We start from the raw sequence: 57671 nt of genomic DNA on the forward strand, positions 1-57671 counted from the left end.
GGCCAGTTTGTATTGCCAGCCCGAAGGGAGCGAAGTTACCCCCGCTGCGTGAAGCCAAGGCCACAGAAGTATGGAGTTAAAAAAACCAATAAAAACAATGCCAGTCAGGCTTAACTGACTGGCATTACCGCACTTTGCTGCGGTGTCTTTTTATTTAAAGGGGTAAGGCTTGCCGAAACCAACTCGGTGCTTTGTTAACAAATTAAACAGAATAATCACCATGAAAGGGTTTTCAATGAGGTGAAAACCCTTTCATTTGTGTTTTTTTATTTCTATTTGGTAATTTAATTTCCATTTTTGGCGAGGGATATGCCAATAAATGGCGATAATCCCCTGAAATAAGAAAATGTTTTCAGAACTTGTTGGAGGAAAACACGTAATTGCATTTCAAAAATGCGAGTTGCGTCATGTGAGGGGGTGACGGCTTGGGATAATATTCATCCCGCACACAATGCTCTTACAGCGCGGAACTAATACAAGGAAAGGCTCATGAAAAAGAAATTGCTGTCATCCCTGATCGGTCTGGCTACTCTGGGCGTAGCCTGCTCTGCCACCGCCGCCATTGACGAAGGTCAACTGACCATCTGGATTAACGGTGACAAGGGATACAATGGTCTGGCCGAAGTTGGCAAGAGATTTGAAGCCGAAACCGGCATCAAGGTGAGGGTTGCTCACCCTGATCAGGTGGAAGTGAAATTCCAGCAAGCTGCTGCCACCGGCAACGGCCCGGACATCTTCTTCTGGGCTCACGACCGTTACGGTGAGTGGGTCAAAGCCGGTTTACTGGTTCCGGTGACGCCGAGCGCTGAGACCAAAGGCAAATTTGAACAGCTGGCATGGGATGCCATGACGGTGGATGGCAAAACCTATGGCTATCCGGTTGCCATGGAAGCGGTCAGCCTGATCTATAACAAGGATCTGCTGCCTGAGCCGCCGAAAACCTTCGAAGAGATCGCCAAGATTGACGAGACCCTGAAGAAGAGCGGCAAGCGCGCCATCATGTGGGCCTATGACACCCCCTATTTCAGCTACCCGCTGCTGGCCGCCAACGGTGGTTACGCCTTCAAGAAAACCGCTACCGGTTATGACGTGAAAGATACCGGCGTGAACAACGCGGGCGCCAAGCTGGGCGTGGGCTACATCTCCGAGATGATCAAGTCTGGTCATCTGGAAAAAGGCATCGACTACGGTGTGATGGACGCCAAGTTCAACAAGGGCGAAGTGGCCATGATGATCAACGGTCCCTGGGCCTGGAGCAACCTGGACAAGAGCGGCATCAATTACGGCGTCGCGCCGCTGCCGACCCTGAACGGCAAGCCAGCTAAAGCCTTCGTTGGCGTACTGGGTGCCACCATCAACGCCGCCAGCCCGAACAAGGATCTGGCCATCGAGTTCCTGGAAAACTACCTGCTGACCGATGCCGGTCTGGCACCGGTTAACGCCGACAAGCCGCTGGGCGCCGTGGCGCTGAAATCCTTCCAGAAAACCCTGGAATCCGATGCGAACATCAAGGCCACCATGCAAAACGCCCAGGCCGGCGAGCCGATGCCATCTGTTCCCGAGATGAGCCGTTTCTGGTCTTCCCTGGAAACCGCCCTCAAGAACGTGACCTCCGGTCGTCAGGGTGTTGACGAGGCACTGGATACCGCTGCCAAGCGTATCGTTCAGTAAGCACGCACGACCCGGGAGGCCGCAATGGCCTCCCACTCTCTCAAATATCTCTTGGCGTTATAAAGGTTAATTGGCATGGAAGTAGTACCTTCTGTTGAGTCCTATGCCGGTCCGAAGGATAAGCACACTTGGCTTAAGTGGACCATCGCTGCTCTGGTTGCCATCCTCAACGGCTACGCAGCCGTATTGATGTACGCCAGTGGCGAGTGGGTATTCGCGCTGCTGTCTCTGGTGGTGGTTTCCGTCGGTTTGTATGTCTTCATGAACAAGAAGACCTATGCCCACCGCTATATCTTCCCCGGTGTGGCTGGCATGGTTGTGTTTATCATCTTCCCTCTTGTCTACACGATCGGCATTGCCTTCACCAACTATTCTGGAACCAACTTGCTCTCCCTCGAGCAGGCGCGGGATTACCATCTGAAAAAAAGCTACAAGGTGGCGGGCGGTGAGTTCGATTTCACCCTGCTGGGTGGCGACAATGGCCAGTTCCAGCTGCTGCTGACACAGGATGATCACTCCTTTATCAGCCAACCTGTTTCCCTGATGACCAACAAGGCCCGTGCGCTGGCGTCCCGTGAGGGCAGAGTGCAGAGCTCCCAACAAGTGGTTGAGTTGCAGCCCTTCACTGGCGAAGCCGCCAGCCAGGCCGCGCCGATCCGCACCATCGTTGAGCATCGTTCTCACCTGAGTGACCTGGATCTGGTTCTGCCGGACGGTGGTACCCACCTGACCCTGAGCAGCCTGCGCAAGTTTGCCGCCCAGAAGCAGCAGTACACGCGTCTGATGGATGGCGCCGTACTCAGTTCCGGCGTGGTGATCAATGACCGTAACCTGTTGCGTAACACCCAGACCGGCGAGCTGATGCTGCCCAACGGTGACACCGGCTTCTATCAATACATCGACGAGCGGGGAGAGTTTGTCGGCAAGGGCATGGCGCCGGGGTTTGTGGTGAGTGTGGGGTGGAAAAACTTCGTGCGCATCATGACAGACCCGGGCATCCAGGGTCCCTTCATGCAGATCTTCATCTGGACCGTGATCTTCTCCACCTGCTCGGTTGTTTTCACCCTGGCCATCGGCATGGTGCTGGCCTGTCTGGTGCAGTGGGAGTCCCTCAAGGGGCGCGGTTTCTATCGGGTCATGCTGATCCTGCCCTACGCGATTCCGGCGTTTATCTCCATCCTGGTGTTCAAGGGGTTGTTCAACCAGAACTTCGGTGAGATCAACATGTTCCTGGAAGCGGTGTTTGGCATCAAGCCGGACTGGTTTACCAACCCCTTCCTGGCCAAGGTGATGATCCTTATCGTCAATACCTGGCTCGGTTACCCCTACATGATGATCCTCTGCATGGGCCTGCTCAAAGCCATTCCGGAAGATCTCTATGAAGCGTCTGCCATGGACGGGGCGGGTCCGGTGCAGAACTTCTTCAAGATCACGGTTCCGCTGTTGATGAAGCCGCTTACACCGCTGCTGATTGCATCCTTTGCCTTCAACTTCAACAACTTCGTACTTATCCAGTTGTTGACCAACGGGGCACCGGACATCATAGGCGCCAGTACCCCTGCCGGGACCACGGATCTGTTGGTGAACTACACCTACAGGATCGCGTTCCAGGGCTCGGGTGGTCAGGACTACGGTCTGGCCAGTGCCATTGCCACCGCCATCTTCCTTATTGTCGGCGCGCTTGCACTGCTCAACCTGAAATTGTCCAAAGCCGACAAGCAACACTAAGGAGGCTTCTCAATGGCTATCGTACAACCCAAATCAGTCAAATACCGGGTGTGGGCAACCCACCTGGTCATGTGGGGCTTTCTGGCGCTGATCATCTTCCCGGTGATCATGGTCATCGCCATCTCGTTTCGTACCGGTAACTTCTCGGTCGGGGAGATCATCCCCTCCAATCCGACCCTGGATCACTGGAGGCTGGCGCTGGGTATGTCCATCACCAACGCCGATGGCAGCATCACGCCGCCGCCGTTCCCCGTGCTGACCTGGCTGTGGAACTCCATCAAGATCGCCGGTATCACGGCCCTGATGATAGTGACGCTGTCGACCACCTGTGCCTATGCGTTTGCCCGCCTGCGTTTTCGTGGCAAGTCCACCATCCTGCAGGGCATGCTGATTTTCCAGATGTTCCCGGCCGTGCTGGCGCTGGTGGCTATCTATGCGCTGTTCAACAAGATTGGTGACTATGTGCCCTGGCTGGGTCTCAACACCCACGGTGGCCTGATCCTGGCCTACATGGGCGGCATAGCGCTGCACGTGTGGACCATCAAGGGCTACTTCGAGACCATCGACTCCTCACTGGAGGAGGCGGCGGCCATCGATGGGGCGACCCCCTGGCAGGCATTTCGCCTGATCCTGTTGCCCCTGTCGGTGCCCATTCTGGCGGTGGTGTTCATTCTGGCTTTCATCGGCACCATCACAGAGGTGCCTGTGGCCTCCATCCTGCTGCAGGATGTGAACAACCTGACCCTGTCGGTCGGTGCCCAGCAATACCTCTATCCGCAGAACTATCTGTGGGGTGACTTTGCCGCCGCCGCCGTGCTGTCGGGCCTGCCCATTACAGTGGTGTTCCTGATGGCTCAGCGTTGGCTGGTCGGCGGCCTCACCGCCGGTGGCGTGAAAGGTTAAGTGGCGCCACGCAGTCAGCACCCAGGTGTTCCTGATGGTCTATCGCAGGGTTGGCTGGTCGGTGGCCTCACCGCCGGTGGCGTGAAAGGTTAAGTGGTGCCACGCAGCCAGCACCCAGGTGTTCCTGCTGGTCTATCGCAGGGTTGGCTGGTCGGTGGCCTCACCGCCGGCGGCGTGAAAGGTTAAAGGTTTATGGCCGGGGGAGCTGACTCCCCCCGCTATCACGATTTGCACAGATTTCAGAGCGGAGCTCGTCATGGCTGAAGTAGTACTCAACAACGTTCGCAAGAACTACGATCCGGCGGTCCACAAGGACACGCTGCGCAACATCAACCTGGCCATCAAGGAAGGGGAGTTCATCGTCTTCGTCGGCCCGTCCGGCTGCGGCAAGTCCACCTTGCTGCGAATGATCGCGGGCCTGGAGGACATCACCAGCGGTGAGCTGACCATCGGCGGTCGCTACATGAACGACGTGCCGCCGGTGGAGCGTAACGTGGGCATGGTGTTCCAGTCCTACGCCCTCTACCCGCACATGAACATCTACGAGAACATGGCCTTTGGCCTCAAGCTCAAGAAGATGAGCAAAGAGAACATCCACAAGCGGGTGATGCGCGCCGCCGAGATCCTGGGGCTTGAGCCGCTGCTTGACCGCAAGCCCAAGGCTCTCTCTGGCGGTCAGCGCCAGCGGGTGGCCATCGGTCGCTCCATCGTACAGCAGCCCCAGGTGTTCCTGTTCGATGAACCCCTGTCGAACCTGGATGCTGCCCTGCGGGTCAAGATGCGCATCGAGATCGCCAAGCTGCACAAGGAGCTCAACTCCACCATCATCTACGTGACCCACGATCAGGTGGAAGCCATGACACTGGCCAACCGCATCGTGGTGCTGAGCCCGCTCAAGGGCGATGCCGAGACCAACCTGGAACAGTTCGGCACCCCGCTCGATCTCTACCACAACCCGGATAACAAGTTTGTGGCGGGTTTCATCGGCTCACCCAAGATGAACTTCCTGACGGGTGAGTTGCAGGAAATTGGCGAGCAGGAGTGCCTGGTCAAGCTCACCTCCGGCGATACGGTGCGGGCGCGGGTGGATGCCCGTCGTGGCGCTGTCGGTGACAAGGTGGAGCTCGGCATTCGTCCCGAGCATCTGTTCCCGCTCACGCACCCCCATGCACACAGCAAGGTGAGCGGTGTGGTGCAGGTGGCCGAACATCTGGGCGCCGAGTCGTTCGTCTATATGGATGTGGATGGTCATGACTTCACCGTCAAGACCACCTCGGATGTGGATGTGGCGACCGGTCAGACCTACAGCGTGGGTATCCCGGCTGAAGCCTGTTATCTGTTTGACGCTAAAGAGCAGGCATTCCCTCGCACCGCCAAGTACATTCGCACCTGATTTTTTTGCGCTGGTATTCCTTAGTATGCAATGCCTTTTTGCCGGTCGTCAGACCGGCTTTTTATTGCCTGCGGTTCGGGATCTCCGCCTGCTTGACACACGCCTGTCGCTTGACCGGCTCCGCCTGCCAGTGGGCGAGGGGGTACTCAGAGAAGCGCGGGCGTTGCTTGCCCTTTTCCTTGGGTATGGAACTCTCCTTTTGAGCCCTTTCTAGTGCGTCACCCCAGCTTGCACCAGGGAGGCGCGACGACCGAGGGCTGCGTGTTACACTGCCGCCCCGTCAGTTGGCAACAGGAGAAAACATGAAGCAATTTATGGAGATAGCGGGCCGCCAAATGGCCTATCTGGACGAGGGGCAGGGACCTGTTCTGTTGTTTGGTCACAGTTACCTGTGGGACAGCGCCATGTGGGCGCCGCAAGTCGCCGCGCTCAAGGGCCAGTATCGCTGCATCGTGCCCGAGCTGTGGGGCCACGGTGATTCTGACCGGTTGCCGGACGGTCCTTGCACCCTGACGACCCTGGCACGGGATCACCTGGCCCTGCTCGATGCTCTCGGGATCGACGAGTGTGTGCTTGTGGGCCTCTCCATCGGCGGCATGTGGGGGGTAGAGTTGGCCAACATGGCGCCGGCCCGTCTCAAGGGTCTGGTGCTGATGGACAGCTTCGTTGGCCTCGAGCCCCAGATCACCTGCGAACGTTACCTCGGCATGCTCGCGATGATCGAGCAGCTTGGCACTATTCCGGCGCCCATCGTCGAACAGGTTGCCCCTCTCTTCTTTGCCAATCAGCCCGATGCGGCTTTGTTGGCCGATTTCACGGCGCGGCTGGCGGCCTGGCCTGCCGACAAGATTGCCGCCATGGTGGCGGTCGGTCGCAGCTTCGTGACCCGGGAGGATCGCATTGACTGGCTGGAAGAGATCACGGTGCCGGCGCTGGTGATGACCGGCTGCGAGGACAAGGCGCGCCCCGTGCTGGAGGGCTATCTGATGGCCGAGGTGCTGGGTTGCCCCTTCAAGGAGATCCCGGCTGCGGGTCATATCTCGTCGTTGGAAAATCCCGCCTTTGTCAATCAGGCCCTGGCCGCATTTCTGGCCGACCGCTGAGACCGATACGCCAGCCTTGCCTGACCAAGAAGGGAGCCATGGGCTCCCTTCTTGGTTGTGAGGAGGTGGCGACTGGCCAGATATACCCGATCCCGCATCTGGCGTAGTGCCCCCCTGCTGCGTTGGCACTGTGAGGCTGGATACTCGCGCACTTTATCAGGGGGCTGACAGCGCCAGATAGCCCATCAGGGCCTCTTCGAAAAGATGCCCTGTGGGGATGAACCGGGAGTGCGAGAAGCTGCCTCGTCAGGCATCAGGCTGGAGGGCGTCATCGCGCTTGGGCCAGGCATTGATCACCGCCTTGACCAGGGTGGCGAGAGGGATGGCGAAGAAGACCCCCCAGAACCCCCACAGGCCGCCAAACACCAGCACGGCAATGATGATGGCTATCGGATGCAGATTGACCGCCTCGGAGAAGAGCAGGGGCGCCAAGAGATTACCATCCAGGGCCTGGATCACCAGATAGGCCACCATCACCCAGACGAACTCAGAAGAGAATCCCCATTGAAACAGCGCCACCATGGCCACGGGGACAGTCATTACCGCTGCGCCTATATAGGGAATGAGCACAGAGAAACCCACGGCTACCGCCAGCAGAGCGGAGTAGCGCAGGCCCATCATGGCAAACGTAATGTAGGAGGTCACCCCGACGATCAGGATCTCGATCACTTTGCCCCGCACATAGTTGATGATCTGGCCGTTCATCTCGGTCCCGACCTGCTTGACCAGGGCCCGATTGCGCGGCATGAAACGGGCGAGCCCCGAGAGCAGCAGCTGCTTGTCCTTGAGCATGAAGAACACCATCAGCGGCACCAGAATGAGGTAAATGAGCAGGACCACCACGTTGACCAGCGAACTCAGTGACGCTGTCACCAGATGCTCGCCGCCACTGAGGATGCGCTGACGGATGCTGTCAATCAGAGTCTCGACCAGGGTGACGTCGATAAACTCGGGATAGAGCTCTGGCAGGGTGCGGACATACTCTTGGGCATGGGCCAGCATGGAGGGCGCCTCCTTGATCAGATTGATGCCCTGGCTCACCAGGGTCGGGATCAGGCCCAGCAGTGACATCACAGTCACCGCGATAAAGAGCAGCAGCACCAGCGTGGTGGCGAGCGTGCGGGAGAGCCCGCTCCGTTGCAGCCTGAGTACCGGCCACTCCAGCAGATAGGCCATGACGATGGCCACCAGTATGGGTGTCAGCAGGCTGCCAAACAGCCAAAGCATCGCAAAGCTGAACACCAGCAACAGGAAGAGAGCGACCGCATCCGGGTCGGAAAAACGGGTCTGATACCAGCGCTTTAGTACTTCTAACATGACAGCATCCTTTCGTGACGGGGGCTCATGATGGCTGCTTGGCCCCGACAACCAACTGTAAAAAGATCGTATTGTCCGGCGCCTGTCGCAGCCTGACGACGTGTCCCTGGCGTTGCAAGTAGGCCGGAATATCCTGCCGGGAGCCAGCATCGGCCAGCCGAATGGTCACAGTTTGGCCACTTTTGGCTTCCCTTAGCCAGAGCTTGAGCCGGATCAGTGGCTCGGGGCAGCGCCAGGGGGTCAGATCGAGGTGTTCCATGAGGGCTCCAGCAGGCGTTAGGCGACTATTATGGCCGTGATGAGAGCACGAAACAACGCTTGTAGCCCTAGAGGGGCAAGGGTATTCTGCCGAGGTCCCTACTGATGGAGATAGAGATAACGTGGCACGCTTTTCCCCTTTGATGGCATCGCTTCCCCTGCTGGCTTCCCTGATGGGGGCCACTTTCCATGCCCAGGCGAGCAACCAGCTTCCTGATATCGGCACCGCCGGGGTGGCGGCCCTGCCCATCGAGCAGGAGATGCGCTATGGCAACGCCTTCATGCGTTTCGCCCGGGCGGGCCTGCCGATCATCGATGATCCTGTGCTGAACCAGTACATCGATGATCTTGGCCAGCGGCTGCTCTCCAACGCCGATGGGGTACGCTTCCCGTTTACCTTTTTCCTCATCAATGATCCCAGCATCAACGCGGCGGCCTTCCTCGGCGGACGGGTCAAGGTGCACACAGGCCTGTTCCTCTACGCCGACAGCGAGAGTGAGCTGGCCTCGGTACTGGCGCACGAAATCACCCACGTGACCCAGCGCCACATAGCCCGCTATATGGAGGCGCAGGCGAGCACCTCCGCCATGACCCTGGCCGGGCTGGTGGGCTCCATCGCGCTGGCGGTGATCAACCCCACCGCCGGTATCGCCGCCCTGCAGACCACGCTGGGCCTCTCCATGCAGTCGGCCATCAACTACACCCGCGAGAACGAGTACGAAGCGGACCGGATCGGCATGAAGACCCTGTATGACGCGGGCTTTGATCCCATGGGCATGGCCAACTTCTTCCAGAAACTGGCGGCCGAATATCGCTACGCCAGCAAGCCACCCGAGATGCTGCTGACTCACCCGCTGCCCGAGACCCGGATCTCCGAGGCCCGTGGCCGCGCCTCCAGCTATGCTCGCCGCGACTTGCCCCCCAGCCTCGACTTCTGGCTGGCCAAGGTGCGCATCCAGGTGCGCTATGGCACCGAGAGCCCGCAGGCGCTGCTCAGCTATTTCGACCACCGCCTGCAGAAGGGGGATTACCCGCTCAAGGATGCGGCCATCTACGGCAAGGCGCTGGCGCTGTTGCAACTCAAGCGTACCGACGAGGCCGATGCCCTGATGCAGGAGCTGGCGAGCCGTCACCCGGAAGATCTGTTCGTGGTGGATGCCCTCACCGACATCGATCTTGCCAAGGGGCGCAGCGCCCAGGCTATCGCCCGGCTGGAGAAGTTCCGCACCCGCATGCCGGACAACGAAGTGGTGGTGGTCAACCTCGGTAACGCCTACCTCGAGAGCGGCAACTACAAGAAATCCATCGCCATTCTTGACCCCTATGCCCGCGAGCACCCGGAGAACAATCTGGCCTGGAACCTGCTGACCGATGCCTATCGCAAGGCGGGGCGGATGACGGATCTGCACATGGCGCGGGCCGAGATACTCTCCCTGCGCGGGGATTATCAGGCGGCCATCGACGAGCTGATCGTGGCCCGTGGCACCACCAGCGACAAGCTGACGCTGGCCCGGCTGGAGGCGCGCATCACCGAGCTGGAGCGGGCGAAGAAAGATCTCGACAGCCTGAAAGGGTGATGAGTCAAAGGTGCGGTGAAGCGGGGTGTGCCAGCAATGGGACACCCCGTTTCTTTACCCATCGGTGCCCGGGCGTCGTTCAGACCAATCCTGTCGTTATGTGTGGGCAAAGGGCAGGATGGGGCCGGGCTAGCGAAATGCCGCAGCCTGCTCCTTGAGGGTGGCAATCTGCTGCGCATCGAGCTCGCCGACGATTGTCTGTTGCAGCTTGCCCTTTGCATCGAGCAGATAGCTGGTGGGCAGTCCGGTTGGGCGGGGGAAAGGCAGGCTTGCCGTGTCATTGGCGATCAGCAGTGGCAAGGTGACCCGGTAGCGGCTCGCCAGTGATGCCAGCTCGGCCGGGATGGCCGGATCATAGTGAATGGCCACTATGGTGAGGGAGCCCTCCTGCGCCAGCGCCTCCAGCAGTGGCAACTCGCGCAGGCAGGGGGCGCACCAGGGGGCGAAGTAGTTGATCAGCAGCGGCTTGCCAGCAAACTGGGTCAGTGTCACCGGCTGGCCCTGGCCGTTCGTGAACTCGGGCGCCGGGGAGCAGGCGCTCAGCAGACCGGCCACAATCAGCCAACAAATTCGTTTCAATTCCTTTCCACTGCCGCTTACCCTGACCATCAGTTTCCCCTACAATAGCGCCGTTTCTTGTCCCATCTTGCGATCAATCAGGGAGTTACCATGAGCGAGACCCAAATTTACCACAATCCGCGCTGCTCAAAGAGCCGTGAAACCCTGGCCCTGCTGGAACAGCACGGGATCGCCCCTGATGTGGTGCTCTATCTGGAGCAGGCACCGAGCGAGGCGCAAATCCGCACCCTGCTGAGCCAGCTCGGTTTCACCGATCCGCGTCAGCTGATGCGCACCAAGGAAGCGCTCTACCAGGAGTTGGGGTTGGGCGAGGTGAACGGTGATGCCCTGATCAGCGCCATGCAGCAGCACCCCAAGCTGATCGAGCGCCCCATTGTCATCAACAATGGTCAGGCCCGTATTGGTCGTCCGCCCGAGCGGGTGCTGGAGATCATCAAGTGAGTACCCGCTTCGCTCATCTGCTGACCCTGGTCGGCTTCTTTGGCTTGCTGGCCTGGGTCATCATCTGGCACCTGTTTCTCTCGCCCCACCCTGATCTCAACCCCTGGCTGCTGCCGGTGATCTGGACGGTGCCGCTGCTCTTCCCCCTCAAGGGCATAGTGCAGGGCAACCCCTACACCCATGCCTGGGGCAACTTCGTGTTGATGCCCTATTTCGTCCACGCCCTGACCCTGATCACCACGGATGAGGGAGAGCGCTGGTTGGCTGTGGTGGAGCTGGTATTCGCCACACTCGCCTTCGTCGGCACCATCTATTACGCCCGCCTGCGTGGCCGTGAGCTGGGGCTCAGCATTCGCAAGAAGAAGGGTGAGCCTTCACAGCAAGAGAAATAAAGAGCTGAGCCAGCGGGCTTTTATCTGCAAACCGGACCCAGGGTCCGGTTTTTTTATGGCTGAAGGCCAGCGCGGCCGCCCCTCTTGCGATAGTGGGTGAGCTGTTGCTCGCTAAAGCCCATCAACTGGGGATAGAAGCGCAGAAATCCCTGCTCGCTACGGTGCCAGCTGGCGTCGTCCAGGGTGGCGAGGGCATAGCCCAGCAAGATGGGTCGGCGCAGCCGGTGTCCTATGCCGTTGAGGGCTCGGCCCAGCCCCTCCCTGTGGCGATAGGAGGCGATCCAGTTCTGCTCCGCCATCCGTTTGAGCGCAACGGGCAAGCCATCCGGCAGGTGCTGATGATCCGCCAGCAGCTGCCCATAACTGTGCTGCAGAAAACGGGGCAGGGGCGCTTCGCCAAATTGCGGCCAGTGCAGGCTGAGCCAGTGGTCGTAGAGCATGTCCACCAGGATGCCGCCAAAGCGGCGCCAGGGCGCCTCGAAGCAGGCCACTGCCGCCCTGTGCTCGGGGTGGGCATCGGTAAAGGCATCTATCTTGCGATGCAGCCAGATCCCCTCATCGAAGTGAGCAGCAAGACCCGTTGGCAGCGGCCCCTTGACGAAATCCCCCAGCAGGTTGCCGGTGAGGGAGCTTTGGGTATGGGCAGCCAGATGCAGGTGAGCCAGATAGTTCATGACGGTGGATGTCGGCCAGCAAAATGGAAATGCTGGTGAGCCTAGCGGATCCGGCCGCACTTGCCTATGGCTGACTGGCCGCGGGCGCACCATGGCACAACAAGCCCGATACGCGGGTCGGGCCGGACAGGGTTGGCAGCGCTAGATTGCCAGAAAGCCGAGGATCAGGATGGGGCCGAGCAGGCTGAGGATAAAGCCCGAGACAATCGCCACCGGCACCACCTGAATGCCGCCGGACTTCTGGATGACCGGCAGGGTGAAGTCCAGCGCGGTGGCGCCGCCGTAGCCGATGGCGGCGGAGGGGTGGCGACGCATCAGCATGGGAATGATGAGGATGGCGATAAGCTCGCGGCCCAGATCGTTGATAAAGGCGGCCGAGCCCAGCACGGGCCCCAGCTTGTCGGCGACCAGAATGCCCGACAGCGAATACCAGCCGAAGCTGGAGCTGAGCGCCAGAGCGTGGCTCAATGGCATACCCAGCAGCTGGGCCGCCAGCACGCTGCCCAACCAGCTGCTGATGATGACGGTGAAGGCGATCTTCATGCCCCAGGGGTTCAGCAGTATCTGGCGCAGCCGCATGCCGGAGTTGCGCATCTGTACCCCGATGAGCAGCAGCAACAGCATCAGTGCCCACTCGCTCCATGTGTCGATGGGCAGGGCCCGCAGATCCATCAGCAGCCCCAGCAGTACGCCCCCCAGTACCACCAAGCAGAGCTGCAACGACTCCCACAGCAGGTGCAGCTTGCTCGGCATCTTGGCATCGCTGGCCTCATGGGTTGGCGGGCTGCGCCTGTCCAGCCACCAGAGTGCCAGCAGGTTGCAGACGGTGATGGCGGCCAGCATCACGCCGGCCACCTTGAAGATCACCGCCAGATTGCTGCCGAGGTTGTCCACATAGGCCAGCCCCAGCCCCATCAGAAACAGGATGAGGTAGACCATCTTGCCAAGGGACTGATTGACCAGCTTGATGAGCCGGGCGGAGGAGAGAGGGATCAGATAGCCGACGCCTAACGGCAGCAGGATCAGCAATACATTGAGCAACATCGGGGCCTCGAACACGAAAACTGGTAAAAATAACACCTTATCACTACTTATTGGCTCTGTGTCACATTTCTGTGAGTTTGGGTGGCTCATCCGGGGCTTTTTGTCCGGTTGTTATGTTTTTGGTGCAAGCTGTTGCACGCATTTGGTTCAAAGGCCCACCCTGGTGCGGCAAGGGGGGAGCAATGAAATCAAGGCCATCGCCCAGTTTTCAACAAGGTGCAAACAGTGACCGGGTGAATAAAGTCGCCTGCTCCGTGTTCCTGTCATGATATCGAAATGTGCTTGCCACCCTTGTGATCCGGGTATAAAAAGGCGGTGGCACTCGATTGGCCTGAACCGGGTTTTATGCAGACAAAGTGCTGAAAAATACCATCGAGACCAATCAAAATACAGAGAAAACACCAAAGACCTCTGTTCTGTATTGTTTTTTAACTATTCGAGTGATATTTTCGCTGAAGGTTGCCATCGGTTAACTTTTTGTTAAATTCATGATGGTGTGAGTCACGCCGTAGCGGCGTCTAGGGACAGACAAGGTTGTAATGGATGAGTGACGTTGCCGCACTGGAAGTTCGTGAACTGCACAAGTATTTCGGCACCCACGAAGTGCTCAAGGGCATCGATATGACCGCCCACAAGGGGGATGTGATCTCCCTGATAGGCTCCTCCGGCTCGGGGAAGTCGACCTTTCTTCGTTGTATCAATCTGCTGGAAACCCCCTCTTCCGGCACAGTTTCACTCCATGGCGAGCTTATTCGCATGAAATCCAACCGGGCCGGTGAGCGGCAGCCGGAGGACATGCGTCAGGTGGAGCGCATTCGCAGCCGGCTGGCCATGGTGTTTCAAAGTTTCAATCTCTGGTCGCACATGACCATCATGCAGAACATCATAGAGGTACCCATTCAGGTGCTAAAGATGCCCCGCGCCGAGGCCATCGCCAAGGCAGAACACCTGCTCAACCGGGTGGGGCTGTGGGAGCGGCGCGATTACTATCCCGGTCACCTCTCCGGTGGCCAGCAGCAGCGGGCGGCCATCGCCCGGGCGCTGGCAGTGGAGCCCGATGTGATGCTGTTTGATGAACCCACCTCGGCGCTGGATCCCGAGCTGGTGGGGGAGGTGCTCGGCCTGATGCGCGAGCTGGCCGAGGAGGGGCGCACCATGCTGGTGGTGACCCACGAGATGTCGTTTGCCCGTGATGTGTCGAACAAGGTAATGTTTCTGCATCAGGGGCGGGTGGAAGAGGAGGGCAATCCCCAGGAGATTTTCGCCCATCCCAAGTCTGAACGGTTCAAGCAATTCATCTCCTCCATCTATTGATGGGCGGGATGGTTTATCAGCAAGCCGCAACTTCAACAGTCGACGTTTTTATCAAGGAGAGATACATGAACAAGCTGATGCTGGCGACTGCCATAGTCACTGCCCTGTCTTCCGGCAGCCTGATGGCCAAGGAGTGGAAAGAGGTACGGATCGGGGTTGAAGGTGCTTATCCTCCCTTCTCCTGGACCGAGCCCAGTGGTGAGGTGAAAGGTTTCGACATCGACATCGCCAAGGCCTTGTGCGAAGAGATGCAGGTGAAATGTACCCTGGTCAAGCAGGACTGGGACGGCATCATTCCGGCGCTGCTGTCGCGCAAATATGACGCCATCATTGCCACCATGGATATCACCGAGGAGCGCAAGAAGAAGGTGGACTTCACCCAGAAGTACCAGCACATTCCGGCCCGCTTCGCCGCCAAGAAGGGCACCGAGGTCAAGCTCGACAAGGCCTTCATGGATGGTAAAACCGTGGCGGTGCAACGCGCCACCTCCATGGATACCTTTATTACCGACAACTTCCCCAACGCCACCATCAAGCGTTATGGCACCGCAGATGAAGCCTATCTCGATCTGAAATCCGGTCGGGTTGACTATGTGATGGCCGATTCTGCTGCCATTACCGACGGTCTGCTGAAGAAAGAAGGGGGCGATGCCTACGAGTTCGTCGGCCCGAAACTGACCGATCCCAAGTGGTTTGGCGAGGGTGCCGGCATCGCGGTACGCAAGGCTGACAAGGATCTGAAAGAGAAATTCAACGCCGCCATCCTGGCGCTGCGCGCCAGCGGCAAGTACAAGGAAATCAACGACAAGTACTTCGACTTCGACGTCTACGGCGAGTAAGTCCAAAGACCTCTACAGCGAATAACGACAGGTTGACCCTGTCAGTCGTCATCGGGCCCGTTGCCTTCCTGCTGGGAGCGACGGGCCCGCTTAGTTGCAATGGAGCTGCATGTGTTTGGTGTGAAAGGATATTGGGACGGGCTAGCCCGCTCAATGCGTTGCAATGGAGCCGCATATGTTTGATTTGAAAGGATACGAAGCCTCCCTGCTGGAGGGCGCATGGGTCACGCTGGAGGTGGCGCTGGCCTCACTGCTGCTGGCGCTGCTGCTGGGCATGCTGGGGGCGCTTGCCAAGCTCTCCCCCTACAAGTGGGCACGCGGCATCGCGACCACCTACACCACCGTCATTCGCGGCATTCCCGATCTGGTGTTGATGATGCTGCTGTTCTTCGGCGGCCAGGTGCTGATCAACAGCCTCTGCAGCTGGGTCAACGAGACCTACAACAGCTGGTTGCTGGAGAGCAATCCCAATCAGGAGTGGGTCTCCCTGCTGCCTGACTATATCGACATCAGTCCGTTTGCGGCCGGGGTGGCCACCATCGGCTTCATCTTCGGCGCCTACATGACAGAGACCTTCCGCGGCGCCATTCTGGCGGTGGACAAGGGGGAGCTCGAGGCAGCCCGCGCCTTTGGCATGCGAGCGACCCAGGTGTTTGTGCGGATCCTCTTCCCCCAGATGATGCGCCATGCCCTGCCGGGCTTTGGCAACAACTGGCTGGTGCTGCTGAAAACCACGGCGCTGGTCTCCATCATCGGGCTCGATGACATGGTGCGCAAAGCCTCCCTGGCGGCGGGGTCGACCCAACAGCCCTTCACCTTCTACATGGCGGTGGCCCTGATCTTCCTGATCTTCACTGCGGTCTCCACCTCGGCACTGAAATGGGCCGAACGTCACTATGCGATAAAGACGAGGTAAGCCATGGATTTCTCAATCATTCTCAAAGAGTGGCCCACCTACTGGGAGGGGCTTTACACCACAGTGCTGCTGGTGGCGGCGTCCCTAGTGCTCGGCCTGGCCCTGGCGGTGCCCATGGGGATACTGCGCAACAGCCGCAACTGGTTGATCAAGGGGCCGATCTGGGCCTATATCTACTTCTTTCGTGGCACTCCCTTGCTGGTGCAGCTCTTTATCATCTACTACGGCGCCGCCCAGTGGGAGTGGCTGAAAAACAGCGCCGCCTGGGATCTGTTCGCCCAGGCCTGGTTCTGCGCCCTGCTGGCGTTCACCCTCAACACAGGTGCCTATACCGCCGAGATAGTGCGCGGCGCCGTGCTCAACATGCCCAAGGGGCAGATTGAAGCGGCCAGCGCTTTTGGCATGACCCGCTGGCAGACCCTCACCCGTATCATATTGCCCAACTCGTTTCGCCGTGCGCTGCCAGCCTACAGCAACGAGGTGATCTTCATGCTGCAGGGCTCGGCGGTGGCCGGCATTATCACCATCGTCGATTTGACCGGCGCAGCGCGGATCATCAACTCCCGCTACTACAGCCCGTTCGAGGCGTTTTTGACCGCAGGCCTGCTCTACATGCTGCTGACCTTCGTCATCGTCTGGCTGTTCAAGAAGTGGGAAGCCCGCTGGCACGCCCACCTGCGCCCCCGCATCGTGTAATCCCATAAAAAAAGCCCGCAGCGCGGGCTTTTTTGTCTCTGTGTTGCTTACAAGGTGGCGATGGGGGTCAACAGCTCGTCAGCCAGGAGGCCCAAGGCACTCAGAGCACTGAGGGCGCCGATGATACTGGTCGGCGCCTGCTTGCCCTGTTTGACGGGCAGGGTCTGCTCGCTGTGCTGATGGATCTTCTGCACCACGGCCATGGCGCTCAGTTCCAGATGGCGGTAGAAGCTGGCATTGAGCTGGGTCAGATGGAGCAGGGACTGGCGCATGCGCTCGAAGGTGTCGCTGCACACCGGGCTCTGCTTGTGCCAGAAGGTTGCAAGGCTGCCACGGGTGGTGAGGCCTGCCAGATCATACAGGGCCCGCCCCATGCAAAAGGTCGGCACATCGTGCAGCAGGGCGGAGAGACCAACCGTGCTGTTGATGGTGATGACGCCCTTGAGCAGCGGATAAAGGGTCGGCAGCGGCAAGTCGTAGCCATAAAACACCCGCCCTTCCAGCCCGAGCAGCGTCACCAGTCGGTTTATCTGGGACTGGTAGCTGACATAACCCCGGTCCATGGGGTGGTGCTTGAACAGCAACACATCCTCGCGGTGGGCATGTTCGGCAAAGGAGTTCATCACCTGGGCGACCATCTCTTCCACGCCGCTCAAGTCAGAGTGCTCCCTTATCTGAAAATCCTCGGTGACCTGCAAGGGCACGAAGAAGATATGGCCCTTGTGCTGGGGCAGCGCCTTGAGCAGCGAGCGATCAGACCATCTGTACCACCACTTGACCAGGCCGCCCGCCACCCAGCCTCGGGCTTCCTGATACAGGCTCCAGGGCCTGTGGTTGACGAAATGCGGATAACGCCAGCGAAACAGCATCTTGCTGATGTGGTAGCGGCTGGCATACCCGGCGCGGCGGGCAAAGGTCTTGCCTACCTGCAGAGGCGCTTCATAGGGGGCAGGCCAGGCCATCTTGGCCAGCTGGTCACGTTTGGCAAAGAGCGGGCTGAAGGCATTGACCCCCCCCTGCTCCAGGGTCACATAGTCGGGGCGCAGATACCCCTCTTCCATGGCCCAGACGGCGATCTTCTTCAGCTTGCAGATGCGAATGGCCTGCAGGTGGTAATAGCGGCAATCGCCGTAGCAGATCAGGCTGTCGATACCATGTCGCTTGATAAAGCGGCGAAAAAAGGTATTCCAGGTTTCCGGCTTGCCGGTGAAGCGTTCGTTATGGCCTGTGCAGGGCCAGCACTCGTCGCCGCCATTGAAATGGATCTTGTAAACCTCGTGGCCCGCCTCGCTCAGGGTCTGGCTCAAGGTTTGAAAGAAGGGGCCGAGCGGTCCTTGCAACAACAAAATCTTCATGGTCGGCTTATCTCATGAACCGGGGGAGGGCGGGGCGCTGCAACAGCGTCTGTGTCAGGTAACTCAGTTTGATCTGCCAGCGTTGCCAGCGGCTCGACTTGTGGGCCGATGAGTGTCCTTGCTCTGCCAGCTGGCGGATCAACTGCTCCGGGCTTATCCAGAGCCCGGTCTGCCAATCGATGTAGAGCGGATAGGCGACCAGCGTCAGGTAAACCAGCGCCGCCAGGGGCAGGTTGCGCTGGCGCCGGGCCGGGGGATGAGCATCTGTCGTCAGTCCCCAGCCGCTGTAGAAGGGCTGCCCCCAGGTCGTGACCTTCACCCCCTGCACCAGCGCTTCGAATCCGCTCAGCGAGGTCATGGTATGCAGCTCGTCCACGTGGGGGTAGAGACTGGTTAGCCCTATGTCCAGCACCTGGCTGTCGACACACTCTGCCAGGCAGGCGGCAGAGATGGCACCTGCCCGATTGCCCGCCACCACATCCGGGTGTGGCTTGAACAGGATATGCGCCTCTGGCTTGGCGGCGCGCACGGCCCACAGCAACTGTTCATTGCTGCGAATGGTCGGGCTGCCGGTCAGGATGGAGGCATCCCCGTCTACCTGACCCACCACCAGCACCAGCGGGCGCCCATCGGCAGGCGGTGTGTAGTGCTGTGGCGTGCCCACGTTGTACTTGCTGACCCTGTGCTGCAGGAGCAGTTCAATCAGGGCGGCGCCCCGATTGACGTCGACCTGTGTCAGTTGCTGATAGTTGAGCAACTGCTCGAGCCCGCTTGGCATGCGGCTGTCGAAATAGATCCCGACCAGATCGATGGAGAGGGAAGAGGGGCGACAGAGGTTGGAACCGAGCCCCCGGGATCGGATAAAGCCATCTTCAACCCGAATGGCTGAGGTCAGATCCGGGTAGCGGCTGCCCCAGACCAGCACCTGCTCATCGCCGGTCAGCCGCTTGGGCGGCGTGCGCACAAAGCGCAGCTCATCGGCCAGGTGGTGGCAAAACGCCTGCATAAAGGCGCGTTTCCACAGGGAGAAACCAACCAGATAGAGCCTGCGCCAGCGCGGCGCTGGCCTCTGCTGGCGCGCTATGATGGCCAGCACCTCCTCCACCTCACAGCGCTGACCGAGCACCGGATCCTGATAGCGCGGATAGAGGATAAGCGCCGCCGCTGCCAGTTGGGGCAGCGATACCTGAACCTTGCGGCGCTCGCACTGCTTGCTATCAACGGTCAGCCCCCAGCCGGCGTAGAACGGCATGCCGAAGCAATAGACCGGCTTGCCGAGCAGCAGCGCCTCAAATCCGAGCTGGGAAGAGACGGTATAGACGGCCCCCACCCGGCTGAGCAGGGCATGGGGATGGCAGTGATCGGCAACTACCTCCACATCATCCAGTTGCAGTCGGGCCAGCACGCCGCTCTTCTTGCCAAAACGGGTGTCGGGATGCGTGCGCAGCAGCAGGCGGGCATGGGGGTGATTGCGACGTGCCGCCTCGACCATGGCCATAAAATCGGTCTCACTGGCCAGGGCCCCCGGAATGGAGAGATCGCCCGCCACCTGATCCACCAACAGCACCCTGGGTCTGCCATCTTGCAGCAGGCGCTGGGCCAGCGCCGCGGGCAAACCACCCGGCTCGCCTCGCGCAGAGAGCCCGGCAGAAGCATCGCCAGCGGGATGGGCAGGGCGAGTGGCATAGCAGTTGTACTTGGTCACACCGAGGCGCACCAGGTCAGCCATCAGTCGCTGCGCCCGCTCAAGCAGGGCGTCATCCACCGGGGTGGCAATCAGCTGTTCAAGCTGGCTGGGCTGGCGCGCATCGTAATAGATACCGACGGGGTCTGCGATAAGCGAGACCGCCTTGCCGCCTTTGGCGGGATGACCGATATAACCGATAAAGCCATCTTCCAACTGCCAATAGGGCAGGCCCAATGCCTGCGCCTGCTGTTTAATCTGACGGGTATTGGCTTTCTGGCCCCAGCCCACCAGGGCATCGCCGGGCTGGGGGGGGGCATCAGGGGTGAGACGTGCCAATGGCTGGCCCAGACAGGCGCTGATCTGCGCGCTGCGGGCCAGTATGCCGCCAGATTGTGTCCATAGAGTCATGCAAGTTGCTCGGATAAAAGGGTGTTAAAAAGCAAAAGGAATATATTTTCGAATTACGCAAGCTGTTTACGGCATATTTTTTAAATTTCAATAAATACGATATCTAGCTTTTATAATCACATGAAGATATTAAAGTGGACGCTTTTTTCAATTACTATATTGGTTTGACACCCAATGAAAAATTGTTGTGATAGAGGCTTATATCACAGTAGTTGAGCGGAAGAAGGAATGAAAAATCTATTCTTTTTATCAAAAGAACTTATGTTAGATATTATGTAGCCGAGTTTTTCCTTAGCGCTAGCCAAAGATAAAACGTCATCATCAATACTATTGAAAGACCTTGTTTCACCATCTTTGAAATTAAATATATATGCATCGGTATCTTTCTTACAAAACTTCTCTGTCTCGAGCTCCCCCCAATCATGGACACATTCCTCAGTATAGAAAACATCATTTCTCAATATTTTAGCGGGATTGCCTGCCCAGCTGGAATTTGAGTGAACTGTTTTGTTTGATAATACAGAATTAGCACCAATAATGCTACCAGAACCTATTTTTACCCCTTTAAGAAGGAGTGTGTCCTGCCCAATCCAAACATGGTCTCCAACAAAAACACTTTTGCTGTGATTGATTCTTTTTTTAGTTTTGGCATCAAAAATGAGATGAGGATCTGCTAATCTAACACTAATACCAAAAGATAATAAACATCTACTGCCGAAAAAAATGTTTTTTCCTTCAGAAAGAATAAGACTCATGGTTTGTCCATGTGGGTTAAAATAATTATCCTCCCCGAAAAAAAGAACTGAGTTATTAAAAATGTTTGTGGTTAATGTATACGCATGTTTGCTACTCGATAAAAAAATTACCGAGTTATTACCGAGGAATCTTAATGTTACATTTTTTAGTGTAACCTTATCCTGACAGTAGATTATATTGTTCTCACCATCTAAGAGAATTTCAGAATTTATCATCTCAGGTAAATGACCATGGAAAAAGTTAGAACCAACCTTTAACATATCTTCTTTGCTTTTAATTCTAATCATTGCCAGCCTTAACTATACTTATTAAGTGCCAGTGAAAATGAAAATTCCACTGGCAAGGATTTTAACTCAAGCTTCAATCAATTCAATAATTCTTTTTGAATTTTTGTTGTCTCTATAGGTAAAGAATTTATTTGCAATTCCTTCATATTTTTTATCTATGTTAATGTTGTTGGCTATAATTTCATTTATTCCATCAATAAGTTTATGTTCTGAAGTGACAACTGGTCCAGGAATGCCAGTACGAGGGCACACAAGAGGCCCACCACGAGTTGAAAAGAACTTTTGTGCATCAAACCAATAATAGATTACAGGTTTTCTTTGATAAAGCATGTCAAATGATGCAGAGGAATAATCAGTAATCATTATATCTGCTGATATAATAAGTGATTGAACATCAATGTCATTCATACTATGCACTGTAATTGTGTCTGACCAAGGCAATGCTTTTAAATGTGCATGCATTTTATGGTGTAAACAGACATCAGCAGACATATTGTTTTCTGCTAGCATTTGATTGAAGTTTTCTGACACCAATAATTCATTAATTTTTTTGTAGTATTGAGAATTAATGAACTGTTTCTCACTGACATTTGATAGCCAATCTCGCCATGTTGGAAGAATCAATATTTTTCTTGAGCATTTATTCTGTTTTTTAGGTAACTTATCAAAACGAGAAAGCCCTGTAACCGAAACTTCACTTTTATCAAAACCAAATTGTCTACAAATCAGTTGCTTTTCAAAATCAGAGCTCACAATAAATTTATCTGGAAGTTCATGACGCTTTTCCATGGAGTTTTTATCATAATATCCAGTTGCTCTATTAAGAGCGAAAATGCCATGCTGTAGAAAAATCTTTTTCTTATGTTTGTGCTCTTCAGCAACACGTTGCCATTGATGGAATACATCCCTCATGCTATCGCTGAATACATAAGTTGATGATCTATTAAATATAATAAAGTGTTTTAAGCTGCCATACCTAATTACATTATTAAATCCATCTAAATTATCTTTTGTTTTTGCATTTCTGTCGATAACATAATAATACTCTTTACTTCCCTTATATTTTTTTGCATCATTAACGTGACAGAACAAATGGTAACTAGAATCATTTGCCGTTTTTCCTAATCGTTCACCTACAAGAACAATGTTATCTCTATCTTTATATAGAATTGCACTAGCTATTTTTGATATTCCATATTTAGCTTTCCATGCAGTATTAATGCATGCTGACTTGAACTTATTTTTTATTTTTTTTATCTTTACTTTTATCTTCTTGTTTTTCAAGTTGTGATAATCTTGAGTAATATCATTATCACTCTTTTCTATTCCCTTATTCAGACATGATTTTTTAAATATGCCATTCATGACTCTATGTGCTTCTGAATAGAAGCCATGATAGATAAGCAATAAGGGTAGACGTCTCTGTGGTGTAAAAACTCTTAGAGGCTTATCTCCAATATGAGAGTTTAGAAAGTGTCTAACATGCTTATATATAGGTTTTACTTCATCAATAGTACAATCAGTCGAATACTTGGTTAGACGGTATAGTAACCCCCGTAATATAAACAGCTTTGCAAGATAAGTTTGTCGCTCCGGCAATCCAAACTGCAATGTCAATTCGTACACTTTTGTTAGATCATAGAATACTTTTTCGTTGACGATTTGTGTACATGAAGGGTTATCCTCATCATCTCGCCCACGATAGAGATAGCTTATATGTGGAGTTGTTGATATGTGATTAGCCTTATACATAGCCTTCATTACAAATATCCAGTCCTCGGCTAATTTGATACCAACAGGAAACTCGATATTGTTTCTTAATAGCAGACTTCTTTTATATAACTTGGCCCATGGGGCGGGCGTTTTCACTAAAATAGAGTGATGAAAGAACTTAACTTTTCTAAGGGCTGCACTGGCTACTTCAGCGTGGTCTTCAATAAACCAGCTTCTTCTAGAATTAAATGCTTTACTATGAGATACAATGACCTCTGAGCAAGTTTCCTTTGCTAGTTTGTATAGTGGTGCTAGAGCGTCAGGAGGTAGTAAATCGTCAGAATCCAAGAAAAATATATACTCACCTACAGCAACTTTTATAGCATTATTTCTAGCAACGGATTGCCCGGCATTTTCTTGCTGAATGAGATATATATTCTTATAAGTTTTCTGGTACTCCCTTATTATGTCAACGGATTTATCTGGAGAACCATCATCGATGAGAATGACTTCTATTGATTCCTCAAACCTAAAGCCATCAACGGTTTGCATGATTAAGGATTCAAGGCAGTCTTTTATATATTTTTCTACATTGTAGACTGGAATTATAATTGATATTAACTTGTTCACTTTCTTATCCCGATCATTCAGAAAAATAATTAGATAACAGTTTTGCTACATTGTGTCTGTGATTTATATTCTTCGTGTTAAAGTCATTTGCACAAAATGAGTGAGGTAGTGTTCCATTCTTTTTTGCTAATTGTAAAGCATTAAAATAGTTCGCAGCTGCAGGTGATCTAGCATTAAAGTAATAACATATATCCCTAGATGGCACAGCAACTCCTCTTATGTAAGATAGCCAAGGGATAAAAAATGTGGCTAAGTTCAGATCATTATTGGTTCTAAACCTATTTGGCAAGAAGCTCTTAATATCAGCCCTATACAACCGCCAACATTCTTCAAACATACTCTTTCTTAGCGGAACATAAGTGTGAACTAGAGGGTGATCAATCAAAAAGCTAAAGTCATGATTAAGCAGGGAGGCTGACTTCAATGAGGCAGAAAGTGTTGGGGTATCAGTTCCTTTAGCCTGCATAGCAGAGAGACTTTTTTTTGACATAAATAGGGATGCAATTCCATTGCTTCTAAAGAAATGTCCGGCAGGAAGTGGTCTGGCCACGAATACATCATCATTGAAATAGATAAAGTGTTCTGCCAAATCAGGGATCTGGTGCAGATGGGCTTCTATCACATGTGAGTTAAAGGTGGGCAGATACTGCGCCTCGATAATATCAGTATGATCAACGATACGAACTCTATCACTCGGTGTTAACCATTTTGGGCACTGCTTATCGGTGACAATATATATTCGTCTAACCCAAGGTAATAACTTGAGTATACTGCCCAGTGAATATTTTAATTCATCATGATTACTGAACCTGGCAGGATCAGTGGCATGTTGTCCCACATAATTATTATTTACCAACTGCTTGTACTGTTGGCAGCGTATCTGCCAATCAGGATCTGAATCATCAACCCAAGTGAATACAACATCGATTGGAAAATCAATTTCAATCTGACTTTCCATGGCAAGATCGTGTCGCATAAGAATATCTTCTTCATTCTCTGCACACGCGATCTCATTACGAATGATTGGGTGTTTTTTATTTAAGTGGTCTCGAATAAAAATGCCAGGATTTTTGAAGAATTTTTTGAGTTTACGCATAATCTTGAACTTCATATAGAGCGAGGGAAACCCTCGCTCAAAATATTATAAAATCAAACCAATGATGTTATAAATTCTCGGAAGCCATGCTGAAAGTCTTTGTGTCTAAGACCATATTCAACAAACGCTTTCATATATCCTAACTTGTCACCACAATCATGAGATCTTCCTTGCATGCAGAAGGCATCCACCTGTCCACCTTTGAGTAATTCGGATATGGCGTCAGTAAGCTGGATTTCATCTCCTGCCCCCGGCAGTGTCATACGCAGGTGTTGCCATATATCCGGGGTCAATACGTAACGTCCCACGATAGCCAGATTGGATGGTGCTTCATCTTGTTCTGGCTTCTCGACCACATTAAATATAGTGGCAGATTCACCAGCGGTTATATCGATGGAATGGCAATCCACAATACCGTATTTTGACACATCCTGAACCGCTACCGGCTCAACCATGATCTGAGAATGGCCTGACTCTTTATAGTTACGGACCATTTTAGCCAAGTTGTCTTTTTTCAGATCGCTGGCGGCATCGTCAATAATGACGTCGGGCAGTACCACAACAAAAGGATTGTGGCCAACAAGGGGATACGCTGACAGCACCGCGTGGCCCAATCCTTTTGCTTCCCCTTGGCGAACATGCATGATAGTCACGTCTTTGGGGCATATGGATTGAATTTCTTCCAGCAACTGCCGTTTTACACGACTTTCTAGAGTGGCTTCCAGTTCGAATGATTTATCGAAGTGGTTCTCTATCGCATTTTTGGATGAATGTGTGACCAGAATAATTTCTTTGATACCTGCAGCAATACACTCATTGACCACATATTGGATCAATGGTTTATCTACAATAGGAAGCATTTCTTTCGGAATAGCTTTGGTGGCAGGTAACATGCGGGTGCCCAAACCCGCAACTGGAATAACAGCTTTCATTTTATCCCTTACTTATATTTATGTTGGTTTTTTTATATGTAATAGGGTAGGGCCGAGATAACATCTCGGTCCTACCAAACTTTTATGGCAAGTGAATGATTAAAGAAGTACCAAGGCCCTAGCCGAAATGGCGATTTGATAGAGCACCTCGGTAATATCCTTGGTGATCTGCAGCGACTTGGTATCGACCTGCGGCAGGACGAAGATCTCGTCACCCGGCTTGATGGTGATCTCTTTATTTTCCAGATCGCTCTTCTCGATCTGGCTGAAGGTGCCATCACGATGCAGCAACAAAATACGGGAGTTGCTGGCTTTCTGGGTAAAGCCGCCGGCCAGATTGATGTAATCGGCCACGGTACGTTTGTTATCCATCAGGATGGCGTTCGGGAACATGACATCGCCGTGCACCATGATGAGGTTGGTCTGGCGCGGAATACGGATGATATCGCCCGGTTCGAGTCGCACATCTTCCATATTGGTGCCATTGGCCAGCACCACCTGCCCGTTGGGTTCAATGTCTTTGGCACGTTCAACCCACTGCATCAGCAGTTGGGCTTCGCTGTTGCGCAGCTTGGCTTCCCCTTCGGAAGAGGAGCGGGCGGTCAAAATACTGGCCTCTAGCGCCTTGAGTGACGATTGCAACATCTCTTTCTGGCGCACCTTGACCGAGTCACGATAGAGCTGGATGGCGCTCAGGTCCGCATCCTGGGTCAGTTTCAGGCCGTTGAGGATGTCGTCGAGACGGGCACCGTACTTGAGCACATACTCCTGCGCACTGTCGTGTTCCCCTTCGACCCGCACCGCGATGGAGGCATAGCGTTTGTCGGCGATTACTTCCACTGTGTCGCCCGAGCTGACCATGTTTTTGGCCAGTTGGGCGTCATTGATGGGGTAGTAATCCATGCGGATATCTTCGCCCTGATTGCGGCTCACCCGAATATGAGTGGCATCGGGATCGGGGCTGGCCATCTGCATCAGCTCGGCCAGGGTGACATGGGGTTTGCTCAGCTCGAACTTGTTGGCATTTGCCACCTTGCCGCGCACCGTGGCCTGATAGCGCAGCGGCGCCACCACTATGATGTCGCCATCGCGCAGCTGGGTTGGCAGCAGGGTGCCATGGATCAGGAACTGGTAGAGGTTGTAGTGGCGCAGGGTCTGGCCATTGCGCTTGAGGGCCACATCCAGATAGCTACCGCGCTCGGGGGCGATACCGCCAGCCTTGTCGAGGAAGTAGAGAATGGAGTCGCCAGACTGACCGGCAAACAGGCCCGGCTGTTTGACAAAGCCGGTCACGAAGATCTTGACCGGCTGGCTCACGTCCAGCGTGGCGTACACGCTGACGTTCTTCTGATAGACGGTGGTGACGGCCCCGAGCAGGGTGTCGTTCAGTTGTTCGTTGCGTACCCCGGCTACCTTGATGGGGCCCACCTTGGGCAGGAAGATGTTGCCCTGTTGGTCAACCGTCAGGGGTTGATCAAACTCGACCCCCCCCCACAGCTGTACTTGCAGGCGATCGCCGATGGCGATGCGGTAATCCGGGTTGAAGCCGTTGAAGGATTCACGGGCAAACTCACCGCGAAACAGCCAGTTGCCAAACACAGGATCCCGGGTCTGGGTATCCGTGATGACCTTGCGCACCGGGGCCCCTTCCTGGGAGATTTCCAGGGCATAAGCGGGTTGGAGCAGCAAGCTCAGGCTCAGTGCCAGCACGCTCGGCTTGAGATTCAATGGTCTGGTAAAGAAGGTATTCAACGACATACTCCTGTCAGTCCTGATGTTCGCGCAAGGTGGCAAGACCCATCACGATCAGACCGTAGAAAAGGCAAAGCAGAACGCCAATGGTGGCCAGATTGTAGAGACGACGGGGATATTCGGCCTCTTCGGCCTGAGTGGGTTGGCTCACCACCAGCAAGTGCTTCAGTTTGCGATAGGCCTCGACGCGGGCCTGCTCCATGCTGACCAGACCTGTCTTGTAGACATCGGCCGCCAGCTGGGTTTGTACCTGTACCGCCTGATAGTCGGCATTGACCTCGTTGAGGGATTGCTTCTCGCTGCCGGTCAGGCGCTTCTTCTCTTGTGCCAGCTGGCGGGTGAGGGCATCGACCCTGTCTTTGACCGCGACCACGTCAGGGGCATTGGGGTTCATGTAGATTTGCAGTCGCTTGAGTTCGGCATCCTGGCGCACCAGTTCCGCTTCAAGCTCAGACACCACCCCCATCATGGCGGTACTGGTGGCCTCGGGGCTCATCAGCTGGTGCTGGTTCTGGAAGGCCAGCATCTTTGCCTGCTCCCCCAACAGCCGCTCGTGTGAGCGGGCCACTTCGGTTTCCACGAATTTGAGTTGCTCCATCGCCACCTGACGGCTCAACCGGTTGATAAAGCCTTCGCTCTCTTTGAGCATCAGGCTAACAACTTGTTTGGCATAGTCAGGCTCGAAGGCTTGCAGGCTGACGGTCAATACCCCGGAGAGCTCATCCAGGCTGACGGTGAGGTGATCCCGATAAAATGCCAGAAACTCTTCGCGGGTGGCATCTGCCGGCAGGCGCGAGAACATATCGGCACTGTCGCTTTGAAAGTGTTTTTTCAGTTGCAGTGCGTTATCCAGGGTGTTGAGCATATCCCAGGATTTGAGGTAGTCCTGGATCACCAGCACATCCTGATGATTGCTGCCCCCCAGCCCCAGCATGGAGAGGGCATCCGGCAGCATCTTGAGTTGATCGGCCTGTTTGATGATAAGGCTCGCCTGACTGACATAGCGATCGCTTGCCATAAAACTGTAATAGAAGGTTGCTAGCATGAAGCACGCTAGGATCCACAGAAAACTGCCAAGTTTGATGGCTTTTTTCCATGATTGATGGGCAACCCGATAGCCCTTGGAATCGATAAGAAACAGCTTGGGGTCGCGCTTGAATTTACGCAGCTTGCGCTCAAGCAGGGCGGTCAAATTGGCTTTGGTCATAAATATCCGTGGAAAGACTTAAAAGAAAACATCAGAGCGTTTGATAGATGGCGATGGCTTTTTCGATGTCGTCATGCAGGGTCAACTGCCCGTTTTGCAGCACTATGCCCATGTCGCACTGTTGGCGCAGGGTTTTCATGTCGTGAGAGACCATGATAAGGCTGGCGGTTTCCCGTTTTTGGGTGAAGACATCGATGCATTTCTGTCTGAATCTGGCATCCCCCACCGAGGTGATTTCGTCGGTCAGATAGATATCAAAATCAAAGGCCATGCTGACGGCAAAGGAGAATTTGGATTTCATCCCGCTCGAATACCCCTTGATGGGCAACTCATAATGCTGGCCAATCTCAGAGAACGCTTTTACCCACTCTTCGACCTCGGCCGTGTCGTGTACCCCATGAATGCGGCAGACGAAGCGGGTATTTTCACGCCCCGTCATGCTGCCTTGAAAGCCGCCGCTCAGTGCCAGTGGCCAGGAGACCCGGCTGTGGCGGATCACCTTGCCCTTGTTGGGCATGTCCATGCCGCCCAGCAGGCGAAGCAGAGTCGACTTGCCCGCGCCGTTTGCCCCCAAAATGCCAATATTGCGATCCCCCGGCAGGGTAAAGCTCACATTTCTTAACACGTAATGGCGGCCAAACTTGGTCGGGTAATATTTTGAGACGTTATCCAGAGTGATCATGTTGTCAGCTTGCTATGAGTCGTCGATGGCTGAGGCGATAGGCACTCATCGCAAAGGTCAGCAGCACCAGGGTGATGCCCGCCAGATACGACCAACTGCCCCCCTGTGTCTGAAAACCGGCAATCCAGCCCGAGCGGATAAGTTCAAGCGCGTGCACCACTGGGTTCCACAGCAGCAGATGCTGGAAATTTTGTGGCACGGCCGCCAGCGGGAAGAAGACCGCCGAGATCCACATCATGGGGCGCATCAGAATGGGTATCAGCTTGCGCGCCTCCTCAGAGAGGGACGTGGCGATACAGAACAAGGTTCCCAGCGCAAAAGAGAAGAGCATCAGCAGGCCATATCCTGTCAGTACGGCCAATGGATCTGTTGGCATGGCATCGAAACCGAACCACATCAGCCCCAAGATCAGCACAAAGGCCACCAGCACGCCGATCAGGGTTTCCAGCAAGAAACGAGAGAACAGGGTGGCAAAGGGGGTCACCTGCCGATAGCAGAACAGCCCTTTGTTAGCACTAACTGCGGACTGCAGCTGGCTGGCCATGTTTTGAAACATCAGAAAAGGAAGGTAGCCAGCAGCAACAAAAACGGGCGCTTCGACCCCGCCAAAGCCATTGCGTTGCCGCATCCCGAATACGAAGCAGAACAACGTAATGGTAAGTAAGGGATCCAGCACAGCCCAGGAATACCCCATGCGGTAGTTGCCAAAACGGGTCTTGAGCTCCCGCATCAGCAAGCCGAAGGTCACATCCTTGAGCACCGCCCATGAGGCTCGACGCTGATTTGATAGAATTGGGGCGTTCAAATTTTAATCTTTATATCGGCATATGGATGAAGAGGGGCGACTCTATCACAAACGTTTAGGCGACAGGCGAGCGCTCATGATGAATAGCTAGTCATCAGTGTCTGTTGAATGTTTTTGGTTTCTGGTTTGTTACCAACATGTGGCGCTCGGGGGCTTTTTAGGCATGGCTACCGCACGGCAATGACATATTCCCGGACCAAAAAGCGAGTTGTAATGATGGTGAATAAATCGAGGGTGATAACGAGGGACTGCTTGCTCAAAAAACAAACAGAATTCAACTTACAAAGGTAAGCAACCAACCCGTGCATATAGCGCCATTATGTGACGCTCATCATGCTTATTTTTATTTGCGGCGCATGGTACCTATCAGGTGCAATTGAGTCAACACACGATAGCTAATTACCAAAATGTCAACTGTAACATGTAAGGCGTTGTTATGTAATGATTTATGGTGCTATTGGTTAAAATATAACAGGTCTGATGAGTGCTCGTGACGATAAGCTGATTCATTCAGGTGCCGCTGGATCAAACAAGTGTCGTTATTTTATCTTGTTTTTGTGAGCTGTATTGATTGTATTTAATGCTAGATTGCGATATGTGATCGCCATGCTCTTTGTGGTCAAATAATGATCTGATATTGTTGGTTTACCTGAATTAAACGCCAACACCTCATCATTGCTAGACTATTTATTCTTAAATGATGATTTTTTTAGTTTCATCCATCGCGTTGACAAGCGTCCATCCCACTGACATATCCTCATATGTGCCCGTTCGGACGGCACCATAGATAACAAGGATGTAGGAGGGGATATGGACGCTAATACTCTCTTGCTCTCGGGACTGCTGGCTTCGTTGGTCGCGAGTTCAGGGGCAATCGCCAATGACAATATTGTTGCACTGCAATTGGGTACACCTGCCGAGAGCGAGAAGCTCGACATCTTTACGGCTGACGTGAAACTTCATCATATGTTCTGGCGCTGGGGGGATTCAGGCTGCCAGTTTGGTCTCGGTGTGCGAGGGGGCATGCTGGAGGTGGAGGATGAGCGAGCGGCTCGGCTGGGCACGGGGGCTCGCGCCGAATGCCTGTGGGGTAACTGGGTGGTCTGGCTCCCGGCCGAGGTGTTATGGCTGGCGGATCATGAATTTGGTCATCGTGGCAATGGCTTCAAGGATTACGGCGGCCCCTTCCAGTTTGCCACCGGTATTGGTCTGGGCTATGCAATCACCCGCCACTGGCTGATTGGCTATCAGTATGAGCACATGTCCAACGCCAACATGTATGAGTCCAACCCAAGTCTGGATACTCACTCACTTCATATCGACTACCGGTTTTAACCCTTGCGTCTCTTCTGGTTGCCAAGCCCCTGCTCGTCAGGGGCTTTTTGTCTGCCCATGCGGGTTGAGTCATGGACAGACAAGCATGGCGTAGGGGTCAGCGCCCCAGGTACTCCCGCTCGAAGAAGGTGTTGACCCAGTGGGGGCGGTAGATGGCGAGCAGTGTCATTGTCATGCCGTTGAGCAGGGCTTCTGGGAAGAGCAGCAGTGGCCAGATGGAGAGGTAGTCTGCACTGATGGTGTGCCACGGATAGGTGCCACTCATGTCCATCAGCAGGGCGCTGGCGACCACCTTGACCGAGATACTGAGGGCGCCGCCGCCGAAGGCGACCACGAACAGGTAGACGAACAGGTGGCGGGGCAACCAGGCCCAGCTGGCCAGAAACAGCAACCAGCTGGTGGCAACGGGCAGAGCGACGCCGATCAGTGCATGCCAGCCGATGTCGGCGAGCTCGATGACATCGAAGTAGCCGAGGATCAGCAGTGTCAGGCAGGGAGCGAGCAGGGCGAGGCGCCACCCCAGCAGCAGGGTCAGGCTGGTGAGGCCGAGAAAGTGCACCTCCAGCCCCTCGTGCAGGCCGGCACGCAAGAGCCAGAGTGGGACCAGGGCGATGGCGCCGCCCAGGCAGAGGTGTTGATAGAGTGGCTGGGCAAGCAGGGTTCGCAGCAGGGGGCCGCGCAGGCTGAATATAAGCAGCAATAGCCAGAGCAGGAGGGCTGCGGCTTGTCCTTCACTCATGGCATGTCCTTGTCATGTGATGGCGTACTGAGCGAGCAGGGGTGAGGGATAACAATAACAAGGGCTGGCGTATTCCCTGCCAGCCCTGCTTTAACAATCAGTATTTGACGTGCTTGTGATACTTGCTAAGGATGCCCTGAACTCGGTCCATGGTCTCCTTGCTGGGGGGCTTGATCCCGTTCAGATCATAGTTCTCACCCAGTACGTCCCATTTGTGCTTGCCCAGCTCGTGGTAGGGCAGCAGCTCCACCTTCTCGACGCAATCACCCAGCTCGGCGATGAACTGACCCAGCCCTTCGGCGCTCTCGTCATCGTCTGACCAGGTCGGCACCACCACGTAGCGGATCCACATGGTCTTGCCCTTGGTGGCCAGATAGCGGGCGAACTCCAGGGTGTACTTGTTGCTGACGTGGGTGAGCGGTATGTGCTTCTCGTCATTGATCTGCTTGATGTCGAGCAGCACCAGATCCGTGTTGTCGAGCACCTTGTCGAGCTGTTCGTCGTAATGACGCACGAAGCCATTGGTATCGAGACAGGTGTGTATGCCTTTCTCTTTGCAGGCGGCGAACAGGTCGGCGATGAAGTTTTGTTGCAACATGGCTTCGCCACCCGAGGCGGTCACGCCACCGCCAGAGGCATTCATGAAGTGGCGATAGCTGGTGATGTCGCTCATCAACTCCTGCACCGTCACTTCACGGCCACCCTGGGTGTCCCAGGTGTCCCGGTTGTGGCAGTACTTGCAGCGCATCAGGCAGCCTTGCATGAACACGATAAACCGTATCCCGGGGCCATCGACAGTGCCGCAGGTTTCAACGGAATGGATCCGGCCAATGATCCCGGACTCGCTGGTTTCAGCGACCGCACCGCTGGTGTTGACAGCAGGGATCCGATTAATGACAGACATAGACAACTCCAACGATTCGAGCAGGTCGTTATTTTATTACATAAAGCCCTATAAATCCTACCTGTTTAGCCCGGCTGGGGCGAACCCAGCAGGCTTTCCAGGGCCCTGACCGTGAGTGGCTTACTGGTCAGGAAGCCTTGATAATGCTGGCATCCCAGCGCTTTGAGGATGGCGAGCTGCGCCTCATCCTCCACCCCTTCGGCGGTCACGGTAAAGCGGAAAACCTTGGCCAGATCCAGGATTGCCTTGACGATGGCCTTGTCCTGTTCGCTGTGCACCAGGGTCTGAATGAAGCTTCGGTCGAGCTTCACTTCATCCGCCGGCAGATCCCGCAGGTAGGCGAGCGACGAGTAGCCGGTACCGAAGTCATCGATGGAGAGCAAGAGGCCGAGATCCTTGAGTTGCCGCATCCTGGCGATGCTCTCCAGCCGGTTCTCCAGCACCACGGATTCGGTCACCTCCAGCAGCAGACGGGAGGGGGGCACTCCTGTGTCGCGCAATATGTACTCCACCTGCTGCACAAATCCTGCCGTGTGGAACTGGCGGGCGCTGACGTTGACCGACAGGTGAGGAATGGCAAAACCGCGGTTGAGCCAAAAGCTGTACTGGGCGCAGGCGGTCTTCATCACCCAGTAGCCTATGTCCTGGATGAGGCTGGTCTCCTCGGCGATGGGGATGAAGTCTCCCGGCGGTACCATGGTGCCGTCGCTGCGCTGCCAGCGTAGCAGCGCCTCTATCCCTGACAAACTGCCGTTGTCGACCCTGTATTGCGGCTGGTAGTAAAGCTGCAGCTCATGGTTGCGCAGGGCGTCGCGCAACTGGTTGTTGAGAGCCAGCTTGCTCTTCTCTTTCTGGGCCATGGCCTCGCTGAAGAACACATAGTTGCTCTGGCCGGAGCGCTTGGCCATGTGAGTGGCGGTATCGGCCTGCTGCATCAGCACCAGATGATCCTGATCTTCGTTGGAGAAGAGGCTGATCCCCACAGAGGCGCTGCAGTGCAGCTTGTGATCCTCGATGTCGAAAGGGGTACGAAACAGCCCCATCAGCTCGCGGGCGAAGTGCTCGGCCAGGATCTTGGCGGTGACATAGCCCTGACCCAGGGCGGTGAACAGCAGGGCGAACTCGTCTCCTGAAATGCGGGCCAGCACCAGGTTGTCCTGGGGCAGCCCCTTGAGCCGCTCTACCACGGCTTGCAGCAGCAGATCGCCGCAGGCGTGGCCGAGGGAGTCGTTGATCGATTTGAAGTTGTCCAGATCCACCAGCAACAGGGCACCCCACTGACCACTGGGTGCCTGCAGGGTGCGCTGCATGATGTCGTTGAGGCTGCGCCTGTTGTAGAGGCCGCACAGATCGTCGTAATAGGCGAGCTGCTCTATGTGGCGGGCGGCGTCTTTCTCTTTGGTGATGTCGTAAAAGCTGCAGACGTAATGGCTGAGCTCACCGTGCTCATCCTTGACGCCGCTCACCATCAGCCGCACCGGGAACAGATGACCATCCTGGTGCAGGCAACGCTCCTCGCCCATCCAGAACTCCTGCTCATCGACCGCCCGTCTGACATCCTCTTTCAGGTGATCGCCGTAATAGGTGGGCCGCAGCTTGATGATATGCTGGCCGATCATCGCATCATCGCTAAAGCCGGTGATGCGACCAAAGGAGCGGTTGACCTTGAGGATGATCCCCTGGTGATCCATTACCAGCAGGCCGTCGTGGGTGTTGAAGGCCACTTCCGCCAGGCGCAGGGCATCGTCGGCGGCGAGCCGCTGCAGCTCGATGGCGGCCCGCTCGTGCTGGCTGTTGAGGGCATCGAGCAGTGGCATAGGGTCGGCCAGCGGCTCGTCGAGCAGCAGGGTGAGCTGGCCCATGGGGACGCTACCCGGCCCGTGCAGGGGTATGCCGACATAGGCCCTGGCATTGAGGGCCAGCAGCTGGGCCGCCTGGGGGTAACGCAGGGGCAGGTCTTCCACATAGACAGCCTGACCGTGCTGGAACAGCTCCTGGTCGGGGCCCGGATCCATCTGTATGGGTTTGAGGACGGAGAAGGTCTCCCCCTCCAGCACGCAGCGCGGAATGATCCAGAGATCCTGGCCGCGCGGCTGGTACTCACCGACCCAGCCGATGCGGGCGCCACTGGCGGTCATGGCCCAGTGCAACAGGGCGCGACAATAGGCGATGCCGGTCAGCAGGGTCAGTTCAGTCGGCAGGGTCAGCACAGGGGTGAGCAGGGGCTCGGGGTCCGGCTGCCAGTGGCCGAGCAATTGGGCGCTGTGACGCACCAGCTGCTGCATCTCCTCGCTGAGCGGGGTGGCGTTGAGGTATTCGAGGCTCAGTACGCCGATGAGTTTTTCCTGCTCCAGCAGGGCGCCGTCGAGGCGCGAGCTGATCCCCGCACTGGCCAGATAGTAGTGCTGGCTCAGCATGGGCTGGTGCGCGGCTTCGGAGAAACTCAAAGACTTGCGGGTGCGCAGGGCGCGTATGTAGCGACTGTCACCCCGGATGGCCGAGATCCCCTCGGCACCAAGGGCAAAGACAGGGGTCAGCTGCTCGCTGCCGAGCGAGCCGTTGGCCTGATAGTGCCAAAGAATGAGGCGATCGGCCCCCAGGCTCTCCTTGAGGGCCTCCAGCATGGCGGCAAACTGCTGCTGGCTGGCCATCTGGCTCAGCCGTGGCAGCTGCAACGCCAGATCGGCGATGGGCTCCTGGCGCTGGGTCTGCAGGCAGATGAGCCAGAAGGCATCCTGCTCGTGGGAGAGGGCTATGTGCCACTGCTGGCCGGCGAAGCGCAGTACCAGTTTGCCTCCCAAGCCGCTGGCAAGGGCTTGCTCTATGGGCAGACGCAAGGCATCGGGCAACTGGGCGGGCCAGGCGCTTCTCGGCTCATCCAGCCAGTAGAGTGGGGTTTGCATCACATCGGTCAGGGCGACCAGCCGTTGGCTGCGGACATCCAGACGAAAGAACAGGGGGGGCTGGCAGGCAGGGGGAAGGTGACTGAGCGCGGTAGACGACATGAACTGGTAACATCCTGTTGAACAACTGGCGGGTGGCAAGAATACTGCAAAATCGACCTAAACAAAATTTCATTGAAATCTAAATTAGTAATAGCTAATTTAGTGGCAATCTATTGTTAACCGGAGTCTTTCTGATGAAACGGATCCTGATTGTAGGTGGTGTGGCGGGGGGAGCCTCTGCGGCGGCCAGAGCCCGTCGCCTGAGCGAAACGGCCGAGATAGTGATGTTCGAGCGGGGCGAGTTTGTCAGCTTCGCCAACTGTGGCTTGCCTTATCATATCGGTGGCGACATTCAGGACCGCTCGGCCTTGCTGTTGCAGACACCGCAAAGCTTCAAGCGCCGTTTCAACGTGGATGTGCGGGTCTTTCACGATGTGATCGACATCGACAAGGTTGGCAAGACCCTGCTGGTGCGCAACCTGCTCACCGGCGAAGAGCGGCGCGAATCTTATGATCAGCTGTTGCTGAGCCCGGGAGCGTCCCCCATTCGCCCGCCTTTCCCCGGCATCGACAGCCCCGGCGTGCATACCCTGCGTAACATTGCGGACATGGACCGCATACTGGCGGCCTTGCAGCGCGATGATCCGCACCACGTCACAGTCGTGGGGGGCGGCTTCATCGGGCTGGAAATGATGGAGGCACTGCACCAGCGCAAGCGGGATGTCACCCTGCTGGAGCTCTCCGATCAGGTGATGGCACCGGTGGACAGAGAGATGGCCAACATGCTCCATGCCCGCATCCGCGAAGAGGGGATCGACCTGCGGCTGCGCACCGGCCTCGCGTCCATCGAGATCCTGGACGGGCAGCCGGAGCAAACGGCCAGCACCGGCTTGCGGCTGACCCTGAGTGACGGCACCCGGCTCGACACCGGCCTGCTGATCCTGGCCATCGGCGTCAAGCCCGAGACTCGGCTTGCAGCACAGGCGGGTCTTGAGCTGGGACCGCGCGGCGGTATCAAGGTGGATGCCAGCATGTGCACCTCGGATCCCTTCATCTATGCGGTGGGGGATGCGGTGGAGGAGACCGACTTCGTCACCGGCGAGTCCGTGCTGATCCCGCTGGCGGGCCCCGCCAACCGGCAGGGACGCATCGCCGCCGACAACATGCTGGGCCGCAGCGAAACCTACAAGAAGACCCAGGGCACTGCCATCTGCAAGCTGTTCGATCTGGCGGTGGGCAGCACGGGTCTCAACGAGAAACGGTTGCTGCAACTGGGGCTGCCGTTCGAGAAGGCCTATGTGCATCCGGGCAGTCACGCCGGTTACTACCCGGGCGCTCACCCGGTCAGCCTCAAGCTGCTGTTTGCCCCCGATGGCAAGATCTACGGCGCCCAGGCCATCGGCAAGGACGGAGTCGACAAGCGCATCGATGTGTTGGCGGTGGCCCAGCGTGCCGGGCTGACGGTGTTTGATCTGCAGGATCTGGAGCTCACCTATGCGCCGCCATTCGGCTCGGCCAAGGATGTGATCAACATGGCGGGCTTCGTGGCGAGCAATCATCTCAAGGGAGATACCCTGCTCTGCCATACCGCCGAGGTGCAGGCCTGCCATCCCCATCAGCAGGTGCTGGATGTGCGCAATGGCCCCGAGCTCGACAAGCTGGGTCGCATCCCCGGTGCCCTGCACATCCCCCTCGATGAGCTACGCGGTCGCCTGGATGAACTGCCCAGGGAGAAAGAGCTGCTCATCAGCTGTCAGGTGGGCTTGCGTGGCCACGTGGCCTGCCGCTTGCTCAGCCAGCACGGCTTCAAGGTGAAGAACCTCTCCGGCGGTTTCAAAACCTGGCAGATGGCAGTGATGGCGTAACGGCTTCACCGACCCGCAAAACGCCGACCATCAGGTTGGCGTTTTGCTGTCTGACCGGTGGCCATTCACGCCCGATACTTTGCAATGAGTTTTGTGTCAAGCGAGTCGAATGTCTTATCCTGTTGCCTATCGCGCTGCTGTGGCAGCGATCCAATCCGGGATGGAACCCATGCGCCCCTTTGCCCCGCGTCCTGCTTCCCAGCACCTTGCTCCCATCTGGCTTGCGCCGCGCCAGCGTCGCTGGTCTGCCTTGTTATTGACCGGTCTGCTCTTGGCCGGTTGTGGTCAGGACAAGCCCACCCCGACGGTCAATGTGCCGACCGCGCAGCAAGCAGCTGGCGTACCCACGGCCGTGGTGCAGGCCAATGCCCGTCAATATCGCGATGCCCCGGCGCTGGCGCTGGTCTTCTCCGGCCCCTTGGGGCCCAAGGCAAACTGGCAGAGCTGGCTCGGGGTCAGTGAAGGGGGCAAGCAGGTGCAGGGGGAGTGGATCCTCGCCGAAGATGGTCGCACCCTCTATTTTCCGAACGTTCAGCCCGACAAAAGCTACGAGGTGAGCCTCAAGTCGGGGTTGGGGCCATCCCCCCAAAGCTGGACCCTCAAGACCCGCCCGCTGGAGGCGGGGGCCTCCTTTACCGCCAGCGGCATGGTATTGCCGCTGCGGCAGGAACTTCGCCTGCCCATCAGCGCGGTCAACGTGGACGAGGTCAACATCGATTTCTTCCGGGTCGATGCGGAATATCTGCCCCGTTTTCTGGCGGAATATCGCCCCGGCGCCGGCATGGGCAACTGGGAGCTTGAGCAGATCACCCAGCGCGCCAAGCGGGTGTTCAGCGGCCGCTACGCCCTGGAGCTCGATGCCAACCGGCGCGAGACCCGCCTTATCAATGTCAAAGAGCCGCAGCTGGCCGAGGCTGGCGTCTACTTTGCGGTGATGTCCCCCCTTGGCAACTACGACTGGCGCAAGGAGACCACCTATTTCGCGGTGAGCGACATGGGGCTCAGTGCCCGCCGTTACAGTGATCAGCTGGAGGTGTTCGTCAGCTCCTTGGCCACCGCTGACCCCCTCAAGGATGTGCAGCTCTCCCTGCTCGATGAGAAGGGCAACCGGCTGCAGGTGCAAACCACGGATCCCCAGGGCCATCGCCGCTTCGATCAGGTGCAGGGAGCTCGCCTGCTGCTGGCCGAGCAGGGCAAGCATCTGGCGGTGCTTCGCCTCGATGGGGCGGCGCTCGATCTCTCCAGCTTCGATCTCGGCACCCAGCCCTGGCAGGCCCAGCAGTTGTATCTGTTCAGCGGGCGCGACCTCTATCGCCCCGGCGAGCGGCTCGACAGCGAGATCCTGCTCAAGGGGCAGGATGGCCAGCTGCTGCCGGGCATGGCGGTGGAGCTGGAGGTGAAAGAGCCGGACGGCCAGCTGCTCGAACAGAAACGGCTGCTGCCGGACAATTTGGGCGCGGCCCACTACGGCCTGCGTCTGCCGGGCGATGCGCCGCTGGGGCGCTGGACCATCAACCTCAAGACCGCTGCTGGCAGCCGCTTTGAGTGGCCCTTTCTGGTGGAGGAGTTTTTGCCGGAGCGCTTGAAACTGCAGCTTGGCAAGGGGCCGGATGGTGAAGTGACGAGTCTGGATGCCGCTCTCGCCCTGCCGCTGCAAGGGGACTATCTCTACGGTGCGCCAGCGAGTGCCACCAAGGCCAAGGCAGAGGTGAAGTTAAGCCGCGCCACCATGCCCTTTACCCAGTGGCAGGAGTTCACCCTGGGGGACGTGCTGCTCGCCGAGCAGGCCAAGGATCTCGAGGCGCGGAGTCTCACCCTCGATGCGAAGGGGCAGGGGACTTTTTCGCTTGCTGATGAGCTCGATGGGGTGCGAGCCCTCGGGCCGCTGGAGGTTACCTATCGGGTGTCGCTCGCCGAGCCCGGTGGCCGCGCCGTCAATCGCAGTCGCACCCAGTATGGCTGGCCTGCGGGCAGCCAGTGGCCGGCACTCAAGGCCGACTTCGTGGCGGATCGGGTGGAAGGGGGCAAGCCGCTCCCCTTCCAGATCCTCAACCTCGATGAGCAAGGCCAGCCGGTGGCGGGGGCGGTGAAGGTGCGCCTTATCAACGAGTACCGCGACTACTACTGGCACTACGCCGATGGCGAGGGGTGGAAGTACGAGTTCAACAGCCAGCCTTATCTGGAGCAGGAGCAGACCCTGCAGCTGGATGGCAAGGGGCCGACTCCGCTCTCGCTGCAACTGGCGGCGGGCTGGTATCGGTTGGAGGTGGAGAACAGTCAGGGCCATCAATCGAGCCTGCGGGTGGAGATCGGCAGTTACGCCTGGGGCGGCGGTGGCGAGCAGGCGCGGCCCGACAAGATTGCCATCACCCTCGACAAGCACGCCTATCTGGCGGGCGACAAAGCCAAAGTGACGCTGGTGGCGCCACGCCCCGGCAAGGGCTTGCTGCTGGTGGAAGATGGCGACGGTCTGCGCTGGTGGCAGCGTATCGAGCTCAAGGGCGCCGATGGCGATGCCAAGGATGCCCGCGGCGAGTTCGAGATCCCGGTCAGTCCCGAGTGGCAGCGCCATGACTTGCATATCTCGGCCCAGATCGCCGCGCCAGACAGTGCCTCCAAACCGGTCAGTAGCCAGCAGGGGCAGAGCCTGCGCTCGGTTGGGCTGGTGCCGCTCACCCTGGACCGGGAAGCGCGCCGTCTGCCGCTTACCCTGAGCGCACCGGACAAAGCCGTGCCCCTTACCCGACTGGAAGTAACCGCCACTTCCACCCCCAATAGCCAAGGCCGTGTGGTGCTGGCAGCGGTGGATCGGGGCGTGCTCAATATCAGCGATTATCAACCCCTCGACCCGTTCGAGATCTTCTTTGGCCGCAAGCGCTTCGCCCAAGATTTGTTCGACAACTACGGCCAGGTGATCCCGCCGCAAGATGGCAAGCTGGCCCGCCTCAACTACGGTGGCGATCGGGCGCCGCTGAAAAAGGGAGGCGCGCTGGAGAGCCGGGTTGAGATAGCTGCGCTCTGGAGTGGCGAGGTGAGTTTTGACCAGCAGGGCAAAGCGGTGATCCCGCTCGATTTGCCTAACTTCAACGGCGAGTTGGCGCTGATGGCGCTGGCTTGGAACGAACAGCAAGTCGGCGAGGCCGAGCGCGCCATCAAGGTGGTGGCGCCCCTGGTGGCTGAAATTGGCTGGCCACGCTTTGGCGCCAGAGGCGATGAGACCCGGGCGCTGGTGCAGCTGCGCAACATGAGCGGCGAGGATCAGACTCTCTCCCTTGCCTGGACCCTCAACGGTGGGCTCAAGGCAAACGGCGAGCTGCCCGGCACCCTGGCTCTTAAAAATGGCGAAGAGCAGTGGCTGACCCTGCCGCTCACCGTGATCGGGGCGAGCGGTGTTGCAAGCCTGCAGTTGGCGGCCAGCGGCAAGGATTTTGCCATCAGCCGCGACTGGACTTTGCCGCTGCGCTCCCCCTGGCCGGCCGAGACTCGCCAGCGCTACCAGATGTTGGCTCCTGGTCAGCAGATGAGCTTTGCGCCAGCTGAGCTGGCCGGGCTGGATCGCGCCAACCTGCAGGGGCTGCTCAGCCTCTCCGGCACCCCGCCCTGGGATCCGGCTGCCCAGTGGCAGGCGCTGGCCGACTACCCCTACGCCTGTCTGGAGCAGACCCTGTCACGGGCCTGGCCTTACTTGCTGACCACGGCGGATGAGCGGGCCGCCTGGAGCAAACCCGCAGAGGGCAAGAAAGCGGCGAGTGAGGCGGATGTGCAGCGCGCCCTGCTGCAACGACTGCAGCGGTTGCAATTGCCAAGCGGCGGCTTTGGCCTCTGGGATGGTCGCTCCGACGAGGAGCAGTGGCTCACCGCTTATGCCGCTGACTACCTGCTGGCGCGCAAGGAGGTGGGCGACGCTGTGCCGGAGGCCATGCTCAATCAGGCGCTAAACCGGCTGCAAAGCTATCTCACCGACAGCCAGTACGGCGAGCGCTGGAGCGGTGCCCCCGAGCATAGCCGGTTGGCCTATCAGGCCTACAGCGCCTATGTGCTGGCCCGGGTGGGCAAGGCGCCGCTGGCTACCCTGCGCCTTATCTGGGAGCAGCAAGCCGATCACGCCCGCTCCGGTTTGCCGCTCTTGCACCTCTCGCTGGCCCTCTCGGCCATGGGGGATGAGCAGACCGCCGCCAAGGCCCTCAGCCGGGCGCTAGGGACCGAGCGGGGTGACGACTATCTGGGGGATTACGGTTCGCCGCTGCGCGATCAGGCCCTTGAGCTCTCCTTGCTGCGTCAGTACAAGCTGGCTTTGGATCGCTGGCCTGCTCTCAGTGCCAAAGTGGCCGACACCTTGGCTCACCGTCAGTGGCTCAGCACCCAGGAGCGGCTCGCCCTGTTGCGACTTGCCCGCGTTGACCCAGGCCTAGACTGGCAGGCAAAGGTCGCCTCATCCCTGGGCAGTGGATCCCTGAGCGGTTCGGCCGCCTTGCAGCTGGGCGCCCCCGAGGCGCTGGCGGCCAGTGCGGTCACCAACGAGGGCAAGGGATCCCTCTATGTGCAGCGCACTCTGATCGGCTACCCCGAACAGGCGCCGGCACGGGTCAGCAAGGGAATGAGTGTGACCCGCAGCTGGTTTAACAGCGAGGGTCAGCCGTTTGATCCCGCCAAGGTAAAGGTCGGCGATCTGGTGGTGGTGCGGCTCAATGTCAGCAGCAAATCGGCGGTGCCCGATGCCCTGCTGGTGGAGATGGTGCCGGCCGGTTTCGAGCTGGAGAATCCGGCCCTTGGCAACAGCATCAAGCTCGAAGAGCTCTCCATTGAGGGGAAACCGGCGTGGCAGAGCGAGTGGAACGACTATCTCAAGCATCAGGAGTTTCGCGACGACCGCTACACGGCGGCGCTGGATCTGAGCGAGGGGAGCAACCAGCAGCTGGTCTACCTGATGCGGGCGGTGACGCCGGGTCGCTATCAGGTGCCACCGACCCAGGTGGAGGATATGTACCGACCCGAGCTGCGGGCTGTGGGGGAGGATATTCACGAGGTAACTATCTCTGAGTAGCTGGCGCTTTATGAGTCGCAGACGCCCTCTGCGTAACGTACCCCCCCTTGAGCGGGGCCACCTGCTCACTTTCTGGCAGCGCGGCTGGCTGAGCTTGGTTCGCAGTGGCCGCGCTGGCTGGCGCTGGCTTGGCCGTCTGCCACGCTGGCTGCGTTTCTCGGGGCTGGGAGCTGTCGCCCTGTTCCTGTCGCTGCTGGCGCTGGATCGTATTTTCCCGCCGCCGCCACTCGACCCTGCCTACGCGCGGGTGGTGCTCGACATGAAGGGGAGGCCACTGCGCGCCTTTGCCGACACCAGCTGCGTGTGGCGTTACCCCGTGACGCTGGATCAGGTCTCCCCCCGCTATATCGAGGCGCTGCTGGGCTACGAGGATCGCCATTTCTGGCGCCATCCCGGGGTCAATCCGGTGGCCATGGTGCGCGGAGTCTGGCAATGGCTGCGCTACGGGCGCGCCGTCTCGGGCGGCTCGACCCTCACCATGCAGGTGGCGCGCCTGATCGAGCCCTATCAGAGGTCGATACCCGGCAAGCTGCGCCAGATGGCGCGTGCGCTGCAGCTGGAGTGGCACTACGACAAGCGCACCCTGCTCACCGTCTACCTCAACCGGGCTCCCTTTGGCGGCAATCTGGAAGGGGTGCAGGCAGCCAGTTTTGCCTATCTTGGCAAGAGCGTGGCCAAGCTGACTTATGCCGAGGCGGCGCTGTTGGCGGTGCTGCCGCAGGCCCCCAGCCGCAACCGACCAGATCGCCATCCCGAGCGGGCCCGCGCCGCCCGCGACAAGGTGATGCAGCGACTGGTGGCACAGGGGGTCTGGCCCGAGCAGGCGTGGCAGGAGGGACGCATCGAGCCTGTGCTGGCTCGCGGCCATTTCACCCCGATGGAGGCGCCGTTGTTTGCTCGTCTGGCCGCCGACAGCCAGCCGGGCGCCCTGGTGCACACTACGATTGATGGCGATCTGCAGCGTTGGCTGGAGACGCGGGTGGCGAGCTATATCCGCCGCTTCCCCGAGCAGACCTCTGCTGCGCTGCTGCTGGTGGACAACCGGACCATGGCGGTGCGCGCCTATGTGGGCAGCGCCGAGTATGGCAATTTGCGCCGCCACGGTTATCTCGACATGGTGCAGGCTATCCGCTCCCCCGGCTCCACCCTCAAGCCCTTTATCTACGGTCTGGCGATGGATGAGGGGTTGGTGCACTCGGCCTCCCTGCTCTCCGACGCGCCAAGGTTGGGCTCGGATTATAGACCCGCCAACTTTTCCGGCGCCTTTCAGGGGCCGGTGACCCTCACTCAGGCATTGCAGCAATCCCTCAACGTGCCGGCGGTGCAGGTGCTGGAGGCGCTTGGGGCCGACAAACTGGTCAGCCGCCTCGACAACGCCGGGGTGCGGCTGGCGCTCTCCGACAAACCCAATCCGGCCATTGCATTGGGGGCGGCAGGCATTCGGCTCGAGCAGCTGGTGGCACTCTACAGCGCGCTGACCCGTGAGGGGCAGGTGGCGATGCCGGTCTGGCTGGCGGGGCAGCAGGCGGTGCCCCGCCCCTTGCTGAGCCCGGGGGCGGCCTGGATCATCTGGCAGATCCTGAGTGCGCAGGGGCGCTCGGATCAGCCCTTTGCCAGCGAGGCGACCGGTCGGGTCAACCGACTGGCCTGGAAGACCGGCACCAGCTACGGCTATCGCGACAGCTGGGCGATGGGGGTCTCAGGTCGCTGGACTATTGGCGTCTGGCTGGGGCGCCCCGATGGTACCCCCTTGCCCGGTTTTTACGGCCAGAGTGCGGCGGTGCCGCTGCTGCTCTCGGTCTACTCGCGGCTGGCTGACAACAGCCCCCTGCCGGTGCAGCCCAATACGGTGAGCGAGACCGAGATCTGCTGGCCGCTGGGGCGCAAGGCGAGTTCGACGCTGCCTGAGGTCTGTCTCCAGCGCCAGAGCGCCTGGTTGCTGGAAGCGCGTGATCCCCCCACCTTGCCCGACCCCATGGATTGGCCCTCTCCGCTGCGCCAAGTTGCACTGACCGCCGAGGGCAAGCCGACCCTGGCCCGCTGCCAGGATGCGGCGCAAGCCGGCTTTCGGGCGCTTTGGCCCTTGTCACTGGAACCCTGGCGCAAGCCCGGTGAGCGGCGACAGGCATTGCTGGCCAGCGGTTGTGCGGGGGAGGAGCAAAGCGCTGAGCTGCAAGCCCCCATTCGCATCGTCGCGCTGGGGGAGGGCAACCTTATCCGCAGCCAGCGCTATCGCCTGCAACCCAAGGTGCTGGGTGGCGTCGGCAAGCCGTTCTGGTTTCTCAATGGCCAGCGGCTGCGCTGGGACGGGGATCAGGTACTGAGCGAGGCGGGGCGTTACCAGCTGGTGGTGGTGGATGAGGCGGGCAACAGCGATAGAGTCGAATTTCGGCTGGAGAACCCCTCCTGAGAGGGCGACGGGTTCGCGCTGGCCGAGCGCCAGAATATTGACGGCGCCTCATGTCACCAAGACGGGATCAGGCTTTGAGCTGATCCCGTTGGGCCATATGGGCTGCCGGTTGGCTCAGGATTTGACTTGCCCCAACCGGGTGAAGAAGTGCTGGCTCTTGCGCTGGTGAAAATGACTCTTCTTGATGGGATGGAAGATCAGGCGGCTCTTTGGGTGGCTCGCCTTGAGCTGATGGATCATCGCCATGGCAGGCAGGCCTGTGCTGACCAGGGTGGTGAGCGGCAGGCTGTGGGTCTCTGGTCCCAGCAGCTGATTGAACCCCTGTTGTGCTTGCTCGAAACGGGTCAGAGCCGTCGGGTCGGCATAGCCACTGCCGAGCATGGTGAGCATGGCATCGAAGGCTTGATGGAACTCGGCCAGTTGCTGGCGAAAACCGCTGCGAGCACGCAGGGTAATCAGCTCGGCAAACGGGATGTCGCTAAGGTGAGTAGGCACTTGCAATGGTATCTCGAGGTGGAAGCAATCCTGCCCGCCCCGGTTGTGGTAGCGAGACTCCAGCAGGTGCAGCAGGCGGTCGAGATAGTCGTGATCCGTGATGAGCGCACCCTCATTGGCGAGTGCCCATTCACGGGCGAGGCGCATGGAGAGCAGATTGGCAAAGCGTCGCGCCATCCTGACCCCTCCCTCATCCGACGTGGCAAAGCCGTGGGCGAGGCAAAAGCTGTGTAGCCGCTCAAGACCGGCCTGAGCGGGGCAGAAGCAGTCGTGGTTGGTAGGTTGGCGCCAGCGAGTGATGAGCGCCTTGTTGCCAAACACCTTGTGGCGGACAAAATCGGGGGCGACAAGGCCGCTGATCTGGCTCTCCAGCTGCGGGGTGATGTCTGCAAAGAAGCTTGGCTCAGGCCGCTTTGCCAGCAGATCGGTCTGCTCTTCCAGGGTATGGAGCAGGACGGTGAGGCTGCTCTGTTCACTGACGGTAAAGACGAAGGCGAGTCGCTCCAGATAGAGCAGGGCAAACTTGAGCCAGAGCTCGTCGCGAACCTCCATGCCGGGGTAGTAGATAAAGGTCTTCATCGAATCTGTCTGTTGTCAGGGGGTGGCCAGGGCGCAGGTTTGGGAATATACGCAAGATTGCCGCCGCGTCGCAAACGTTGCATGAGGGAATGTGAGTAAACGTGCATCCAGTAGGCGCTGGCTACAAAGTTCTGATATAATTCGCGCCCTTAAATCAAGGCCACCCGAGTCAAAACCATGAAGTTCATTATCAAGCTGTTCCCGGAAATCACCATCAAGAGCAAGTCAGTTCGCCAGCGCTTCACCAAAATGTTGCAGGGCAACATTCGCAACGTGTTGCGCCGCTTCGACGAAGACGCCCGCGTACGGATGGATTGGGACAAGCTGGTAGTGAGCTCTCGCAACGATCAGTTCCACGCCCAGTATCTGGAGACGCTCAGTTGTATTCCTGGCATCCAGTACTTCCTCGAAGTGAAACTGAGCAACTTCACCGACCTGCACGATATCTTCGAGCAGACCCGCGCCGTCTGGGGCGATCGCCTGAAAGGCAAGACCTTCTGCGTGCGTGCCCGCCGTGTCGGCAAGCACGACTTCAGCTCGCTGGAGCTGGAGCGTTATGTAGGGGGGGGCCTTAACCAGCATTGCGAAACCGCCGGTGTGCGCCTGAAAAAGCCTGACATCCAGGTCAACCTGGAAGTGGAAAATGACGAGCTCTACATCATCAGCGCCGTCCACCACGGCATGGGGGGCTTCCCCATGGCGACCCAGGAAGATGTGCTGAGCCTGCTCTCCGGTGGCTTCGACTCGGGTGTCGCCTCCTACCAGTTCATCAAGCGCGGTTGCCGGGTGCACTACTGCTTCTTCAACCTTGGCGGTGCCGCCCACGAGATCGGCGTCAAACAGGTGGCCTATTACCTGTGGAACAAGTTTGGCGCTTCCCACAAGGTGCGCTTCACCGCCATCGATTTTGAACCCGTGGTTGCCGAGATTTTGGAGAAGGTGGATAACGGTCAGATGGGGGTGGTGCTAAAGCGGATGATGATGCGCGCCGCCGGTCATGTGGCCGACTACTTCCAGATCCCGGCACTGGTGACAGGCGAGTGCGTGGGTCAGGTGTCCAGCCAGACTCTGACCAACCTGAACGTCATCGATCGGGTGACCGACAAGGTGATCCTGCGCCCGCTCATCACCTGGGACAAGCCGGACATCATCAGTGAAGCCCGCCGCATCGGCACGCTGGAGTTTGCCGAGACCATGCCGGAGTATTGCGGCGTCATCTCCAAGAAGCCAACCATCAAGGCTGTGCTGTCCAACATCGAGGCGGAAGAGGCCAACTTCGACTTCGCCATCCTGGACAAGGTGGTGTCCGAGGCCCGTTACCTCGATATCCGCCGCATCGGTGAAGAGACCGCCGCTGAAGTGCAAGAGGTCGAAACGACTCAAGTGCTGGGCGCTGATGAGGTGATCCTGGATATCCGTTCCAGTGATGAGCGAGACGAGAAGCCGCTGGTGGTGGAAGGACGTGAGGTGCTGCACCTTCCTTTCTTCAAGCTGGCCACCGCCTTTGGTGATCTGCCCAGGGAGAAGACCTATCTGCTCTACTGCGATCGCGGCGTGATGAGCAAGCTGCAGGCGCTCTATCTGAAAGAGAAGGGCTTTGACAACGTCAAGGTGTACCGCCCATAACGGCACGCGCTTCCCATAAAAAATCCGGCCAATGTGCCGGATTTTTTTATGTCACTCTGATTGTGTTCTAACGTCGCACGCGGCTCAGGGGCAGGGGACGGGTGTAAAGGTCGATTGCCCCTGACAGCGCCAGCCCATTTCGGCTTGCCGCATCTGCCACAGGTTGTTGCTGCGAAACAGGGTCAGGATGTAGATCATGTCGCTCTTGTTGCCATCGAGGGCCACCGAGAGCACCAGATCGTTGTCCAGTTGTTGTGCCTGGATACGACTGGGTATGTCGCTGTGGCCGACAAAACGCAGTGCCACTTCACGATAATCGTTGACCCAGGTTTGCTGGGCAGTGTTTGCTTGGCGGATCTGCAGGTTGAACTGCTGTACCGGGGTAGAAGCCAGTCGTCCGAACAGTATCTGTGCATCGGCTTGCGCCGTTGCCACATTCATCAGTAACAGGGAAGTGATGAGCCCAAGTTTTTGCATGAGGGATTCCGGCTTACAACGACTGGATCGTATGACAACAGAAAAGCTTGCTTGGTTCAACGTAACTCGGCCGGGAGTGCGACACAGCGCCCCCGGCCTGGATATCAATGGCGTTGCAACGAGAAGGTGGGCAGTGACAGGTGCCAGTAGATGGCGGCAACCCGTAAACCAAACACGGCCGTCATGCAGATGAGCATGGCGGTGACCCTGTCCATATTGACCTCAAGCGCCAGGGTATAGAGGATGCCTCCCAGGATGCAGGCGGTGGCATAGATCTCTTTTTGCAGCACCATGGGTACTTCCCGGGCCAAGACATCCCGGATCATGCCACCGGCCACCCCTGTCATGGTTCCCATGATCACGGCAATCAGGCCGGGGGAACCAAAGTTGAGGGCCTTCTGGGTGCCGATCACGGTGAAGAGGGCCAGCCCGAAGGCGTCTGCCACCGGCAGCACATACCAGGGCATGCGACGGGGCAGCTTGACCATCCACATCCCGATCAGCGCTGTGGCGATGACGATCCAGATATAGAGGGGGTCGCGCACCCAGAACACAGGGGTGGCCCCCAGGATCATGTCACGTATGGTGCCGCCGCCGATGGCGGTGACGGCTGCCAGCACCATGACGCCGAAGCCATCCATCCTGAGCCGCCCCGCAACCAGCACGCCCGAAAACGCGAATACCGCAGTACCAAACATGTCGCTGATGTAAACAATCTGCTCAACCAGTGTCTGCATGGAGAACAACTCACGTCCAATTGTTGATGGGGCCGCGATTTTAGGGGCTGGGCCAGCATCTGACCAATGGCGGCCTGCAAAAGTGGGAGCCAGACCCAGTTTTTGCAGGCGGGATACGGGGTGAGCAGAGGGGAAGTGGCTGCTGGCTTGAGGCGGGAGCCGAAGCTGACAAGGGGCAGGACGTCTCATGACCCTCTGTCTATGCCTGCATCCCGCTGATAAGGGGGACTTTTTGAATTTTTCGCTTAAGTCCTGCGAGAGTGTGCCGATAAATAGGGTAAGCGGCGTTAATGCGATGAAGCGTTAAAAATAATGCTAAAGACATCGAAAAAGAGGCCGTTAAATAAGACGCATCGGACATGAAAGACAATAAAGTTCGAGCAAATTAGATAGCAAATTTAATAGCTTAGGAGAATAGTTATGGCCATGTATATCAACACCAACGTTTCATCGCTCAACGCTCAGCGTAATATGACGAACTCGACCAAATCATTGGATACTTCTTATACCCGTTTGGCATCTGGTCTGCGCATCAACAGCGCAAAAGATGATGCCGCCGGTCTGCAAATATCCAACCGTCTGACCTCTCAGATCAACGGGCTGGATCAAGGTAACCGCAATGCCAACGATGGTATCTCTCTGGCGCAAACTGCCGAAGGGGCCATGGATGAAGTGACAGGTATGCTGCAGCGGATGCGCACCTTGGCTCAACAATCTGCCAACGGTTCCAACTCAGCAAAAGATCGTGAAGCCCTGCAAAAAGAGGTGGATCAGCTGGGTGCGGAGATCAACCGTATTGCCGGTGCGACAACGTTTGCTGGTACCAAGCTGCTCGACGGTTCATTCGGTGGTACCTTCCAGGTCGGTGCTGATGCCAACCAGACCATTCGTTTCAGCCTGTCCCAGAAAGATGGGTTCAGCATATCAGGGATTGCTACTGTAGCTGGTAAAGCAGCTATCTTCGTCAGTGGTTCAACCGCGAAGGGAATAGACGTAAGTACTCAAACCAAAGCCCAGGATGTATTGGGGGCAGTTGATGCCATGTTGGAGGTGGTTGACGGCAAGCGCGCTGAGTTGGGGGCGGTACAGAACCGGCTGGATTCGACCATTCGTAACCAAGCCAATATCTCGGAGAACGTATCAGCTGCCCGCTCCCGTATTCGTGATGCGGACTTTGCCACCGAGACCGCCAATATGACCAAACAAAACATTCTGCAGCAGGCTGCATCCAGCGTTCTGTCACAAGCCAACCAGCGCCCGCAGGCTGCACTCCAACTGTTGCAGGGCTAACAAAAGAAAACAGGGCGGTTGTTCAGGCCGCCCTGGTCAAGAGATGGAACAAAGGGGTGTTCGGGTTAGCACTCTGTTCTATCGGGAGAGAATAAATTCTCTACTAGTAAAGCCAAGTGTTGTCCAGCTGTTCAGTTCTGTCACGCTTGGTCGTATTCTCCTGAGCATATGCTCATTTTAGGCCGGATTTTCCGGCCTCTTTTTATTGTGCCGTCAAATTGACGCCACTCCATCATATCAAGCACAAACCGTGCCAAAACCAACCTCTCCTATGTGTTAGTCGTCATGGTGACTGACGTTACATGGCGAGTTTTCTGATGCCTGTGATTTGCCGCTGGCCGGATAAAACTTGCCGCCTTCGGCAATTATTTTCCTAAAGCTTGTGTTCATGCGGCCGTTACATAAAGTGAAGCAATCGAGGGGTGTTCGGAATCCAACGTTTGCACTACTGCGGGTGGCCTGTTCGTTCAAACAGACACCCGCCAGAAGACACAGGATTGTTCAACCTGTTCTTCTAACGGTGGGACGTCGCTTTGGCGGCGCAACCCGCAGTCGCATGTTCTTCGGGAGATTTTATTATGGCCATGTTTATCAACACCAATACTTCATCACTGAACGCCCAGCGTAACCTGATGAATACCAGTAAATCCTTGGATACCTCATATACTCGCCTGGCATCTGGTCTACGCATCAACAGTGCCAAGGACGATGCGGCAGGTCTGCAAATATCAAACCGCTTAACCTCACAAATCAACGGTCTGGATCAGGGTAACCGTAATGCCAACGATGGTATCTCGTTGGCGCAAACAGCGGAAGGGGCCATGGATGAGGTGACCGGCATGCTGCAGCGGATGCGCACCCTGGCCCAGCAATCTGCCAACGGTTCCAACTCTGCCAAAGATCGTGAAGCCCTACAAAAAGAGGTGGATCAGCTTGGTTCAGAGATTAACCGGATCTCAAAAGATACCACCTTTGCGGGCACCAAACTGTTGGATGGGTCTTATGGTGGAAAATTTCAAGTTGGTGCTGATGCCAACCAGACCATCGGTTTCAGCCTGTCCCAGAAAGATGGGTTCAGCATATCAGGGATTGCTACTGTAGCTGGTAAAGAAGCTATCTTCGTCAGTGGTTCAACCGCGAAGGGAATAGACATAAGTACTCAAACCAAAGCCCAGGATGTATTGGGGGCAGTTGATTCCATGTTGGAGGTGGTTGACGGCAAGCGCGCTGAGTTGGGGGCGGTGCAGAACCGGCTGGATTCGACCATTCGCAACCAGTCCAATATTTCGGAGAACGTATCAGCGGCCCGTTCCCGCATTCGTGATGCGGACTTTGCCACCGAGACCGCAAATATGACCAAGAACAACATTCTGCAGCAAGCGGCCTCAAGCGTGTTGGCCCAAGCTAACCAGCGTCCTCAGGCTGCCTTGTCTCTGCTCGGCTAATGATGGACAGTGCTGATTGAAATGGGAGAAGTAAGATGACAACTGAACTCGGTAATGTGTCATCTGCCAATGGTGCTTCCTTACAGCTAAGTGATAAGAGCGGCCAAGTGGCCGCTCAACTGCTTTCTGGTTTAGTGGAAGAACCTGGTGTTGCACTGCAGAAAAATCAGGATGTGGCAAAAACTGATCGCCAGCCGGTACAAAGCCAAGCAGAGATTGAAAAACAGGTACAAAATTTGCAGGAGTTTGCCCTGCAGCAAGGGTGGACCGTTAATTTCAGCATGGAGCAAGACCTGGGACAGGTGGTGATCAAGGTGGTTGACTCGGACACCCGATCCGTTATAAGGCAAATTCCGAGTGAAGAGCTGCTCGCAATTCACAAGCGGATCCAGGCCTTGCGTCAGGGAGATGCGGGCGCTAATCCGAAACTTGGCCTGTTGCTAGATAGTGAAATTTAAATCGAACAAATGAGGAAACGATAACATGGCAATTACCTCTGCCGGTGCTGGTTCTCAACTTGATCTCGAGAGTGTGATTGCGGCCAGTGTGGCGGCTAAAAAAGCACAGTTACAACAACCGATCATCAAAAAACAAAACAGTACCCAGATCGCGATCTCTGGTATTGGTCAGCTAAAATCATCCCTGACCACCTTCACTGATATTCTCGATACATTGAGCAAACCTGGCGCTTTCAACAAACGTGCTATCAATATCACCCAAGATAAAGATAACCCGGTGATGAAAGTAGAGAGTAAAAGTGGTGGCTCAAATGGCCAGTATAATGTCACCGTAAAAAAATTAGCGACCACCAGTCGCCAAGAAGGTCTCTTTGATAGTTCAACAACGGCACTGATTACCCAAGATGGTCAACTGACGTTCAAAGCTGGTGATAAAGAGTTCAAAGTTGATGTTAAAGCTGGGGATACCCTGCAAGATATTCGCAAGAGTATTAACAGCAACAGTGATAACTTTGGGTTAAGTGCCAATATTGTTAACACCGCAGATGGTAAAGCAAAATTAATTATTGATTCAGGTGTCTCTGGGGATGGTAAGGATCTTACTATCACCGGCAATACATCAGAGCTTGGAATGTTTTCGATTGGAGAGCCAGGTAGTGTCATGAGTCAGACACAGGCCGCGAGCAGTGCTGAAATTCAGATTGATGGTAATAAGCTTAAAAGTGATACCAATGTTTTTGATGACTCTATACAGGATCTCAAACTTACTGTGCTACGCGTATCTGATGAAGATAGCAGCGGTGGGCTCAAATCTAACAAAGTAGATATATCCACCGATAAGTCTTCAATTGAAGATATGGTGAAACAGTTTATCGATGGCTATAACGCACTTCAGGACAAGATGGATGAGCTGGGCAAGCGAAACAGTATTGTCGGTGGTGTTAGACAAGATGACGGTGGGGCTCTAGCTGGTGATGCAAGTACACGGACAATCAGTAGCTTTATGGCTAATACCATCACTGGAAAAACAGGTTCGAGTACAACATATTCAAGTATTTTCGAAATCGGTATCAAAATGGATAATAAGGGTAAGTTATCTCTAGATAAAGAGAAGTTTGGCCAAGCAGTGGATAAAAATTTCGATCAGGTAGTGTCCTTATTTGGTGGTGATGATGGTCTTGCTGGTACTTTGAATAAAGGACTTAAAGAGTATACCAAGTCAGGCGGTATGTTGGCTGAACGCACAGATACGCTTAATGCGGACTTACGCAGTTTGAATCAAAAGCAGACAACATCAAATGCTCAACTGGTTAAGTATGAAGCATCACTGCGTGCACAATACGGTAGTCTGGATGTGTTACTAGCTAAAATGAATAACTCCGCATTAGCGTTGAAGTCATTACAGATTAACAATAACAATAACAGATGATTATTATTAGAGGTAGCATATGATGTACCAACGTAATCTAAAAGCATATAAAGCAACCAGTATTGCGGCTGATCTTGCTGTTGCAGATCCACATCGTGTTATTCAACTCATGATGCAAGGATTTTTAGAAAGGTTGGCTCAATCTAAAGGCGCGATAGAGCGTGGTGACATGGAAGCAAAATCTATTGCAGTTTCTAAAGCTCAGGGACTATTACATGGATTACAGGATGCGCTAGATATGAGTCAGGGGGCGATTGCTGAATATTTATACAAACTCTATGCATATATGGATGAGCGCATTTGGGATGCCAGTCTGGCACGGGATGTCGCTCCCCTCGATGAGGTTATGGCACTGATGGTGACGATCAAGTCTGCTTGGGATCAATTGCCGGAAGCCGAAAAGCAGCAGGGCTATCAGATGCGAAAAAAGTTGGGTGAGCTGTGAGAGTCACCCTTACCTCCCTCGATGAGGCATTACAGGATAATCTCTACTTGATAGAGGGTCTATTGCAACAGCAGCAATATGATGAGGCTGTACTGTGCATGGATCAACGATTGGCCCTGATAGATCAGTTGGCGCAACTGGCCAAAGAGCGCCCAATGCAACAGCAGGCAGTTTCGGAATTGGCCGCTACACTGTCCATTCAAGAAGAAAGGCTGAAAGCTTTAACTGTCAGCTATCATCAAAATGTTTTTAATAAGCTGGTTCACGTCGGGAAAGGTAACAAGGCTGGACAGGCCTATAACCTGAATAGCAAGGAGTTCTGATGTCGGTCAATATTGATGCTGTGCTGGTAAAAGCCGAGCAGGAAATGCGGAGACTTCAACAACAAGCAGAGCAAGAAGCCGCCATGATGGTCGCATTGCCGCTTCGTTTTACACAGAACATAGAGGCCTTTCGGAAATATATTCCTCACATCTCTGATATGTATGAGGTTTATTCTCCTAGACGTCCATTCAGGTTTTTTTGTAATGAAAATGGTCAACCAAATCTTAAATGGCTTGACGATGACGTTGCCATTTATGGGGCTGAACCCTATCTCAGTTGTGAGACACTCGTGAATGAATTCATGGATAAGGGGGCATTATCAAAATTTTCTTTCCATCAGGAAGCGAACCCAATGGGTTCCATCCATGTTGAACACCTCAATAATCTCACTATTTATAAGGATGAGGTATCATCACAAGCTGAGCTCCTTATTAAAGTACCAGATCAAGTTCCCTGTGCATTGATCTTTGGGGTTGGTTTAGGCTATCACCTTGGTTATCTTTATGAGCGTTGCAAAATTAGCTCGTTGTTCTTGTTTGAGCCAGACCTGGATTTATTCTACGCTTCATTGTTCTGCTTCGATTGGGCTCCACTGCTAGCCTATTTGTATCAGGAGAATCTGGGGTTGCACATTCTGTTAGGACAGGATGAAAAAAGTATTGTCAGAGATTTTTCATCGGCGGTTAGTTCTCGAGGCTCTTTCTTGGTTGCAAATGCTTTTACTATGTGGGGGTATCAAAACGATAAAATAAATGAACTTATGAAAACGGTACAGCAGCAATATTATCTGTTAGTGATGGGGTGGGGTTTTTTTGATGATAGCCTGATCGCACTTTCCCATTCTATGCGTAATATTGAACGTGGTGTACCATTTTTTAAGAAAAATAAAAAAATATCGCAAAAACACCAAAACGTACCAGTGTTTATTATTGGCAGTGGTCCATCACTTGATGAGTCATTACCTTTTATTAAAGAGAATAAAGAACGTGCCATTTTGATATCTTGTGGTAGTGCTATATCGGCTTTGCATAAGCATGGGATAACGCCAGATATAGAAGTTCAAATCGAACGAACCAAAGCAGTGTATGATTTCATGGTTAATTTGGATGACCCTGAATTCTTACAAGATATTTTATTTTTGAGCACTGATGTCGTCCATCCAGACTGTTCAACCCTGTTCAAGAAAACAGTTCTTGCGTTCAAGAGTAATGAACCAGGGGTGATGATGTGCCAAACATATTTTTCTGCCGCCAAAGATTTTTCCGCTTGGCAGGCAGTTAATCCCTTTGTTGGTAATATCGGCGTTCATGCACCTATACAGCTTGGATTTAAAAGTCTATATCTGTTTGGTTTAGATAACGGTTATAAGGATAAGAATCACCATCACGCTAAGTCTAGTGCATATTATAATAATGAACTAAATGCTAAGATCTTGACTGATTTGGTGTGTAGCAACAATGAACGACAATGTGAGGCTAATTTTGGTGGTGTTGTCATAAGTAATGTGATGTATGATACCTCGAGGAGTATCATTGAAGATGTATTGGCTATCAATAAAGATGTACATTGTGCCAATTGTAGTGATGGTGCCAAAATATCGGGGGCTAGATCTGTTCCCGCCGATGACATCGTACTATGTCAGCCTATTGATAAGGCAGCTATTCTGCATGAAATAACCAATCACCTCTGTGCCCCTTTGTACCTACCAGTGCAGGATTTTAAAGCATTACTTGATGTTGATTTCTTCAATTATGTTGTCGATAAGATAATAGGTGAATGGCAACATGATTTTTTATCTAGAAATGAGATAAATCAATTGATGCTAAGGCACTTCGGTTATCTTTCTCAGATATCTACAACTAAAAATAATATAATCGCACAAATGTTGAATGGCTCGATGAATCATATGTTCGCTATGTTGAGTTCCATTCTTTACTTGTTTGAAGAGGAAGCAAAAGCATTAACTATGATGAAACCTGCAATCGAGCTCTGGTTAGGTTTTCTGAAAAAAGCAAAAGATATGTATCCCAAGGCACTTGATAGTGTAGATATGGTTGATAATGCAATAGTTAATTTATATAAAAAATAAATATATAGTGACGGGATGAACTAAAAATATCATCACTGCCACTTTGATTAAAAATTAAGTGGCATATGTCATCTTTTATTTTCATGATGGCAGCTATTTTTAATAAATTCAGCCATGTTGAAGTCAAATTCATCATCAATATCTACAGATTTAAACTTGCTCATAATATAAGCTATAGAACCTTTAGAATATATATCGGACATTTTACCAACGAATTTTCTATCAAAAATATAAATAGCACCATTTAAGCGATAGTAAGGTTCTAGGTCTTGACTACGTCGATTCGCTGCAGTGGGAAGAAAACCCTCCATGCTTAAATTCGCTGATAGGCGATTGCAATATTGTATAGGGTGCTCAAGTTCGCAAACCGAGATAACGGCCAGCGCATTTTTCATCTCATAAAGTGCCATGGCCTCTTTAATATTATTTGCATCACGCAGGGGCGATGTTGGCTGTAGCAGAGTTACCCTTGACACCCTTCTGTAATGTAATTCAACCCACTCGATCATATGAGTGATCACATCATTGGTTGTTGCGGTATCATTGGCTAGCTGGGCTGGTCGTAAAAATGGCACGGTCGCGCCAGCATTTATTGCGATATCAGCGATGTCTTGAGAGTCTGTGCTCACCAATACCATATCGAATAGCTGACTCTCGAGAGCCGCATCTATCGTCCAGGTGATCAATGGTTTACCCGCCAATGGCAAGATATTTTTATTTGGTAGGCGTTTACTGCCTCCACGTGCCGGAATGATAGTAATATTTAGTGACATTACACTAACCCCTTAATGTCTAGTTGTGCCTTGTTAAAATCATCTATACGGCCAATGTCTAGCCAATATTCATGGAGAGGAAACATTAAAACATCTTGTTTTTTGGC

Annotated in this window: 47 protein-coding genes (1 of these 47 running past the window's edge); 24 read left to right on the top strand and 23 right to left on the bottom strand. The window is 55.5% G+C overall.

Annotated features, from left to right (window positions below; all coding sequences use genetic code 11):
* Positions 1-489 precede the first annotated feature (489 nt).
* From malE to GWQ22_RS07420, 5 genes are all read left to right on the top strand, one after another.
* Entirely contained in the window at positions 490-1671 is a 1182-nt protein-coding gene (gene malE, locus GWQ22_RS07400) for a maltose/maltodextrin ABC transporter substrate-binding protein MalE (RefSeq protein ID WP_042034512.1), read from the top strand.
* Between the two features lie 75 nt (positions 1672-1746).
* Positions 1747-3399 (top strand): maltose ABC transporter permease MalF, encoded by a 1653-nt coding sequence (gene malF / locus GWQ22_RS07405; protein ID WP_042034511.1) that lies wholly within the window; start codon positions 1747-1749, stop codon positions 3397-3399.
* A gap of 12 nt (positions 3400-3411) precedes the next feature.
* The gene (malG, locus tag GWQ22_RS07410) at positions 3412-4302 is read left to right on the top strand and encodes a maltose ABC transporter permease MalG (protein WP_042034510.1); all 891 of its coding nucleotides are present in this window, start codon (positions 3412-3414) and stop codon (positions 4300-4302) included.
* Positions 4303-4558: 256 nt separating this feature from the next.
* Positions 4559-5695 carry a sn-glycerol-3-phosphate ABC transporter ATP-binding protein UgpC gene (gene ugpC, locus GWQ22_RS07415; protein ID WP_042034509.1) on the top strand — a complete coding sequence of 379 codons (1137 nt, stop codon included), beginning with the start codon at positions 4559-4561 and terminating at the stop codon, positions 5693-5695.
* 302 nt (positions 5696-5997) lie between these two features.
* Complete coding sequence (locus GWQ22_RS07420; protein ID WP_275929902.1) at positions 5998-6798, top strand: alpha/beta fold hydrolase; 801 nt, start codon at positions 5998-6000, stop codon at positions 6796-6798.
* Positions 6799-7044: 246 nt separating this feature from the next.
* Here GWQ22_RS07420 and GWQ22_RS07425 read toward each other — a convergent pair whose 3' ends face one another.
* Both GWQ22_RS07425 and GWQ22_RS07430 read right to left on the bottom strand, forming a co-directional pair.
* Positions 7045-8115: an AI-2E family transporter gene (locus GWQ22_RS07425; RefSeq protein WP_275929903.1), complete on the bottom strand. Its 1071-nt coding sequence runs from the start codon at positions 8113-8115 to the stop codon at positions 7045-7047.
* A gap of 25 nt (positions 8116-8140) precedes the next feature.
* Positions 8141-8374 carry a sulfurtransferase TusA family protein gene (locus tag GWQ22_RS07430; RefSeq protein WP_042034506.1) on the bottom strand — a complete coding sequence of 78 codons (234 nt, stop codon included), beginning with the start codon at positions 8372-8374 and terminating at the stop codon, positions 8141-8143.
* A gap of 142 nt (positions 8375-8516) precedes the next feature.
* On the opposite strand from GWQ22_RS07430, the gene GWQ22_RS07435 reads away from it, so the two are divergent.
* On the top strand, positions 8517-9950 hold the full coding sequence (locus GWQ22_RS07435; protein WP_212512714.1) for a M48 family metalloprotease: 1434 nt from the start codon (positions 8517-8519) through the stop codon (positions 9948-9950).
* A gap of 129 nt (positions 9951-10079) precedes the next feature.
* Here the strand turns inward: GWQ22_RS07435 and GWQ22_RS07440 are convergent, their stop codons facing one another.
* Complete coding sequence (locus GWQ22_RS07440; RefSeq protein ID WP_275929904.1) at positions 10080-10559, bottom strand: TlpA disulfide reductase family protein; 480 nt, start codon at positions 10557-10559, stop codon at positions 10080-10082.
* A gap of 60 nt (positions 10560-10619) precedes the next feature.
* Between GWQ22_RS07440 and arsC the strand changes: the two genes are divergently transcribed.
* Together arsC and GWQ22_RS07450 are read left to right on the top strand one after the other, a co-directional pair.
* Positions 10620-10970 carry an arsenate reductase (glutaredoxin) gene (gene arsC, locus GWQ22_RS07445; RefSeq protein ID WP_042034501.1) on the top strand — a complete coding sequence of 117 codons (351 nt, stop codon included), beginning with the start codon at positions 10620-10622 and terminating at the stop codon, positions 10968-10970.
* The gene (locus GWQ22_RS07450) at positions 10967-11362 is read left to right on the top strand and encodes a DUF2069 domain-containing protein (protein WP_042034500.1); all 396 of its coding nucleotides are present in this window, start codon (positions 10967-10969) and stop codon (positions 11360-11362) included. The genes arsC and GWQ22_RS07450 overlap by 4 nt, the downstream gene beginning before the upstream one ends.
* Positions 11363-11415: 53 nt before the next feature.
* Here GWQ22_RS07450 and GWQ22_RS07455 read toward each other — a convergent pair whose 3' ends face one another.
* Together GWQ22_RS07455 and GWQ22_RS07460 are read right to left on the bottom strand one after the other, a co-directional pair.
* A complete protein-coding gene (locus GWQ22_RS07455; protein WP_275929905.1) occupies positions 11416-12036 on the bottom strand; it encodes an ACP phosphodiesterase in 621 nt (206 codons plus the stop codon).
* 141 nt (positions 12037-12177) lie between these two features.
* On the bottom strand, positions 12178-13080 hold the full coding sequence (locus GWQ22_RS07460; RefSeq protein WP_108537550.1) for a lysine exporter LysO family protein: 903 nt from the start codon (positions 13078-13080) through the stop codon (positions 12178-12180).
* A gap of 543 nt (positions 13081-13623) precedes the next feature.
* On the opposite strand from GWQ22_RS07460, the gene GWQ22_RS07465 reads away from it, so the two are divergent.
* The 4 genes from GWQ22_RS07465 to GWQ22_RS07480 all read left to right on the top strand — a co-directional run bounded on the left by GWQ22_RS07465 (position 13624) and on the right by GWQ22_RS07480 (position 16845).
* Positions 13624-14394, top strand: a complete 771-nt coding sequence (locus tag GWQ22_RS07465; protein WP_042034497.1) for an ABC transporter ATP-binding protein — start codon at positions 13624-13626, stop codon at positions 14392-14394.
* Positions 14395-14459: 65 nt separating this feature from the next.
* Positions 14460-15233 carry an ABC transporter substrate-binding protein gene (locus GWQ22_RS07470; protein ID WP_042034496.1) on the top strand — a complete coding sequence of 258 codons (774 nt, stop codon included), beginning with the start codon at positions 14460-14462 and terminating at the stop codon, positions 15231-15233.
* A 175-nt stretch (positions 15234-15408) separates the two neighbouring features.
* On the top strand, positions 15409-16149 hold the full coding sequence (locus GWQ22_RS07475) for an ABC transporter permease (RefSeq protein WP_042034495.1): 741 nt from the start codon (positions 15409-15411) through the stop codon (positions 16147-16149).
* Positions 16150-16152: 3 nt separating this feature from the next.
* Positions 16153-16845 (top strand): ABC transporter permease, encoded by a 693-nt coding sequence (locus GWQ22_RS07480; RefSeq protein ID WP_042034494.1) that lies wholly within the window; start codon positions 16153-16155, stop codon positions 16843-16845.
* 47 nt (positions 16846-16892) lie between these two features.
* Here the strand turns inward: GWQ22_RS07480 and GWQ22_RS07485 are convergent, their stop codons facing one another.
* The 10 genes from GWQ22_RS07485 to GWQ22_RS07530 all read right to left on the bottom strand — a co-directional run bounded on the left by GWQ22_RS07485 (position 16893) and on the right by GWQ22_RS07530 (position 30155).
* On the bottom strand, positions 16893-18200 hold the full coding sequence (locus tag GWQ22_RS07485) for a capsular biosynthesis protein (RefSeq protein ID WP_275929906.1): 1308 nt from the start codon (positions 18198-18200) through the stop codon (positions 16893-16895).
* Between the two features lie 7 nt (positions 18201-18207).
* Positions 18208-20295, bottom strand: a complete 2088-nt coding sequence (locus tag GWQ22_RS07490; RefSeq protein WP_275929907.1) for a capsular polysaccharide biosynthesis protein — start codon at positions 20293-20295, stop codon at positions 18208-18210.
* A gap of 203 nt (positions 20296-20498) precedes the next feature.
* On the bottom strand, positions 20499-21338 hold the full coding sequence (locus GWQ22_RS07495) for an acyltransferase (RefSeq protein ID WP_275929908.1): 840 nt from the start codon (positions 21336-21338) through the stop codon (positions 20499-20501).
* 66 nt (positions 21339-21404) lie between these two features.
* Complete coding sequence (locus GWQ22_RS07500) at positions 21405-23681, bottom strand: CDP-glycerol glycerophosphotransferase family protein (RefSeq protein ID WP_275929909.1); 2277 nt, start codon at positions 23679-23681, stop codon at positions 21405-21407.
* 13 nt (positions 23682-23694) lie between these two features.
* Positions 23695-24777 carry a stealth family protein gene (locus GWQ22_RS07505; RefSeq protein WP_084204566.1) on the bottom strand — a complete coding sequence of 361 codons (1083 nt, stop codon included), beginning with the start codon at positions 24775-24777 and terminating at the stop codon, positions 23695-23697.
* 53 nt (positions 24778-24830) lie between these two features.
* Positions 24831-25709 (bottom strand): UTP--glucose-1-phosphate uridylyltransferase GalU, encoded by an 879-nt coding sequence (galU, locus tag GWQ22_RS07510; RefSeq protein ID WP_042034491.1) that lies wholly within the window; start codon positions 25707-25709, stop codon positions 24831-24833.
* Positions 25710-25808: 99 nt separating this feature from the next.
* Positions 25809-27437, bottom strand: a complete 1629-nt coding sequence (locus tag GWQ22_RS07515) for a polysaccharide biosynthesis/export family protein (RefSeq protein ID WP_345893630.1) — start codon at positions 27435-27437, stop codon at positions 25809-25811.
* Between the two features lie 37 nt (positions 27438-27474).
* Positions 27475-28668 (bottom strand): sugar transporter, encoded by a 1194-nt coding sequence (locus GWQ22_RS07520; RefSeq protein ID WP_042034490.1) that lies wholly within the window; start codon positions 28666-28668, stop codon positions 27475-27477.
* Between the two features lie 31 nt (positions 28669-28699).
* The gene (locus GWQ22_RS07525; RefSeq protein ID WP_042034489.1) at positions 28700-29350 is read right to left on the bottom strand and encodes an ABC transporter ATP-binding protein; all 651 of its coding nucleotides are present in this window, start codon (positions 29348-29350) and stop codon (positions 28700-28702) included.
* Positions 29351-29354: 4 nt separating this feature from the next.
* Positions 29355-30155 carry an ABC transporter permease gene (locus tag GWQ22_RS07530; protein WP_275929911.1) on the bottom strand — a complete coding sequence of 267 codons (801 nt, stop codon included), beginning with the start codon at positions 30153-30155 and terminating at the stop codon, positions 29355-29357.
* Between the two features lie 810 nt (positions 30156-30965).
* Between GWQ22_RS07530 and GWQ22_RS07535 the strand changes: the two genes are divergently transcribed.
* Positions 30966-31490, top strand: a complete 525-nt coding sequence (locus GWQ22_RS07535) for an acyloxyacyl hydrolase (RefSeq protein ID WP_275929912.1) — start codon at positions 30966-30968, stop codon at positions 31488-31490.
* A gap of 97 nt (positions 31491-31587) precedes the next feature.
* On the opposite strand, the gene GWQ22_RS07540 is transcribed toward GWQ22_RS07535, so the two are convergent.
* From GWQ22_RS07540 to GWQ22_RS07550, 3 genes are all read right to left on the bottom strand, one after another.
* Positions 31588-32229 carry an energy-coupling factor ABC transporter permease gene (locus GWQ22_RS07540; protein ID WP_042034486.1) on the bottom strand — a complete coding sequence of 214 codons (642 nt, stop codon included), beginning with the start codon at positions 32227-32229 and terminating at the stop codon, positions 31588-31590.
* A 97-nt stretch (positions 32230-32326) separates the two neighbouring features.
* Positions 32327-33133 (bottom strand): pyruvate formate lyase 1-activating protein, encoded by an 807-nt coding sequence (gene pflA / locus GWQ22_RS07545; RefSeq protein ID WP_084204556.1) that lies wholly within the window; start codon positions 33131-33133, stop codon positions 32327-32329.
* Positions 33134-33198: 65 nt separating this feature from the next.
* On the bottom strand, positions 33199-36138 hold the full coding sequence (locus tag GWQ22_RS07550) for an EAL domain-containing protein (RefSeq protein ID WP_275929913.1): 2940 nt from the start codon (positions 36136-36138) through the stop codon (positions 33199-33201).
* Between the two features lie 134 nt (positions 36139-36272).
* Here GWQ22_RS07550 and GWQ22_RS07555 point away from each other — a divergent pair, with 134 nt between their 5' ends.
* The 3 genes from GWQ22_RS07555 to pbpC all read left to right on the top strand — a co-directional run bounded on the left by GWQ22_RS07555 (position 36273) and on the right by pbpC (position 45397).
* On the top strand, positions 36273-37943 hold the full coding sequence (locus GWQ22_RS07555) for an FAD-dependent oxidoreductase (protein WP_275929914.1): 1671 nt from the start codon (positions 36273-36275) through the stop codon (positions 37941-37943).
* Positions 37944-38112: 169 nt separating this feature from the next.
* On the top strand, positions 38113-42987 hold the full coding sequence (locus tag GWQ22_RS07560; RefSeq protein WP_275929915.1) for an alpha-2-macroglobulin: 4875 nt from the start codon (positions 38113-38115) through the stop codon (positions 42985-42987).
* Positions 42988-42997: 10 nt separating this feature from the next.
* A complete protein-coding gene (gene pbpC, locus GWQ22_RS07565; protein ID WP_275929916.1) occupies positions 42998-45397 on the top strand; it encodes a penicillin-binding protein 1C in 2400 nt (799 codons plus the stop codon).
* Between the two features lie 114 nt (positions 45398-45511).
* Here the strand turns inward: pbpC and GWQ22_RS07570 are convergent, their stop codons facing one another.
* Entirely contained in the window at positions 45512-46471 is a 960-nt protein-coding gene (locus GWQ22_RS07570; protein WP_275929917.1) for a hypothetical protein, read from the bottom strand.
* A gap of 177 nt (positions 46472-46648) precedes the next feature.
* Between GWQ22_RS07570 and thiI the strand changes: the two genes are divergently transcribed.
* On the top strand, positions 46649-48097 hold the full coding sequence (thiI, locus tag GWQ22_RS07575; protein ID WP_042034481.1) for a tRNA uracil 4-sulfurtransferase ThiI: 1449 nt from the start codon (positions 46649-46651) through the stop codon (positions 48095-48097).
* 84 nt (positions 48098-48181) lie between these two features.
* Here thiI and GWQ22_RS07580 read toward each other — a convergent pair whose 3' ends face one another.
* Both GWQ22_RS07580 and GWQ22_RS07585 read right to left on the bottom strand, forming a co-directional pair.
* Entirely contained in the window at positions 48182-48574 is a 393-nt protein-coding gene (locus GWQ22_RS07580) for a hypothetical protein (protein ID WP_042034480.1), read from the bottom strand.
* A gap of 104 nt (positions 48575-48678) precedes the next feature.
* Positions 48679-49311 (bottom strand): trimeric intracellular cation channel family protein, encoded by a 633-nt coding sequence (locus tag GWQ22_RS07585; RefSeq protein ID WP_042034478.1) that lies wholly within the window; start codon positions 49309-49311, stop codon positions 48679-48681.
* A gap of 420 nt (positions 49312-49731) precedes the next feature.
* On the opposite strand from GWQ22_RS07585, the gene GWQ22_RS07590 reads away from it, so the two are divergent.
* From GWQ22_RS07590 to GWQ22_RS07620, 7 genes are all read left to right on the top strand, one after another.
* On the top strand, positions 49732-50601 hold the full coding sequence (locus GWQ22_RS07590; protein WP_275929918.1) for a flagellin: 870 nt from the start codon (positions 49732-49734) through the stop codon (positions 50599-50601).
* 578 nt (positions 50602-51179) lie between these two features.
* Positions 51180-52046 (top strand): flagellin, encoded by an 867-nt coding sequence (locus GWQ22_RS07595; RefSeq protein WP_275929919.1) that lies wholly within the window; start codon positions 51180-51182, stop codon positions 52044-52046.
* 35 nt (positions 52047-52081) lie between these two features.
* Positions 52082-52504 carry a flagellar protein FlaG gene (locus GWQ22_RS07600; RefSeq protein ID WP_275929920.1) on the top strand — a complete coding sequence of 141 codons (423 nt, stop codon included), beginning with the start codon at positions 52082-52084 and terminating at the stop codon, positions 52502-52504.
* Positions 52505-52529: 25 nt separating this feature from the next.
* Positions 52530-53933: a flagellar filament capping protein FliD gene (gene fliD / locus GWQ22_RS07605; protein ID WP_275929921.1), complete on the top strand. Its 1404-nt coding sequence runs from the start codon at positions 52530-52532 to the stop codon at positions 53931-53933.
* 22 nt (positions 53934-53955) lie between these two features.
* Positions 53956-54378 (top strand): flagellar export chaperone FliS, encoded by a 423-nt coding sequence (fliS, locus tag GWQ22_RS07610; RefSeq protein ID WP_275929935.1) that lies wholly within the window; start codon positions 53956-53958, stop codon positions 54376-54378.
* Positions 54379-54440: 62 nt separating this feature from the next.
* Positions 54441-54701 (top strand): hypothetical protein, encoded by a 261-nt coding sequence (locus GWQ22_RS07615; RefSeq protein ID WP_275929922.1) that lies wholly within the window; start codon positions 54441-54443, stop codon positions 54699-54701.
* Positions 54701-56791, top strand: a complete 2091-nt coding sequence (locus GWQ22_RS07620) for a 6-hydroxymethylpterin diphosphokinase MptE-like protein (RefSeq protein WP_275929923.1) — start codon at positions 54701-54703, stop codon at positions 56789-56791. Before GWQ22_RS07615 ends, GWQ22_RS07620 begins: the two co-directional genes overlap by 1 nt.
* 68 nt (positions 56792-56859) lie before the next feature.
* Here GWQ22_RS07620 and pseF read toward each other — a convergent pair whose 3' ends face one another.
* Entirely contained in the window at positions 56860-57564 is a 705-nt protein-coding gene (gene pseF, locus GWQ22_RS07625; protein WP_275929924.1) for a pseudaminic acid cytidylyltransferase, read from the bottom strand.
* Positions 57564-57671: the 3' portion of a nucleotidyltransferase family protein gene (locus GWQ22_RS07630; RefSeq protein WP_275929925.1), read on the bottom strand. 945 nt of this gene lie beyond the right edge of the window; 108 of the gene's 1053 nt are visible here — the last part of the coding sequence; its start codon lies beyond the right edge, outside the window — the gene reads right to left on this strand; the stop codon is at positions 57564-57566. The genes pseF and GWQ22_RS07630 overlap by 1 nt, the downstream gene beginning before the upstream one ends.

Origin of the sequence: Aeromonas sp. 1HA1 (assembly GCF_029237385.1) — a bacterium.
Lineage (GTDB): Bacteria > Pseudomonadota > Gammaproteobacteria > Enterobacterales > Aeromonadaceae > Aeromonas > Aeromonas popoffii.

Coding starts and splice junctions, on each gene's coding strand:
- GWQ22_RS07520 (WP_042034490.1), bottom strand. CDS start 28,668: ATGACCAAAGCCAATTTGACCGCCCTGCTTGAGCGCAAGCTGCGTAAA.
- GWQ22_RS07505 (WP_084204566.1), bottom strand. CDS start 24,777: ATGCGTAAACTCAAAAAATTCTTCAAAAATCCTGGCATTTTTATTCGA.
- GWQ22_RS07495 (WP_275929908.1), bottom strand. CDS start 21,338: ATGATTAGAATTAAAAGCAAAGAAGATATGTTAAAGGTTGGTTCTAAC.
- GWQ22_RS07590 (WP_275929918.1), top strand. CDS start 49,732: ATGGCCATGTATATCAACACCAACGTTTCATCGCTCAACGCTCAGCGT.
- malG (WP_042034510.1), top strand. CDS start 3,412: ATGGCTATCGTACAACCCAAATCAGTCAAATACCGGGTGTGGGCAACC.
- GWQ22_RS07440 (WP_275929904.1), bottom strand. CDS start 10,559: ATGGTCAGGGTAAGCGGCAGTGGAAAGGAATTGAAACGAATTTGTTGG.
- GWQ22_RS07525 (WP_042034489.1), bottom strand. CDS start 29,350: ATGATCACTCTGGATAACGTCTCAAAATATTACCCGACCAAGTTTGGC.
- GWQ22_RS07560 (WP_275929915.1), top strand. CDS start 38,113: ATGCGCCCCTTTGCCCCGCGTCCTGCTTCCCAGCACCTTGCTCCCATC.
- GWQ22_RS07595 (WP_275929919.1), top strand. CDS start 51,180: ATGGCCATGTTTATCAACACCAATACTTCATCACTGAACGCCCAGCGT.
- GWQ22_RS07555 (WP_275929914.1), top strand. CDS start 36,273: ATGAAACGGATCCTGATTGTAGGTGGTGTGGCGGGGGGAGCCTCTGCG.
- GWQ22_RS07460 (WP_108537550.1), bottom strand. CDS start 13,080: ATGTTGCTCAATGTATTGCTGATCCTGCTGCCGTTAGGCGTCGGCTAT.
- GWQ22_RS07540 (WP_042034486.1), bottom strand. CDS start 32,229: ATGAGTGAAGGACAAGCCGCAGCCCTCCTGCTCTGGCTATTGCTGCTT.
- GWQ22_RS07420 (WP_275929902.1), top strand. CDS start 5,998: ATGAAGCAATTTATGGAGATAGCGGGCCGCCAAATGGCCTATCTGGAC.
- GWQ22_RS07600 (WP_275929920.1), top strand. CDS start 52,082: ATGACAACTGAACTCGGTAATGTGTCATCTGCCAATGGTGCTTCCTTA.
- GWQ22_RS07620 (WP_275929923.1), top strand. CDS start 54,701: ATGTCGGTCAATATTGATGCTGTGCTGGTAAAAGCCGAGCAGGAAATG.
- galU (WP_042034491.1), bottom strand. CDS start 25,709: ATGAAAGCTGTTATTCCAGTTGCGGGTTTGGGCACCCGCATGTTACCT.
- arsC (WP_042034501.1), top strand. CDS start 10,620: ATGAGCGAGACCCAAATTTACCACAATCCGCGCTGCTCAAAGAGCCGT.
- GWQ22_RS07430 (WP_042034506.1), bottom strand. CDS start 8,374: ATGGAACACCTCGATCTGACCCCCTGGCGCTGCCCCGAGCCACTGATC.
- GWQ22_RS07435 (WP_212512714.1), top strand. CDS start 8,517: ATGGCATCGCTTCCCCTGCTGGCTTCCCTGATGGGGGCCACTTTCCAT.
- pflA (WP_084204556.1), bottom strand. CDS start 33,133: ATGTCTGTCATTAATCGGATCCCTGCTGTCAACACCAGCGGTGCGGTC.
- GWQ22_RS07570 (WP_275929917.1), bottom strand. CDS start 46,471: ATGAAGACCTTTATCTACTACCCCGGCATGGAGGTTCGCGACGAGCTC.
- GWQ22_RS07475 (WP_042034495.1), top strand. CDS start 15,409: ATGTTTGATTTGAAAGGATACGAAGCCTCCCTGCTGGAGGGCGCATGG.
- GWQ22_RS07465 (WP_042034497.1), top strand. CDS start 13,624: ATGAGTGACGTTGCCGCACTGGAAGTTCGTGAACTGCACAAGTATTTC.
- GWQ22_RS07535 (WP_275929912.1), top strand. CDS start 30,966: ATGGACGCTAATACTCTCTTGCTCTCGGGACTGCTGGCTTCGTTGGTC.
- fliS (WP_275929935.1), top strand. CDS start 53,956: ATGTACCAACGTAATCTAAAAGCATATAAAGCAACCAGTATTGCGGCT.
- GWQ22_RS07425 (WP_275929903.1), bottom strand. CDS start 8,115: ATGTTAGAAGTACTAAAGCGCTGGTATCAGACCCGTTTTTCCGACCCG.
- pbpC (WP_275929916.1), top strand. CDS start 42,998: ATGAGTCGCAGACGCCCTCTGCGTAACGTACCCCCCCTTGAGCGGGGC.
- GWQ22_RS07485 (WP_275929906.1), bottom strand. CDS start 18,200: ATGAAGATTTTGTTGTTGCAAGGACCGCTCGGCCCCTTCTTTCAAACC.
- GWQ22_RS07580 (WP_042034480.1), bottom strand. CDS start 48,574: ATGCAAAAACTTGGGCTCATCACTTCCCTGTTACTGATGAATGTGGCA.
- malF (WP_042034511.1), top strand. CDS start 1,747: ATGGAAGTAGTACCTTCTGTTGAGTCCTATGCCGGTCCGAAGGATAAG.
- pseF (WP_275929924.1), bottom strand. CDS start 57,564: ATGTCACTAAATATTACTATCATTCCGGCACGTGGAGGCAGTAAACGC.
- thiI (WP_042034481.1), top strand. CDS start 46,649: ATGAAGTTCATTATCAAGCTGTTCCCGGAAATCACCATCAAGAGCAAG.
- GWQ22_RS07550 (WP_275929913.1), bottom strand. CDS start 36,138: ATGTCGTCTACCGCGCTCAGTCACCTTCCCCCTGCCTGCCAGCCCCCC.
- fliD (WP_275929921.1), top strand. CDS start 52,530: ATGGCAATTACCTCTGCCGGTGCTGGTTCTCAACTTGATCTCGAGAGT.
- malE (WP_042034512.1), top strand. CDS start 490: ATGAAAAAGAAATTGCTGTCATCCCTGATCGGTCTGGCTACTCTGGGC.
- GWQ22_RS07470 (WP_042034496.1), top strand. CDS start 14,460: ATGAACAAGCTGATGCTGGCGACTGCCATAGTCACTGCCCTGTCTTCC.
- GWQ22_RS07480 (WP_042034494.1), top strand. CDS start 16,153: ATGGATTTCTCAATCATTCTCAAAGAGTGGCCCACCTACTGGGAGGGG.
- GWQ22_RS07455 (WP_275929905.1), bottom strand. CDS start 12,036: ATGAACTATCTGGCTCACCTGCATCTGGCTGCCCATACCCAAAGCTCC.
- ugpC (WP_042034509.1), top strand. CDS start 4,559: ATGGCTGAAGTAGTACTCAACAACGTTCGCAAGAACTACGATCCGGCG.
- GWQ22_RS07490 (WP_275929907.1), bottom strand. CDS start 20,295: ATGACTCTATGGACACAATCTGGCGGCATACTGGCCCGCAGCGCGCAG.
- GWQ22_RS07585 (WP_042034478.1), bottom strand. CDS start 49,311: ATGCAGACACTGGTTGAGCAGATTGTTTACATCAGCGACATGTTTGGT.